This is a genomic window from Bacillus sp. Marseille-Q3570 (genome assembly GCF_946151055.1).
GTDB lineage: Bacteria > Bacillota > Bacilli > Bacillales > Fictibacillaceae > Pseudalkalibacillus.
The window spans coordinates 1-57,479 of record NZ_CAMGYZ010000020.1; the positions used below are offsets into that span (position 1 = coordinate 1).

Consider the following 57,479-nt stretch of genomic DNA (forward strand, 5'->3'; position numbering starts at 1 on the left):
GTTACTCACCCGTCCGCCGCTGACCTCTGAGGAGCAAGCTCCTCGTTGGTCCGCTCGACTTGCATGTATTAGGCACGCCGCCAGCGTTCGTCCTGAGCCAGGATCAAACTCTCCAATAAAGTGTTTGTGATGCACAGGATGTGCAAACTTCGATGTTGTCACAGGACGTGACGAACTTAATCGAAGATCCTTAACTCGTAAAACTTAAAAATTGATTCAGGGTTCTTTTTAAAAAGACCCGTTTCACGCTTGGCTTTTGTTCAGTTTTCAAAGAGCTGTTCACTTCAATGATCAGTGGAAAAACACTGTCTTTTATTGAAGTTTTTTGTTGTCGATGTCTTTAACAGCGACTTTTATAGAATATCATCTGTAAGCCCCGATGTCAACGACTTTTTTTGAAGAAAAATCCCGCCGCTTTCGCAGCGACGAGATATAATATACCATGCACTAATTTTAGTGTCAATAACTTATTTGCATTTAGTTTTTAAATTGATACGTCCTATGAAAGATCCCTATTCCCTTCGTATCCTGTCGAATGACCTGGATGTATTCCTTCTCGATCAGATGCTCGATCACCGCGCCCAAGTCTATTTTATAATCCTGCATTTCAGGATGAACCATCAATTGATAAAACGACCATGCTCCTTCCCTCGTATTCATGATGTCTTTGAGGTGTCGTGATCCAAGTTCTGTTTTAGCCGACATGGAGAATTCGTTTGCTAAGATCAACAATTCAATCCGTTTGTTGATTGGTTCATCACTGGAAGTAAGTTCTTCATATAACTTATAAATTTCAGGTTCAATTTGTTTCACCTGGTTCCACACAGTGACTTCTGGATAGAAACCATGTTCAATGACAGAAAGACGTGCAAGATGATGAAGCGCATGGATGATATTGTTGTATGCATCCAAATAGTGACCAGCATGATACAGCTCTTTCCCATCAGAAAATCTGCGAACCAGTTTGGCGAATTCCATTCCTATTTTCTTCTTACGTTCAGCGATTGGGAAATCGTTTATCCGGGACTTAAGTGACTCCACAAATTCATTCCGATCGAATAAGACCTTCCCGTTTACGACCCAATCAACAACACGGCGATGAGAACCAAGCATCAACCATTTATTCAGCTGGTGCAGCGTCACAACGTGCAGAGCCGCTTTTTTTTCTTCAAATTCATAATGCTTTACTTGCCAGGGTGAATCAGCTTGTTCAACAATAATGAATAAAATCACATCAAAGTGATCGGTAGATGGGCTGAACTTTTTATTTTTTTCTATTAATAGTACACCTAATGTTTCTTCACGACTTGCTCTTTCCTGATAGAGTGGCCGTAAGATATCTTCCATTGTTCAATCATCTCCTGTGCGAATGTCCGTTGTACGTTCCAATTTACACTATTCAATATCATATTGATTTTTCCTCTAAGATTATGAAATGTTAAAAGATTGTTCATGATTTTGATTTTTATATTTGCTATACTGTCTGAAGGAGGAATGTATATTATGGAATTGAAATATACAAGTAAGATCAATAAAATCAGAACGTTTGCCCTGAGCCTGGTGTTCATCGGCATTATCATAATGTACCTTGGACTTTATTTTAAAGCAAGTTTTACAGTGATGACGATTTTCATGTTGATCGGTTTTTTAGCGACATTATCAAGTGCTGCGGTATATATATGGATAGGGATGCTGTCGACGAAGGCGGTCCAGGTAGAATGCCCGAACTGTCATAAGGTGACGAAGGTGCTTGGAAGGGTCGATGCATGCATGTTCTGCAAGCAGCCGTTAACAATGGATCCATCACTCGATGGTATTGAATTCAGTGAGGAATATAACAGGAAAAAGAAAGAGGATTGATGAAAAGTGACCTTCAAATGGGGGTCACTTTTTTTAGCTCTACGCCTATGGCTTGGCTTTGCCAAGTTTTCTTTATCTGAAAGGTACCCGTTACATTTAATTGCAACTAAATTTTTTTAAGCAAGAAAAAATGACCTCCGCTCCATCAACTCATTGGGCGAAGGTCATCTTTTTAATGGACCTTTTGGCATTCTGGACATGTTCCGTAAACTTCCATACGGTGATTCGCAACTTTGAAGCCTGTTACGTGCTTTGCGACATCCTCCACTTCATCAAGTCCAGGATAGGAGAAGTCGACAATTTTGCCACAGCTTTCACAGATGATGTGATAGTGGTCTGTCGTTACACAATCGAACCGGCTGGAAGAATCTCCGTAGGTCAGTTCTTTTACAAGTCCTGCACCTTTAAATACACGCAGGTTGTTGTATACAGTCGCTACACTCATATTAGGAAATTTGTCCTCTAATGCTTTATAAATCTCATCGGCAGTCGGATGAGACATCGTTTGGATTAAATACTCTAGAATCGCATGACGTTGTGGCGTAATGCGAACCCCCGCATCCTTCAACGTATCAACCGCTGTTTGCAATCGGTTTTCCTCTTGTGTCATCGTCATGCACCTCTCTTCCGAAAGACATTATTACTTTATAATATTTATAATTAGTGTACACGGAATTTGTGACAATTGTCAATTATAACCCTTATCTTATGCGGATTTACTCCTCTTCATGTAAGATTGGTTCCACTACATTCATTTTCTGATTCGTATACCGGGCTGCTACGAATAAGAAATCAGAGAGCCGGTTCAGATAGGAAAGTACCAACGGATTGACTTTTTCTATTCCGACCGCTTGTCGTTCTGCTCTTCTCACGACAGTTCGGGCTACATGAAAAGCTGAGGCGGCTTTTGAGCCACCTGGGAGCACGAATTGTTTCAACGGTGTCAATTCCTCCTCCCATTGGTCGATCGCCTGTTCAAGGTAGGTGATATCACTCTCTTCCAACGTCCATCCTACTTTTTTATCTATCGGCGTCGCTAACTCTGCTCCCACATGAAAAAGCACGGTCTGAACCCTACGGACCACTTTTTCAAATTCCGCTTTCCATTCCCTGTTCTGGTCCTGTAAATGACTTAAGCCTAACCCTATCATTGAATTCGCTTCGTCACAGGTCCCGTATGCTTCAACACGAGGATCGTTTTTCCCGACACGATCACCGTAAACAAGTGAGGTCGTGCCTTTATCTCCAGATTTCGTATAAATCTTCATCAATCAATACCCCCTGATGAGATCGATTTTATTTAGATACTCCCCTTCACCTTGTCGAAAAACCTTAAGATTTTCTTCGAATTGATCAAAGGCGCGTCGCTGATAAAGAGGTGTGATGCCTGAAAGGTGTGGCGTAATCGTTACATTCTCCATTTCCCAAAGTACATTATCCTCCGGAAGAGGTTCTTTTTCCATCACATCAAGGACTGCATGTGCAATCTGATTTTCTTGAAGAGCTTGGATTAAACCTTGCTGATCAACCGTTGTCCCTCTCCCTATGTTTATGAAAACGGCATGCTCTTGCATTCTTTCAAAATGTACCTTCTTTAAAAAGGCGTATGTTTCATCGGTTTTCGGTAAGACAGATACAACGAAATCTGCTTTACGTAAAAGATCTTCCAGCTGATCGAAGGTGACCATTTCATCGAAGTGATCCACATGACGGCCGCTGCGGTTCAGTCCGATCGTATGCATGTTGAAGGCTTTAGACAATCGTGCAATTTCAGAACCGATTGCACCTGCACCCAATACGCCAAGCGTATTACCATATAATTCCCCAACTTGGAATTTACGTTCCCACACTTTATTCTTTTGATTTTCCTTGATCAAGTGGAATTTACGATTCACTTGAAGCATCATACCGATTGTATATTCAGCCATGGGTATTTTATGAATGCCTCTTGCGTTTGTAACAAGTATGCCCTGTTCCTTAATCGCTTCGAACGGCATTTTATCAAGACCAGCTGACATGACATTGATCCATTTCAACTGTTTGGCTTTTGAGATGATTTCAGGTGTTAAATCTTCTCCATATGTAAGCAGAATATCTGCATCAGACAAATACTCTTCCGCTTCCTTTATGTTTTGACAGAACTGGAATTGGATATCTGGATATTTGTCCTTCATTTCGTCCTGGATCGAATAACGTACTTTTGCTGAAGATACGATGAACATCACGATTACCTCCCTAGGTTTCCTACTTTTATTAAACAACAATTCAATCGGCATCGTCCAATATTAAACAAAATTTTCTGACATTTCTCCTTGTAGGCTTTTGGCTTTTTCTAATTCGCTGCCTTTCCGCTGGTGATCTGCAGGTTATTAACCAATGCCATTATAAAAAGAAACAGGGCTGTCCAAAAAGAAAAGTGTCAGACACCTCCGACACAACATTTTGTCTCAAAAACACGCTTTTTCTCAAAATGTCGTTAAGTTCGGAGAGACTCAAACACTTTTAAGGACAGCCCCTGTTTGCTAAAGATTTTCTTTTATATATCCAAGTGCTTCTGTTACATGATCCTTAACTTTCACTTTACGCCACTCTTTCACAAGCTCACCGTCCTTATTGATGATGAACGTAGAACGGACAATGCCCATGTATTCTTTGCCGAAGTTCTTTTTCAATTGCCATACGTCATAGAGTTCAGCCACTTCATTGTCTTCATCAGCAAGCAATAAGAATGGAAGATCATGCTTTTCAATGAATTTCTTGTGGCGGTCGATTGGATCCGGGCTTACCCCGAGGATCACAGTGTTTTGATCACTGAACTCACTGTGATGGTCTCTGAAATCGCAAGCTTCCGTTGTACATCCTGGTGTCATGTCTTTCGGATAGAAATATAATACGACATTTTTCCCTTTGAAATCTGAGAGGCTGACCTTCTCACCATTATTCGCTTCTAAAGTAAAATCCGGTGCTTTTTCTCCTGTTTTGACAGACATGATTTGTACCCTCCTATTTTAAAATCATCTATAATAAGGGTACCCAATAACTTGGAAGGAAACAACTAATCCGATTTCCATTCTGTATCAACGACAGTGGAAAGAACGAAGGCTGCTGGTAAAAGGTATCCGACCAATGCTTCGATGATTGAAATCCATCTGCCGATTCCGACTGGTGTAATATCTCCATACCCTACGGATAAAAGGGTAACCGCACTGAAATAAGATACCACTTCAGTCAGTTCGACATACGTTCCGTTCACGGGTGCCCCGTTTTCCATTAGCACTGGGACCCCAATCATCAAAAGGCTGAAATAGATTGCACCGAATCCAAGGATGATGATGGAATAGACGATGAATAAAGCCATAAGATCATCAAAAGAAATGAATTTACGCGATTTTTTATGTAAATGGCGAGGATGTCGAAAAAAAGACACAAGGCTTTTTTGTACGATGATGAAGACCGAAACGAATACAAAAACCACAATAAGAAGATCCATCTTATCCACCTCTTCACATTCCTATGCTGAAAAATGAAAAGATAGGACAAGATGGACAGGAAATGCTAGTGTCCGATTGCATCAATACGTTTGATCTGTTGGTCATCAGCTTCTATGATTCTAAAAGTCACATGTTCGAAACTATATTCTTCGTCTTCAGAAATGTCTGAGCTTTGTGTCAACAACCAGCCTCCAATCGTATCCAGCTCTGAGTCGTCGATCTCGATTTTGAAAAACTCATTGACGTCAGAAATCAGTGCTTTACCGTCAAGGATCGCATGGTTACGGTCGAGTTTTTCAATCTGGGGCTTTTCCTCTGTATCGAATTCATCACGGATTTCACCGACAATTTCTTCGATGATATCTTCAACCGTGACGAGACCTGCAGTACCTCCGTATTCATCGACTAGTATCATCATATGCACCCGTTCCTTCTGCATGTGCACAAGCAATGTTTTAATCGGAGTCGTTTCAATCACTTTATGGACCGGTCGGATGAACTCGTTTAGCGGACGTTCTTCCTTCATTAGCAAAGAATTGAAGACTTCTTTTATATTAACAAGTCCGATGATGTGGTCTTTATCACCATCTGCAACAGGATACCGGGTGAACTTTTCATTACTCATGATTGAAATATTCTCTTCCATCGGCTCATCCGTGAACATACAGACCATCTCTGTCCGCGGTACCATGATCTCTTTAGCAGTACGGTCATCGAATTCGAAAATTTTATTGACGTAGTGAAGCTCTGACTTATTGATTTCTCCGCTTTTATAGCTTTCAGACAGGATGATTCGTAGTTCCTCTTCAGAGTGGGCTACTTCATGCTCGTTTGCTTGTTTGAATCCAAGCAACCTTGTTAAGACGCGAGCCGATCCGTTCAATGCCCAGATGAAGGGATACATGATTTTATAGAACCATATCAATGGTTTTGCGAGTAACAGGCTGATTCCTTCGGCTTTCTGGATGGCGACCGTCTTCGGGGCAAGTTCACCTAAAACGACATGCAAAAACGTGATTGTTGAAAAAGCGATAACGAAAGATAGCGTGCTTGCAAGTGCTTCTGAAATCGCGAACTTCTCGAATAATGGATGTAGGATCTCTTCGACCGTAGGTTCACCTATCCACCCTAGACCGAGAGCGGTGATGGTGATTCCGAGCTGGCACGCTGACAAGTATCCATCCAGATTGTCTAGCACTTTTCTGGCTGCTTCAGCTCTCTTGTTTCCATCCTCAACAAGTTTATCGATTTTAGTTGAACGTACTTTCACGATTGCAAATTCTGCTGCTACGAAAAAAGCCGTGAGCGCAATCAGAATGGCAACGTATAGAAGATCGATGATAACCACGGGTCGCCTTCAGTAAATGAAGGCTTCACCTCCGTCCCTCGTTAATATTCTTTATCATTCCTCTGAACGGGTAAAACATAACATACCTTTAACTTCCCGCTCCCCGGTATTTCGTAACCCCGATGTTCCATAAGAATATCGCCAATGCGAAAAAGAAAATACCCATGACAGGCGTCAAATACGCGTATCCGTACCATTCTGTTTTATTGAGAAAAAATGCTGCAGGATAAACCCCGACGAATGCGAAAGGTAAAATCCATGTAAGTACATAGCGGATGATCTGATTATAAATATCAACCGGATACCGTCCGAAGTTTCCAATGTTGTACATCATCGGCATGATATCCGTACGGCTGTCCGACCAGAAGCTGATCGTTGCCAGACTGATGAAGATACCCGCATAAACCAGCGCGCCTCCAATAACGAATAACAGGAATAAAAACGGATCGTACCATGCGATCGTCATCCCAAGATTGCTCCCCGCATAAAACATGACAGCAAGACCCGTGATGACACCGAACATCGATTCCAATTCCATACGTTCAAGAATTATCTGGAACAGACTATGGATCGGCCGCGTCAGGATACGATCGAGTTCACCTTTTACGATATAACGCTCATTAAAGTCCCAAATGTTGAAAAAGGTAGAAAAAAGCGCGAAAGGTACTAAGAAGAAACCATAAATAAAAATGATTTCGTCCTTACTCCAGCCACTCAATAACTTGGTATGACCGAATACGACTAGTATGAAAATCAGGTTGACCGCCTGGAAAAGCAAGTCGGACAAAATTTCCACTACCATATCTGAACGGTATGTGAGCCTCGTTTTCATGTATTGGCCGACGTATTGGACAAAAATTGAAAGATAAGACATGACGGCTACCCTCCTTGTATGACCATTTGTTTTTTTGCTAGAATCCATAAGATCTGTATCGGTACAAGGAGCAATAAGCACCATAAAACCTGCATCATCAGGGCGTTCAAGACCTGCTGTCCGACGAATCCTTCAGAAAAGATCATGCTTGGGACATAGGAAATGTACATGAACGGGAACCATTCCATAGCGGATTGAGCCCACCCAGGATAGAAACTGATCGGCAGGATCAACCCCGAAAACAGATCAATGACCACTCTTTTGGCCCTCATCAAACCGTCATTGTTAAATATGAAGAAAGTGAAAATGCCCGTCATCAAATTGATTTGTGTATTGATGATGAAACTGAATAAGATCGAAATCCCGAAATATCCCCAGGTAGCGAGATTTGCAGAAAATTGGAGCGGAAAAACGAGACTGACCAGGAACATGCCCGGTACGGAAAAAAAGAGCAATCGGAATATCCCTTCGCCAAGCGCCGCCATCGTCTTCATATTGAGATAATGATACGGACGGATCAATTCGACGGCAACTTTCCCCTCTTTAATTTCCAGCGCGATTTCACGGTCGATATTGTTAAAATAAAACGCTCGTGCCATCCAGGCTACGGCTATGTATGTGGTCATCTGTATGACTGACAACCCCTGGATGTCCTCTTTACCACCATAAATGGCACTCCATAAAAAGTAATAAGCAGCTATGTTGATACTGTAAATGATGATACCGCTGTAATAGTTCGTTCTATACGCGAGCATCATCAAAAACCGAATGCGGATCATTTCAATATACTTACCCATGGATGATGCCCTCTTCGTAAATATTACGAATGATCTCTTCAGTTGAAGTCTCGAGGATTTTCAGGTCAAGAATCTGATGATTAGCAACAACGTCACCGATGACTTGCGAGATGATATCTTCATCATTCGTCACATTGGCTGTCCAGCTGTTTTCATTTTCTCCAGGCTCCCAGACGACAAGCTGCTGACCAGTGGACTCGATCAGTTCATCTCGCGTTTTTGGAGTTTTAAAGTGGAACTGGATTTGTTTCCCTTCCCCCCAACTTGTTTTCAGCTGATTGAGCGCACCATCATAAATGATTTTCCCCTCATCCAACATGACGACCCGTTCACAGAGAGCTTCGATATCGGACAAATCGTGCGTGGTCAGCATCACTGTCGTGTTGTATTGTTTGTTCATCTCTTTAAGGAACTCACGGATCTTCAGCTTTACGAGCACATCGAGGCCGATTGTCGGTTCATCTAAGAAAAGCAGTGGTGGATTGTGGATGAGCGCTGCTGCCAATTCACACCGCATCCGCTGACCAAGTGAAAGTTTACGAACAGGCTTGTCGAGCAGTGGCCCGATATCAAGCGCATCAATTACCATCCCCATATGATTACGGTAATCCTCATCTGAGACATTGTATACCTTTTTCAGCAGCCGGAATGACTCTTGCACAGCAATATCCCACCAGAGTTGAGAACGTTGTCCGAATACGACTCCGATTGTTTTTACGAACTTCTCCCGCTCCTTATGTGGATTCATTCCATTGATCAATACTTCCCCAGACGTCGGCGTGAGGATCCCAGTAAGCATCTTGATCGTCGTAGACTTGCCCGCTCCATTCTCCCCGATATAACCGATCATTTCACCAGGCTTTACATCAAGAGAAATCGAATCGACCGCCCGATGAATTTTATAATTTCTCGTCAAAAGATCACGGAAGGCACCTTTCAGACCAGATCTACTAGAATATGATTTGAATTCCTTCGTCAAGTTTTCAACATGTATCATTGAATTCATTACCTCTCCCCCTCTTCTTGCACCACTAACAGTTTATACAACCTCAACAACAAAACACAAATCCACCGATTCATGATATAGTAGGCAGTGCCAGGCACGACAATTTACCCCTTGCGCCCCAAGGGTTTTCAAATGGTGCCTGGCACCGAATGAGAACCGTTGGGGTTGTTGAAGTCTGGAATGGTGCCTGGCACGGAAGTAATTATTAATTCAAATGTCAGCCAAATTATATTTCATTCTTAGAGGAGGTTTAGTGATGAATAGAGAGAATTCAGAGAGATTGTACGAGGATGCACTTGAGCATATTGTTGGTGGGGTGAACAGTCCTTCACGTTCATACAAGGCCGTTGGCGGCGGAGCTCCGGTGTTTATGGAGAAAGCGAAAGGGGCTCATTTTTGGGATGTGGACGGCAACCGATACATCGACTATCTTGCAGCTTACGGTCCGATCATCACCGGCCACGCCCACCCGCACATCACCAAAGCAATCACGCATGCAGCGGAAAACGGGGTCTTATATGGGACACCGACAAGCCTTGAAAATCAATTCGCAAAAATGCTGAAAGAAGCGATTCCTTCCTTAGAAAAAGTCCGGTTTGTCAACTCAGGGACTGAAGCAGTAATGACGACAATCCGTGTCGCAAGAGCATATACCGGCCGAGACAAGATCATCAAATTTGCTGGGTGTTACCACGGACATTCAGATCTTGTCCTTGTTGCAGCTGGGTCCGGTCCATCTACTCTCGGCACACCAGATTCGGCAGGTGTTCCAAAGAGTATCGCGCAAGAAGTCATCACAGTTCCATTCAACGACATTGACTCCTTTAAAGAAGCGATCGATAAATGGGGTCATGAAGTTGCGGGTATTCTCGTTGAACCGATCGTAGGAAACTTCGGGATTGTCGAACCGAAACCAGGTTTTTTAGAAGAAGTGAACGAAATCGCCCATGAAGCCGGGTCTCTCGTCATCTATGATGAAGTGATCACGGCATTCCGTTTCATGTACGGCGGGGCGCAAAACCTATTGAATGTCGAACCGGATATGACTGCCCTTGGTAAAATCATTGGCGGAGGCCTTCCGATTGGAGCTTATGGTGGTAAGAAAGAGATCATGGAAAAGGTAGCACCACTTGGCCCTGCCTATCAAGCTGGTACAATGGCTGGAAATCCCGCATCGATTTCAGCCGGAATTGCTTGTCTTGAAGTCTTACAACAAGAAGGCGTATATGAACATCTCGAAACGCTTGGAGAAAAGCTTGAAGCTGGCGTCCGAACACTTGCAAAACAGTATTCCATACCTTTGTCACTCAATCGGTTGAAAGGCGCGCTTACCCTTTACTTCGGTTCAGAAAATGAAGTAACCAACTATGAACAAGCTGAAAAAAGTGATGGAGAACTATTTGCGAAGTTCTTTAAACTGATGCTTGAACAAGGTATCAACCTTGCTCCTTCGAAATATGAAGCCTGGTTCCTCACCACAGAACATACAGATGAAGATATTGAAGAAACATTAGAAGCAGTCGAAAAAGCCTTCCAAAAGCTATAATATAAGGAAAACTGAAATTGGGCTGGTCCACAATGGATCAGCCTCAATTATATAAAGGTGCAGAGACCAGGGATAGCGAGTATATTTTCAAATTGTAATAACCACAACAATTTATGCTTATAACAAGCATAACCTCAAAAAAACAAGCATGAATACGAAAAAACTACATAATCATAGGGATGGATGCTTTCTTTTTTATTTATCAAAATTAAGCTTTCATCTCCCTATTGCTTTCTTTAAGGTTTGGGTGTATAGTACGTTCATTATTAACAATGCTTTTAGAAAGGGTTTTGCTAAAACTATGAAATTCGGTGCTCGTATTTTAAAAACAGGAGTCGCGATTTCACTAGCATTATATATTACACATTGGTTGAACCTAGAATCAGCGGCCTTTGCAGCCATTGCAGCAATGTTCGCTATCCAGCCGACCATTTATCGATCTTATCAGACAATCGTTGAACAAGTACAGGCGAATCTGATAGGTGCAACACTCGCGATCATAGCGGTGCAGACATTGGGGAATGAACCGATCGTAATCGGTCTGATCGGGGTCCTTGTCATCGCAATCAATATTAAATTGAAAATAGAAAGTACAATTCCCCTGGCGATCGTTACCGTCATCATCTTGATGGTCAATCCTGGGGACAATTACCTTACTTTTGCCATCACACGTTTTTCTGTAATCATGATCGGCGTGTTCTGTGCATTCCTGGTGAACTTGATTTTTCTTCCGCCAAAATACGAAACACGTCTTTACCATAAAAACGTCAAAAATATGGAACAGGTTGGTCAGTGGATCCGTCTTGCTACCCGTAACGATGCAGACCGTAAAATATTGAAAGAAGATCTCACAAAAATCAATGAAAGTATGATAAAAGCAGATAACTATTACCTTATGTTCAAAGAAGAACGCAGTTATTTCAAAGGTTCTGACTATACGAAGAATCGCAGGCTCGTATTGTTCCGGAATATGATTTCGACAACGTACAAAGCGTTAGCGATTTTAAAAAGTTTGGATCAGCATGACCATAAAATCTATCAGATGCCTGATACTATCCAAAAATTGATACAGGATCAGCTCGATCATTTGACGAACTATCACCAAAAGATCTTGATGAAATACATCGGGAAAGTTCGTTACCACTCCCCTGATGATGCCATCAATCAGTTGGAAAAAGACGAAAAAGAATTGACAGAGTATTTCATGGATCTTTATGACCATAAACAGGTGGAACGGGAACAATGGATGAACATCTTCCCCCTCATCGGCTTGATCATCGATTACAACCATCACTTGATTCATCTGGATCGATTGGTCGAGAGTTTCCACACCTACCATGCTTCAGAAAACGAAGTGAAAATATCAGACAGCTATCCACAAGACGAATAATCGATAAAAAGCAAAGGGCTGATCCAAAAGTGTCCGACAGTTTGGGGTCAGTCCTTTTTGTATAGAAAAATTTAGAGGACACGAGAGACCTTATTCCCGTAAAGCTGCTATGATTCACAAAATTAGAGGACACCAGAGACCTTATTTCAATAAATCACCTATGAAAATGCTCTAAATAACACCGATAACGGAACAGATGTCCTCTATTTTTTGAGAACACTGCATTTTTGTCACACATAAAGGAACAGATGTCCTCTAAATGTAAAAACGCAAGTGACTCCCCACTAATGGAATCACTTGCGATTAAATACATATCTTAGCTTTTCATTTTCGGATCTAACGCATCACGCAGGCCATCACCCATAAGGTTGAAGCCAAGAACAGTCAACATGATTGCGAGACCTGGGAAAATCATCGTCCACGGTGCATTTGTAATATAAGACCGTGAATCTGCAAGCATTGTACCCCATTCTGGTGTAGGTGCTTGAGCTCCTAATCCAAGGAAACCAAGTGCAGCTGTTTCGATGATTGCAGTGGCAATCAATAATGTACCCTGTACGATGATCGGTGCTGTACTGTTCGGCAAAATGTGTTGGAATAATATTCTTGAATCTTTCATGCCGACAGCTTTGGCAGCCGCGATATACTCTTCTTCCTTGATACTCAAAACTTTTGAACGCACCAATCTTCCGAAGTTCGGTACGTTGATGATGGCAATCGCGATCAGAGCATTCCTCAAGGAAGGACCTAAAACAGCAACAATTGCGATCGCCAGTAAGATACTTGGAAAAGCAAGCATGATGTCAAAGAGTCGGGATATGATGGTGTCAACCCATCTACCATAGTAACCGGCTATGATCCCTAAAATGGATCCGACTATGATGGAACCCATAACAGCGAAAAAGCCTACTGTGAGTGAGATTCGGGCGCCATAAATCGTCCTGCTTAAAATATCCCGACCAAAATCATCTGTCCCAAACCAATAATCCGAAGAAGGTGCTTCGAGCTTTGCATAATTATCTGAAGAAAGCTTTTGTTCATTTATTCCCTCAGGGGCGATAAGGGGCGCAAAAACTGCCAGAATAACAAAGAAACTGACAAGGCCCAATCCCAAAAGCGCCATTTTGTTTTTACGAAAGCTCTTCCAGGCATCTCTCCATGGCGAAGCAGGCTTTTCTTCTTGCTGCTTTGGCTCGATTGGATTTTCGTTACGTGCTAGTTCCGCCATAATGTTCTCTCCTTTGAAAATAATAAGCATTCAAAAAGTCATTACCGACTGAAGTTAACCGCGTCTCTCCGCCGTTTATCATGCGGTGACTTTTTGACATCAATTATTATTGATATTTGATTCTAGGATCGATTGCCGCATATAAGAGATCCACTAGAAGATTAATCGTTACAAAAACTAAGGCGATGATAAGTATTCCAGATTGGATGACTGGATAATCACGGAATCCGATTGCGTCATAGATGTATCTTCCGATTCCAGGCCAACTGAAGATGGTTTCTGTAAGAATTGCTCCACCTAATAACAGTCCCATCTGTAGACCAATTACTGTTAAGACGGGTATGAAAGCATTTTTCAGTGAATGCTTGTAAACAACCCAGAACATGCGAAGACCTTTTGCCCGGGCTGTACGGATATAGTCGGAACGCATCACTTCCAACATGCTTGAACGAGTCATCCTTGCAATGATCGCCATTGGAATCGTTGCTAATGCAATTCCTGGTAGTACTAAGTGTTTCAAGACCGTCTGTAATTGATCGAAACGCCCTTGTATGATCGTATCGATGATGTACAGATTTGTAATCGAATCAACAGGATTCAATATACTTTCCCTGCCTGATGTAGGGAATATTTCCCACTCGACGGCAAAAGCCCATTGTTCCATCAACCCAAGCCAGAAGATCGGCATTGAAACTCCGATAAGTGCAAGAAGCATCGCAACATAGTCAAACCATGAGTTTTGGAACCAGGCACTGATGATCCCTGCGTTTACTCCAATTACAACTGCAATGATCATTGCAAATAATGATAGTTCTAATGTCGCTGCAAAATAAGGCCATATCTCTTCACTGATAGGTGCGTGGGTGCGAATTGAATTCCCAAGATCACCAGTGAGTAAATCTTTCATGTAAATGAAATATTGTGTATACCAAGGTTCATCCAAGCCTAAGGAATCTCGTAATTGAGCTACAGCTTCCTTCGAAGCTTGCTGACCTAGGATAATTTGTGCTGGGTCCCCTGGAATCGCCCGAATCAGGAAGAACACGATAAGTGACATTCCGATAAGAACAGGGATCAGCATCAAGATTCGTCGTATTGTGTACGCAAACACTTTTCTATCACCTCTTCAGCATACTGGCTTAATTTCGTAGGGTCATAGCTGCTTATTCTCTAGATAAGCCAATGCTATGCAAACCGGTTTTATATACTACCTGTTTGCGGACAAGATAAATAATCCGGTTCACAGTTTGAAACCCAAAAGAAAAGGGGAGCACTACACTCCCCCATCTCTTATTCGCTTAAAGAAACATTTGTTAACTTGTCAGAACCTGTCGGATGTGGTTTGAATCCTTCAATATTCTTAAGTCCTGCAAGTGCTGGCTCAGAGTGTACAAGTGGTACCCAAGGTGATTCTTCATGAAGGATCACTTGCGCTTCTTTATAAAGCTCTGCACGTTTATCTTCATCAGGTGTTGATTGTGCTTCAATTAAGAGATCGTGTAACTCGTCGTTTGAGAAACGAGAGTAGTTGTTAGAACCGATCGTATCTTTATCTAGTAATGTGTAAAGGAAGTTATCTGCGTCACCGTTGTCCCCAGTCCAACCTAATAGGAACATAGGTGCTTCACCTTTTTGAGTCTTCTCAAGGTAAGTACCCCACTCGAAAGATACGATTTCAGCTTCTACCCCGATTTTAGCAAAGTTTGCCGCGATTGCTTCTGCAGCTTTCTTACCATCTGGCATATAAGGGCGAGGTACTGGCATAGCCCATAATTCAGTCTTGAATCCATCTTCATATCCTGCTTCAGCTAACAATTCTTTTGCCTTATCAAGATCAAATGGATAAGGATCGATTTCATCATTATATCCATTGATGACCGGTGGCAGTGGGTTCTTAGCTGGCTCAGCTTGTCCTTCATAGAACGCTTTGATCAATGCCTCCTTATCGACAGCATGGTTCAATGCTTGACGTACTTTCTTATCGTTGAATGGTTCCATCTCAGTGTTGAATCCTAGGTAACCAACGTTCATTGATGGGCGGAAGAATGGCTTCAATTCTTCTGCTTGTTCAATTTCAGCAACATCACTTGGATTGACACCATCGATCAAGTGGACTTCACCAGTTTTCAATGCATTCAGACGGTTTGAGTTATCCGGAATTGCACGGAAAATGACTTTATCAAGCTTTGGAAGTCCCTCTTTCCAATAATCCTCGTTCTTTTCGATTGTAATACGGTCATTACGCTTCCAATCGACAAATTTGAAAGGTCCAGTACCGACTGGTTGAGTTTCAAGGTTGTCAAATTCACTAGGTGCACCGATTGAAAACGGTGTCATCGCTAAGTTCTTCAAGAATGGAGCTTGCGGACGGTTCAACGTGAATACGACTGTATGCTCGTCTTCAGCCTCTACACTCTTGATGACATGTCCTTCGTCACCTTTAAATCCGCCAAACATAGATGCATAATAAGCAAATTTCCCAGCATCTCCACTAGTCATCCAACGTTCGAAGTTTTTCACTACTGCTTCTGCGTTGAAATCATCACCATTATGAAACTTTACTCCTTCACGGAGTTTGAACGTATAAGTCAGACCATCTTCAGATACATCCCACTCTTCAGCAAGTGAAGGGTGTACTTCTGTGTCTTGCTCTCCATATTCAACTAAAGTGTCATACACGTTTTTAATTACTTTGAATGATTCTCCATCTGTTACAATAGCAGGGTCTAAAGCTACAGAGTCACCACCACGTCCGAATACCAACGTTTGGTCTTTCTTTTCATCTCCACCGTCTCCTCCACTGCCAGAGTCTGAGTTACATCCTGCCAATGCTACTGACATGACCATGATAACGGCTAGTGCCCATAAAAATCCTTTTTTCATCAGGTACTCCCCCTCTTGAATGTTTTTATATAGACTTGTCATCTTCATATAGGTGACAAGCTACATAATGATTTTCTTCTACTTCTTGGAACTTTGGAACAACCTTTTTACAGACATCCATTGCTTCGGGACATCTTGTGTGGAACGGACATCCTGCTGGCGGGTTGGATGGACTCGGTACATCTCCCTGCAGCATGACGCGATCTTTTTTATAATCAACATCAGCTATCGGAACAGCTGACAATAACGCCTGTGTATACGGATGCAACGGTTTTTCATACAGCTTTTCACTGTCTGCCAATTCAGCTATTTTTCCTAAGTACATCACCCCTACTCTGTCGCTGATATGACGAACGACACCAAGATCGTGGGCGATGAATACATATGTCAGATCAAATTCTCCTTGTAAATCTTGTAGGAGATTCAGTACCTGTGCTTGAACAGATACATCCAATGCTGATACAGGTTCATCCGCAATGATCAACTTCGGTTTTACTGCAAGTGCTCTCGCAATTCCGATCCGTTGACGCTGCCCTCCACTGAATTGGTGGGGGTACCGTTTGGCGTGGTAACCGCTCAACCCTACCGTTTCAAGAAGTTCCCGTACACGTGCTTTACGTTTTTTGCTGTCCTTTTCAATACCATGGACAATCATCGGTTCCTCGATGATCTTTTCTACTGTATGCCTTGGATTGAGTGATGCGTAGGGGTCCTGGAAGACCATTTGCATATCTCTGCGGATCTTACGCATTTCTCCATTTGAAAGTTTCGTCAGCTCTTTTCCATTGAAACGAACCTCACCTTCTGTCGGTTCCAACAGCCTTAGGAGCATACGTCCTGTTGTGGATTTACCACATCCGCTTTCTCCGACCAATCCAAGCGTTTCACCTTCATTGACTGAAAATGATACGCCATCTACCGCCTTTACAGATCCGATTTGTTTCCCGAACACGCCTCCGGTAATCGGAAAATGTTTCTTCAAGTCTTTTACTTCTAACAATGGCTGTGACATTTTTCGACCCCTTCCTAGCTGTCATGGAGCCAGCAACGAACCTGGCTTCCATCCTCTTGTTCTTCTAATTGTGGTGTTTCGGCAAAACAGCGGTCGAAAGCGTGTTCACAACGTGGTGCAAAACTGCAGCCTTTTTTAATCGATCCTGGCTTCGGTACCGTTCCTGGTATGGAATACAGACGATCTTTCTTCTGGCGCATATCTGGAACAGATTGAATCAATCCAACTGTATATGGATGCTTCGGCTTCTTGAAGATCGTTTCGACATTCGCTTCTTCAATGACTTTGCCGGCATACATGACGACGATTCGCTGACACATTTCAGCTACGACACCAAGATCATGCGTAATCATGATGATCGATGTATCCGTTTCATCATTCAGACGTTTCATCAAATCAAGGATCTGCGCTTGGATTGTCACATCCAGTGCCGTGGTAGGCTCGTCCGCTATAAGTACCTCCGGGTTACATACCATGGCCATTGCGATCATGACTCTTTGTCTCATACCTCCGGATAGCTGATGCGGGTAGCTGTCCATCAATTCTTCAGCTCTTGGAAGCCCTACCAATTTCATGATTTCGACTGCACGATTCCATGCCTTCTTCTTATCCCAAGAATTGTGCAAGCGAATCGCTTCAATCAGCTGATTCCCTATTTTATATACTGGATTCAATGATGTCATCGGTTCTTGGAAGATCATCGCGATATCGTTCCCGCGAATTTGTCTCATCCGTTTATCCGTAGCTTTTGTTAAGTCTTCACCTTTGTAAAGGATCTCCCCACCTACTACTTTACCTGGAGGAGAAGGAACAAGCCCCATGACCGAGAGGGATGTTACGCTTTTTCCGCAACCTGACTCTCCGACAATTCCGAGGACCTCGCCGCGCTTTACATGAAAGTCGACATTATCGACAGCGGGCACTTCACCATCATCAGTGAAAAAATAGGTCTTTAACCCCTTAACGTCCAGTACTGGAGCATCCATCCGCCCCACCTCTCTTTCTGTCTCTGAATCTTGATGTTTAAAAGTTTACAAAATTGTTACGTCTCTGAACGTCTGTTCATAATTATGCCATCACTACACTTGTTTGACAACACGAAAAATTTAGAAAAATTAAAATATACGTCTTATGTACTATTAGACAAAAGTCCATTAAATCCTTCTTTTTTACCGTTTTTTCTCTTTTATCGGCTATATAATACCTATTTACGCACCTGTTTTATCCTTTATTTACCTACAAAAAAATGAGGTTGATATATAGATACCAACCTCAAAAAATATTACAATCTATTTTTCATCTAACGCTTGTACAGTAAACAAATTGTAATAACTACTTTTATTCGCCATTAATTTTTCATGTGAACCGATTTCTGAAATAGCCCCATCTTCAATCACAACAATCCGGTCTGCATGTGTGATCGTAGCCAATCTGTGCGCTACGATGAAGGTAGTCCTGTCAGCAGCGAGGGTTTTCAGGGACTCCTGGATAAGCTGTTCACTCTCCAGGTCTAGCGCTGAAGTTGCTTCATCCAAGACGAGTAATGGTGGATTTTTCAAAAATACTCTTGCAATCGCAAGTCGTTGTTTTTGACCACCTGAAAGTTTGACCCCGCGTTCACCGATTTTCGTGTCATACCCTTGCGGGAGCTTCATGATGAAGTCATGGGCATTCGCAGCTTTAGCAGCACTGATCACCTTTTCATCTGAGGCATGAGGATCTCCCATTTTAATATTCATCCGGACGGATTCACTGAACAGGATATTATCCTGAAGGACCATACCGATCTGGTTTCTCAGCGTACGGACTTGATAGTTGCGGATGTCTTCCCCATCCAGCAGTACTCTTCCGCTTGTCACATCATAAAATCTCGGTATCAAGCTGACTAAGGATGATTTACCACCACCACTCATTCCGACAAGGGCAATCGTTTCACCAGCTTTCACATCAAGTCGGATATCCTTCAATACCGGCTCCTCATCTTCATTATATTGGAAAGTAACCCGGTCGAATGATACATTCCCGTCAACATGCTTCAACTTTTTTGCCCCAGCTTTGTCTTCGATGTCATAGGCTTCATCCATGAAATCAAAGACACGATCCATAGAGGCGATTGCTTGAGTTAAAGTAGTCGATGAGTTCACCAAACGTCGTAATGGGTTGTAAAGGCGATCCATGTAGGCAACGAACGCAACCATCGAACCTACAGTAATTTTTCCTGTGATCGCAAAATAACCAGCAACCCCGATGACAAGCATTGGAGCTATATCAGTAATCGTATTGACAACGGCAAAAGTCCGTGCGTTCCAGGATGTGTGATCAAGTGCTCGGTTCAAAAAGTTCGAGTTACGGACATCGAACTGCTCATGCTCGTAGTCCTCAATAGCAAAACTTCTGATCACCGTCACCCCCTGGACACGTTCGTGAAGGTGTCCCTGAACCTCTGCCAGCGCCTGAGAACGATCTTTCGTGAGCCTCCTCAACCGACTGTAGAAATATTTGACAGATAAACCGTAAAGCGGCAGCAAGGAGATGGCAACGAGCGTCAGCCAGACATCCATGGTACTCATGATTACAATAGCAATGACGATTGTGAACATATCAAGCCAAACATTCATCAACCCCGTAATGACGAAGGCTTTCGTCTGCTCGACATCATGGATGACCCGCGAAATGATCTCGCCCACTTTCGTATTGGAATAGAATTTGAGGCTCAGGCGCTGAATGTGGCTGAACAAGCTATCGCGGATGTCATAAAGGATTTTGCTCGCAGTCCATTGCGCATAGTATTGACGGTAATACTCAATCGGCGGCCTTAATACGATAAAAACAAAAAAAGCGCCGCCCAACACCCAGGACAAGCGGGATAACTTCTCTTCAAAACTAATATCTGCATTGATCACGTCATCGACGACATATTTTAAAATCAACGGGATCAATAACGGGATTCCAAATTTGAATATCCCGATGAACACCGTCACAATGATCTGTTTCGTGTAAGGTCGTACAAACTTCATATATCGCTTTGTACTACTCGTCGGAATCACCTCCAGCTGTTTTTTTCAGCAGCACTTGCTTCGTACATGTGGAGAAAGGAGCTGACCTGAATGGATGCGTCAGTCCCCTTCCTTTAACGGTATTCTAAGAATCGTTCATACCAACCTTCAACAAAATCAGGCTCAAAAGGGCCTTTCCGCTGGTTGATCATCGAACATAATTCATCCATGTTCCGTTTCAAAATTTCATTGATTTCTTTTGGATAGTCCATTTCCTTACGATGAAGAGCAAATTCATCCTCATCAAGAATGGTATAGGTCATATCTGGAAATACTTTAACATCCAAATCATAATCAATATACTTCAAGGCTTCTTCATCATACGTAAAAGGAGTTCCGAGATTACAGTAGTAATGGATTCCGTGTTCACGCAGCATTCCGATGACATTGAACCATTGGTCCGCGTTGAAATAGCAAATCGCAGGTTCCCTCGTCCGCCATTGTCTTCCATCAGACTCAGTGACTATGATACGGTCATTTCCGCCGATTACTACTGAGGAAGTTCCTTTAAGTACAATCGTTTCTTCCCACACACGGTGCAGCTGCCCATTATGTTTATAACTTTGAATTTGAATCGAACTTCCAGTGGTCGGAAAAGACATACAAAACTCCTTCCTTGCATTTTATAACTCTTTTTAATAAGGCTTTGTTAAATGACGATGTTGATTTTTCGATGAGTTGGATAGAAGCGAAATCCGTGATACTCATGTGGAAAGGCGTATCAAGCGGGTCCCCGCAGCGATCAAGGTTCTAGACTAACAACCATCAAAATCCTGCACATGCTGTTCCTAAGCGCAGAAAGACAATGATGGGATCTAAGTCGTGGTGAACGTCGTAGCCTGTACATCCGGTAAAGTGAGTGAGGAAGCTTGCAGATATAGAGCTGGAGCATGGTATGATGTCTAGCTCAGCGACCAGTCACTTGGATCACTTCAGCATGAATTTCGCAAAAAGTATAACAAAGTCTTTTAATAAGGCACGTTTAATTTTTCTCTTCCTATTATATCCTTTAATCCTATAAATGAAAATGAATGTGCATTCTCAGGGTGATACCTTTTCAATACACTCGGGAACGTCATTACGTGGTGAATTTACGATGGTCGGTACATCATAAGCCGTCATTTTTGAAGCATCGAACGGTTTCATCATATCAACTAACGCATCAGTCTCTCCGTCCCATTGAAGCCATCTCGAATAGTCCTCTTTCGGTAAGATGACAGGCATCCGATTATGAATATCCGCCATCAGTTCATTGGGTTCTGTCGTCATGATCGTACATGTATGAACAAGTGTCCCCTTATCATCCTTCCACTTTTCCCATAATCCTGCAAAGGCAAAGGGAGTTTCATCCTTCATTTTTATGTATTTCGGTTGTTTCTGTTTTCCTTCTTTTTTCCATTCGAAAAATCCATCCGCCGGGATCAAGCATCTCCTTTTTTTGAAGGCATGCTTGAAACTTGGTTTTTCAGGTACTGTCTCAGCCCTGGCATTGATTAATTTGTGCCCGATTGAAGGATCTTTCGCCCAGAAAGGAACCAATCCCCATTTTAAAAAACCTGCCCTCCGCTTATCACCATTTGATACAATGGCCAGGATCTCTTGCGATGGTGCGATATTGAATCTTGAAGGCAAATCAAACTCAGAGGCGAATTCGTCAATTTCAAACCAATCCATCAGTAGATCGATTTCAGCTGTCAACGTAAAGCGTCCACACATTTATAGTTCCACCTTTCCTCATCAACAGTTTAGCCTGACTTGGTCGTTATTTAACCATGTTATAGAAATCTCATATTTTGACAAGTCTTTTGCTTTGTGAAAAAACTTGGAAAAGCCAAGCCTTTGGGGCGGGCTGAGCCAGAAGGCGCGCTTATATTGAATACATTCTTTACATGTTGAAAACGCAATTGATCAAATGTGTCTGAGCCTCTGCGAATTCTACTTTTTGAGAGAAAATCGTGATTTTCAAGCAAAATGTTGTGTTGGAGTCACGTTTCTCGTTAAGAAAGTGAATTCTGCAGAGTAAATTTTTGCTGAATTGAGCAATTGAGCACAGTTTGAGGAATTTCACCTCTATCTTGCGTAATCCCACGCCTATCTTGCGTAATTCTACCCCTACCTTGCGTAATTCCACCCCTTTCTTGCGCAATTCGGTACTTTAGATCTATTAGGCGAAGTCTTTGCCATTCGTTCCTCGAAAAAGCAATTGCTTTTCCTAAGTGCGGTATATTGCTTTCGAAGCCCCAGCTTGTGCCCAAGAAAGTATTGATACTTTCTTCAAATGTAAAAGGAAAAGCACCCCCGGCTATTGCCGAGGATGCTTTGTGGAAGGTAACTATTTGTTACGCTGTTGTTGCTGCTGTTGAGCTTTTTGTTGAGCTTGCTGGTTTTGACGACGCACTTCTTGAGCGTTAGTCATTTCACTGCCGAATTCAGCATTGTATTGACCAGCTTGTTGTTGACCAGCTTGCTGTTGCCCAGCTTTTTGTTGAGCTTTTTGTTGAGCTTGCTGGTTTTGACGACGTACTTCTTGAGCGTTAGTCATTTCGCTGCCGAATTCAGCAGAGTATTGACCAGCTTGTTGTTGACCAGCTTGCTGTTGAGCGTTTTGTTGTTTCACATGCTGAATGTTTGTTCCAGCTTGTGTTTGTTGTCCTGGCTTTTGTTGTTTTGCCATGAGTCTCACCTCCACATGAGTTAATTTAACCATCAGGAAGGTGTGTTATCCGACAAATTGAGATGTACCATTTACCATACATAATCCTTGATTTGAAGGATAGATTAAATTCAATATGTACAGGGTAAAAGTAAACTAAAGCCAAGAACAAGGAGGTAACACCATGTATGTAGGTAGAGACATGACGGAATTATCAACGCTCTCGACGGAAGATTGGACTGACAAAGAATTGGCGTTCTTCCATCATTCATTGCAGCAAATGACTCCTTATTTGAATAGTGAAGGAACATCTATTCATCAAGATATCATTGAAGAAATCGAAAAACGGGGCGGCTTGCACCGGGATGAAGCGGATTGGAGTCACGGCACACGTCCGAATTATGAATAAACGATTGGTAAAGAAAACTTGGCTCAGCCAAGCCTTGGCGTTGGCTGAGCCTTAGTTGCGCTTATACTGAAGAAAGTATTTGATACTTTCTTTAAGTGTTAAAACAGCTGGAAGCCACTTGGGGCTCCAGCTGTTTGCATGTATACGACCGAAATAGGGCTTGTTACGGTCGAACCCAAGCATCTAACCCTCAGCTGTTGGAGTACGATTGCCCTCCATCCACGTTAAGAGTCGCCCCTACGACCCAGCTTGCACGATCTGATGCTAAAAATGTGACGACATCTGCGATTTCCTCTGCTTTTCCAAAGCGTCCGCCTGGAATTTCATCTTCTACAAATTGCTTGATTTTCTCAGGATTTTCATCCAGTCTTTTTTGCCAATTTCCAGTTGGATGCAGGATTGCTCCAGGCGCAACGCCATTTACCCTGATTCCATAGCTGATCGCTTCATCAGCTAATGCTTTCGTGAAGCTGATCATTGCCGCTTTCGAACTGTTATAGGTCGTTTTGCCGCCGGATTCACGTCCGTAGATGCTTGAAATATTAATGATCGAGCCTTGCTTATGTTCCTTCATCTTCTGCACAGCAAGTTTACTGAAATGGACTGCTGAATGGAAGTTCAACTCCATCGCATCACGAAACTGTTCCACGCTTGTTTCTTCAATGCTGCCGCCGTTACTGCCACCTGCATTGTTCACTAAAATATCGATGCTTCCATGCTCAGCAATGAATTGATCAAAGATTTCTTCTCGGAGCTTCTCTTCGGTCAAATCTCCCTGGTAAATCGAAATCCCATCGTGTTGCTGCTTCATTTTTTCAAGATCTTCTTCACCTCTTGCACAAATTCCAACATGTACGCCTTCTGCCAGCAATCCTTCAGCAATCGCTTTTCCAATGCCTTTCGAGCCTCCTGTTACGAGCGCTGTTTTGTTCTTAAGATGCAAATCCAAACTTCATTCTCCTTTCCATAAGGCTGCGATTTTTTGATGTGGTACAGGTAAAGGATATGACTCCAACTGTTTTTTTGAAACGAGCTTAGCTTTCTCTATAGGTTCGTTTGCCGTAAACGATCCAGAATAAACCGTGATATTCCAGGTCAGATGCGAAAAGATATGCCGAAAGCTGAGCAATTGGTCGTTTAAATTGGCTTGAATAGGGTATTTTTCTTCTAAGTGACCTTTGATTTGATCTTTTTGTGGAAGATCATTTCCGCTCACTGTCTCATGATTAGGAAACTGCCATAAATTTGCAAGCAAACCGGTAGCTGGCCTTTTTTCAATGATCGTTTCACCTTGCTCATTTTCAAGCAATGCGACAGCGATCGATAAGGTTTTGTTTTTGAGTTTTTTCTTTTTGACAGGCAGTTCGTCCTGAAGTCCTTCATCAAACGCTTTACAATGCGATTGGACCGGACAGAGCAGGCATGTCGGATTTTTAGGGGTACAAATGGTTGCACCCAATTCCATCAGACCTTGATTGAAATGAGATGGTTTTTCTTCAGAAATGAGGATCCGCACAGCTTCTTCAAAGATTTTCCGAGTCTGAGGCTTTGCGATGTCCTCATCAATCAATAAAATTCTTGAAAGGACTCGCATGACATTGCCGTCGACCGCCGGTTCCGGCAGACCGAACGCAATGCTCGCGATTGCTCCTGCTGTATAAGGACCGACACCTTTTAATGACAGGATGTCTTTCGGGCGATCTGGTACGATTCCTTGATATTTTTCTTCGACTTCACGGACGGCAGCTTGAAGATTTCTGGCACGGGAGTAGTAACCTAGACCTTCCCATGCCTTCAGCACCTTTTCTTCATCTGCATTCGCAAGTGCCGTGACAGTCGGAAACAATTCCATGAAACGTTCAAAATAAGGGATCACCGTATCGACTCGGGTTTGCTGAAGCATGATTTCAGACACCCAGATTTTATAAGGATCCCGTTCCCTCCTCCATGGTAAGTCTCTGCAATCAGATTCATACCAGGAGAGCAAATCGGATTGGAAGGCTTCTATCTCTATTTTAAAATCAATTTCGTCTTTCAAATTTATAGGCAACTTTAATCCTCCATCGCGATAGTATATTGAGAATATGAGGCAATAATGCTGTCTCGTCCTAAACTATACTATAAAGTACTGAGAATGATAAAATGATTAACAAAAACCTGAACCAATCGAACTTGATTTTTTGGATACACTATGAATAGACCGAATCTGAATGTGAAATCGTTTTTTTCTGAGGAGGCTTCATCAATAGAATGGATACAGGTACACATATCGTAATGGGTATCGCAATAGGTGGACTCGCTACCCTGGATCCGGTCATTGCACAGGATCCTCTAACGACACAGACCGTTTTAATCGGGACGATCATAGGTTCCAATGCTCCCGATTTCGATACCGTATTAAAACTAAAAAATAATGCCGTCTATTTGCGTAACCACCGTGGTATTACACATTCGATCCCGGCGGTAGTTCTCTGGCCTCTCTTGATTGTAGGATGTTTGGAATTGTTTTTCCCTGGAGCGAATATGCTGCACGTCTGGTTATGGACCTTCTTATCCGTATTTCTGCATGTGTTCGTCGACATTTTCAATGCATATGGCACCCAGGCAATGCATCCCTTTTCAAAAAAGTGGATTGCACATGGGATGATCAATATATTTGACCCGTTCATATTCGCTGCTCATATTCTTGGTTTCATCCTTTGGTACCAGGGATTCCACCCGGGCTATACATTTTTGACGATTTATATCGTGCTGTTCGGTTATTATATTTGGCGTTACCTTTCAAAAAGGCAGACGATAAAGATGGTCAAAGAGGAAGTGCCGGATGCTACAAAAGTAATCGTGTGTCCGACTATGCGCTGGGGGCAAAAGCATGTCGCAGTCATGAGCCCCGGTCAATTCCATGTCATTGAAGTGAAAAATGACAAGCTGACGATCCACGACGTCTATGACCGAAAACCAGTTCCGAAAAATCCGATTTTGGACGAAGCCGTCAAAGACTCAAACCTTGCTGCCTTTTTATCCTTTTCTCCTGTTTATCGTTGGGAAGTTGAAGAAGAGGATGATGGATATGAAGTACGGTTCATCGATTTAAGATATCGTTCCAAAGGGCACTATCCATTCGTCGCTGTCGTGAAATTGGATGAAGAACTTAACATCACCAGTTCTTTCACAGGCTGGGTTTACAGCGAAAAAACATTACGGCGCAAATTGGATGTCGCAACAACAAATTAAAAAGAAAACCTTAAAGGCTGGTCCGGACGTTTCTCTTGTCTGGATCAGCCTTTTGTAAGTCTCTGTTGATTTTCGTAAATCACCGATAAATTCTGATTTTGCACCGATAACTCTCATATTTGCACCGATAAAATCAAAACTTGCACCGATATCTCTCATATTTGCACCGATAAAATCAAAACTTGCACCGATAAAATCAAAACTTGCACCGATATCACCGTGTTCAATGCTTCGGACCTTTCAACAAGTGCTGGAATTTAGGATTCGCGCTGAAGTACTCGTGGAGTTTATCGCCGAAACGCATGATCCACTCGCGAACGATCCGTTCCGTCACAGCTTGACCTTTGTAGCTGCGCCCCGCACGCGCGCGTGTCGCTTCGAAATCTTCCCATAACGCTTCCACCCAGCTTCGTGCTTCTTCATACGTCAAATTTGAATTCTTTTTCCTTAATTCTTCAGCTAAGTCATGAAAGGTATCTTCCATTGTCATCTCCTCGCTCCCATGTAAATAATTCCCCGACATATTGGCAGACCGTTCATCCAATACTAAATATATCGTTTAGAAAGGAGTGTTACCAATGCGCAATAAAGCAAAAAACTTTCCTCATACCATGTCTCCTGACGGCGAAGCCCGTGCTAAGGATGAATATGCGTCTAAACGAACTGACGGTAAGACCCAGACTCAACCGCAAGAACGGATGAGTCAATCTAACCGTTCCTAAAGCTAGAGCTACCTTATGAGGAGGTGTCAACTCATGGCAAAAGACAACCGCGACAGGCTGCACCCTGCCTATGAAGATCCTTTTCAATCACCTCGAGCCAACCCTAAGCATTCGTTCCACCAGGTTAATGGTGAAACGGAACGAAGCTTGCATAACCATGTTTTGAAAGTTGAAACACGTAAGCGTTCCTAGATAGGTGCTTATTTAAAGGCTCTGACTCAGCGGACAATGTCGGTTACCTGAAAACCAACACCATGAGTCATCCTTTTTTATTTTGGCTCTTTTCCAAAAGATTGTTGCATTTGAGTCATTTTAAAAAAGCCACCTTATGCAAGTTGATTGGAGAGCAAGGTGCGAGACTCCTCGAAAATGAAAATCGCATTTTCTTCGTGCGATGGCACGCTGCCGAAGCTTTCCTTGTCCTGCGGGATCAGGGTGCCTACTACCTGATCTCCTCGCAAGGCATGCGACGAGGAAGCTCGCTTCGACAGGACTTTCTTGTAGACGCAGGAGCACAAATGCTTCCTTGAAAAGGAGACTCCTGAGGTGGCAAGGCGACGAGCAGGCTCACCTCACGCCCCGCGGAAAGCGAGCATCCTGGAGCGGAAATCAGCGACTTATAAAGAAAACTTGCCGAGACCAAGCCTTTTGTAGGTCGAGCCTTAGTTGCCCTTATACTGAAGAAAGTATTTTATACTTTCTTTAAGTGCAAGAGCAACAATGTTTGCGAAAAAACCTTTGTTTTAAGCCTTATTTTTTACGGAGCATGGAGATTGGAAATGCTTCGAGATCCTTATTATCATTACGGTGTCCCCATGCAAATACGCCATTCATATAGGAAATTTCAAACGTACTGCCAGGATCATTTTCCAGCTCGTACACCTCACCTTTTTTATAATCAGATGGATCAAGCAGGTAGCTCTTCGCCATCGCAATCTTCCTTTCATACACTGCGACCTCATTCACAATTCCATGCTGCTCTGCTTTTCTGGCTTTCTCCGTCAAGCTTCTGATTTCTTCATGTATTTCAAATTCACTCATATCACTGAATAATCTACTCATACGAACTTCCCTCCTGAATTCATCCTAATAAAATTTTGCCATAAAGAAAAGTTATGCTAGCATAATGGAGAATCCGATTTCAAGGAGTGTTCCATCATGAAAAACATATTAATCACCGGAGCCGGAACAGGACTTGGTGAAAGCCTTGCCCTTCAATATAGTGCTGAAGGCAACCATGTCTATTTAGTCGGCCGCCGATTAGAGACCCTTGAACATGTTGAAAAAAAAATAAAAGATGCTGGTGGTAATGCAACTAGCATTGTTTGTGACATCACTGATCACCCAGAAGTCCAGAGCACCATCCAGTCACTTTTAAAAACAACGACAATCGATATCCTCATCAACAACGCTGGGACAGGCTGCTTCGGTCCTCTCGAGTCCTACACCAATGAAGAGATTGATCTAGTGCTGACAACGAATATCAAAGGCACGATCAACATGACGAGATCCGTATTGTCCAGGTTCGTCGAGCAAGGTGAAGGACAAATCATGAATATCATTTCGACAGCGGGATTACGCGGTAAGAAAAATGAATCCGTGTATGTGGCAAGTAAATTCGCTGTCAGAGGTTTCACCGAAAGTCTGATCAAAGAGCTTGAAGGGACGAACATCAAAGCGACTGCAGTCTATATGGGCGGAATGGACACGCCATTTTGGGATGAAACTGACCATATCACGGACAGATCCCGCCTAAAAAGCCCGGATGAAGTCGCTAAGCTCATTATGGACCAGAACACTGGACAGGCAGAGATTTTCATCGATCGTTAAAATCCTGGTTTTCGATTAGCCATTCCTCAATCAATTCGATCGGAAAACCTTTCCGATAAAGGAACTGTTTCATTTTTTGTTTGTATTCCCAGCCAGTGAATTTTTCATATTTCCGGTGGGCCTTTTGTGCCTGCATATCCAATGCCTCCCTTTCTTCATCTTCCTCTTTTTCAAGGGAGGCTTTTTCAATCGCCTGCTCAGTCACATTCCAAGGATAACCCTTCTGCTGTAAAACTTGCGCGAGTTTCTGTTTAAGTGCATTTTCACTGAGCTTTTTGTATTGCTTCGCTTTCTTCTGAACAAAGTTCGTTGCTTCCTTGATCTGTTCATCTTGTGGGAATACCTTCAATGCTTCTTCAATATTTTTTTCCGACACACCCTTTTGCTGAAGCTCCTGTTTCAATGCTTTTGGACCTTTTTTCGTGGTCGTTATTTTACTGCGGATGAACATCTTCGCAAAATCCAGGTCATTCAGATACCCCATTTCTTGCAATCTTTCGATGACAGCCTTTCTCGTCGATGGTTCGAACTCTTTTTTCAATAAAAATCGATCGACTTCCTGAATCGATCGCATTCTGAAAGAGAGGAAATGCATCGCTCTGTTCAATCCTTTGCTGAATTGATCCTGTACGAGTAGCTCTTCTACTTGTTCATCAGTCAGTTCCATTCCTTTTCTGATACCTGACTTTATGTACACTTCCTCATCGATCCCGAAACCGAATTCTTCCCCGTTCCCACGATCTATATATACATTGAATCGACTTTTGTTTTTCTTCTGGACTGTGATCTTCGCTATTTTCATATGGATCACCTCATTCACATTTTAGCATATCCGTTGATTATCTTGGCTTAAAAAGGGAAAACACAAGATATAGAGAATAGATAAATATTCAGGGTGAGGAGGAATGGAGATGAAAATCGCCATCTCAGGTGGTTCTGGCTTTGTTGGACAAGCTTTGACAGATCATTTTACGGAAAAAGGAAATGACGTCTATATCCTGACGAGGAATCCTGACGGAAAACCGGAAAAAGAAAAAGTAATTTATATAAAATGGCTGAGTGATGATCATCAATTGGACGAACTGCCTGAACTCGATGCTATCGTAAATCTTGCTGGTGAATCGATCAACGGCAGATGGACCGAGGAAAAGAAGGAAAAAATCCTAGCGAGCCGGATTGACTCGACCCGTGCAATAATGGACCTGATCGAACGGCAGAAAACGAAACCTGAAGCATTGATCAACGCCTCAGCAGTCGGATATTACGGAACCGCTGAAACGGAAAAGTTCGATGAGTGGAAAGAAGAATCTGGAGATGATTTCCTTGCTGAAGTGACGAAACAATGGGAAAACGAAGCTTTAAAAGCCGAAGATTACGGTGTACGTGTCGTTTGTACACGGTTCGGTCTTATTCTAGATAAAGACGAAGGTGCATTGCCACGCATGGCTCTTCCATATAAATTATATGGCGGAGGTCCGATCGGTTCCGGCGACCAATGGTATTCCTGGATTCATATCCGGGATGTCGCAGGTTTGATTGATTTCGCCATCCAAAACCGTTCGATTGAAGGCCCATTGAATGCAACATCTCCCCACCCGGTACAAATGAATGACTTCGGCAGACTTTTAGGACGTAGTTTGAATCGTCCACATTGGTTTCCGCTGCCTGGTTTTGTTTTAAGAATCGCATTAGGAGAGATGAGTACCCTGATTCTTGATGGGCAAAAGGTTTATCCACAAAAAGCGCTCGATCATAATTATAAATTCACTTACCCTACTCTTTCGTCTGCTTTGAGCGCGATTTACAATCGATAACATCTTCTATTTTCACACATGATACGCAAATATCGGATTTTAAAAAGAGGGTGAAACCTGAGCCCTGCTATGGCGCGGGTTAAGCCTTATGTGAATATACTGCATTAACAGGCTATTTTCGGTATCATTCAACGCCTGGCATCCCTACATGTTTTACGAATAGGAAGAGGTATTTATGAAAACGTTATTCAAGCATGCAATCTTATATCCCATTACATCAGCCCCGTTTCAGGGTGACCTTTTGATTGAAGGCGGAAAAATCAAAAATATAGCAGCAAATATCAACAGCGATCGGCACACGAAAGTGATTGATGCTTCTGGGATGCATTTGCTGCCTGGTTTCATTGATGTACATACCCATTTAGGTCTTTATGATGAAGGGACAGGTTGGGCAGGAAATGACGCCAATGAAACACACGAGCCGCTTACACCTCATATCAGGGCGATCGATGGTGTACATCCACTTGACATCGCCTTTAACGACGCCATCAAATTCGGGATCACCACAGCCCATGTCATGCCGGGAAGCCAGAACATCATTGGCGGTCAAACTGCCGTCATCAAAACGTACGGCCAAAACATCCAGAAAATGATCGTGAAAGAAAAAGCCGGTCTGAAAATCGCACTCGGAGAAAACCCTAAACGGATCCACAGCGGCCGGCACAATGATTCAATCACACGTATGGGGATCATGGGGATGCTTCGGGAGGAATTTTACAAAGCACTGAATACGGATAAACCTGAATGCCTTAGGACAGCTCCGATCATTTCAGTTTTGAATCGTGAAATGCCGGTCCGCATCCACGCTCACCGTGCAGACGACATCCTGTCTGCCATCCGGTTTGCAGAGGAATTCAATCTGGATCTCCGTATTGAACATTGTACAGAAGGCCACCTCATCGCCTCGGAATTAGCCGGCCGTGATTTGCAGGTATGTGTTGGGCCGACGTTGACGAGGAAATCAAAAATCGAATTAAAAAACAAAACATGGCAGACTTATCGGATTTTGAACGATCACGGTGTTTCTGTATCGATTACGACAGATCACCCGTACACCCCGATCCAATATTTGAATGTCTGTGCTGCGATTGCGGTCCGTGAAGGGCTTACCGTTGAAAATGCTCTTGCAGGAATCACAATCAATCCAGCAAAAAATCTCGGAATTGATGATAAAGTCGGAAGTTTGGAAATCGGAAAAGACGCTGACATCACTTTATGGAACGACCATCCTTTCCATTTCTCCGCCTTACCGAATCTGACAATGATCGCAGGCGAAATCGTCTATAAGAAATTCAATTGAAAAATTGATGGGTAAACCCCATTTAGAGCATGTTCTGAGCATCTGTCCAAAGTTGGTTTTCCAACGAACTTTTTTCAGCTTGAAGGCATAAAATGAAAGGACAAGTACCCTCGAAAAAAAAGACTGATTTTGACAAAAAATTTTGGTTCCATTTTTGAGATAAATCGATTATGATATGTTTATAAAGATGTGGTGAAGCCATGACGCGCGTGGGCTGAGCCGTTATCGAACTTATAAGAATTTGGAACCAAAAACAAAATAGTCAAAGGTAAGGGAAGGCAATTGGTGCGCCACCAGTACATCTGGTCTTAGTGGGTTCGATTCCCACCCCGAATTAGAAATTTTAATTCGAGGGTAGAAATCGACTGCCCTCTTTGGGAGGATGTATAAAATGTTAAAGAAACGTGATCTAAATGAATGTCATGTTCTTTATGAGCTGATGGCAGACCCCGCTGTCTTCCCTTTTGTGCGCCACAAAGCCGGTTCTGTTGAAGAGTTCATCTTTTTGACAAAACAGACCTTGGAAGCAGAAGAGAATGGGGAACTGATCTCAAGAACGATATTGGATGAATGGGGCAACCCGATCGGTACGATCAATCTATTCGACATTCAAGAAAACTGTGGGTTTTTAGGAACGTGGATCGGCAAACCATACCACGGAAAAGGCTATAATCAACTGGCGAAGGAATTGTTTTTCAATGAGCTTTTTTTTGAAAAAGATATCCAAACGATTTTCATGCGGATTCGGAAAACAAATCCTCGATCAGAACGCGCTGCATTGAAAATTCCGTATGTATCACTTGCAAACGATACCCGTCCAGATATTTATCAACAACTGAATGCTATAGAAGATGTGTATAACCTTTATCAAATTGAACGTGATACTTATTATATGTACACAGCACGCCATTCTTCTCTTGTTGAAGAAGCGATGGAGGCTTAGGAAGCGATACATTGGCTGGCTCACTTGGTTGAGCTCAGCCTTTTTATATTATGTGGAGAAATGTGCATGAAAGTGATCGGTGAGGGTGAGGTTTATACACATGTGGACGACTGCAATTTTTCACACCATTACCCTATCTTTCCTCTTATAGTTCAGCAACGATTGTACATCATAATAAACGAGAGGTCATCCTCTCACCATTTGTCTAAGGAGGGTTCACTCATGGGAAAAGATAAACGTTCTCGCAAAAATGCACAGAACAAAGAAAACATCGCACCAGACGGTCGTGATGTCGAGTTTTCCCAAGAGCTTGCCGACTCTGAGGATCTGCAAGCGCAGGAAAGAGCACGAGCGGCTGATCGTCGCGCAAGACGTAAATAACCTCTGCAAGACTGAACAGGAGACTTGTCCCTTCCCCGGCAAGTCTCCCTTTGTTTGTCTTTTTTTAGTTGTGGATAACTGTGGATATGTGCACAAGTTGGATATCATCGTGTGGATAATGTGTATAAGTCGGTGAATAACTTGTAAACCCAGAACTTCAGTTATCCCATATGTGTGGATAAACTGTTAGCAAAAACTACTGGTGCCAGGCACCGAATCAGAAGCCTTGTGTATCAAGGGTTCCCGATCGGTGCCTGGCACCTTTTCAAAACCGTTGGTGCACAAGGGTTAAATTGTCGTGCCTGGCACATGTGTTACTTTTTTACTAACGTGGCGACGACTTCGATGTGGGATGTGTGGGGGAACATATCCACAGGCTGGAGCCGTTCGATTTTGAATCCTTTCTTTAATAAGTAATCCACATCTTTGGCTAATGTTGATGGATTACAGGATACATACACCATGCGTTTTGGTTGGATTTTCGATACTGTCTTCAGGAAAGTCATATCGCATCCGGTTCTTGGCGGATCGACGACGATGACATCTGGTTTCCATCCTTCTTTCAGCCATTTCGGCATCAGCACTTCTGCTTTTCCTGTCACATAGCGGGCATTTTTAATGCCGTGACGTGCGGCATTTTCATTCGCATCGTCAATTGATTCTTCAATGACATCCATACCGCGGACTTCTCCTGCCCGTTCAGCAAGCCATAAACCGATTGTTCCAACGCCGCAATAGGCATCGACGACTTTCTCTTCCCCTGTCAGTTTGGCTGCTCTGCGTGCTTCATTATACAATTTCACAGTCTGGACAGGATTCAGCTGGAAAAACGCCCTTGCCGATAATTCAAATGAAAGATCTCCTAACGTTTCCTGAATCGTATGCTCTCCCTCTAAATGGATCGTTTCATCGCCGAAAATCACTGAGGTTTTCTGACCATTGATGTTTTGTAAAATTGACGTGACTTCCGGAATCCGCTTCTTCATTTCTTTAATAAGCAAATCCTTTTTTGGGACCTCACGCTGAGTCGTAATCAAAACGACTTGAACCTTTTCCGTTTCAAAGCTGACACGAGTTACAATCGTACGTACAATCCCGGACCGTTTCCGCTCATTGTAGATTGAAATGTTCAAGTCCTCCAAAATTTTTTTCACTGTATTCGTAACGTTCGTCGTCTGTGGATGCTGGACCATGCAATTCGTCAGGTCGATCAGCTTATGTGATCCAAGGCCATACAATCCTGCTAGCACGCTCGCACCCTTTCTAGCCACTTGAAATTGGCTTTTGTTCCGGTAATACCACGGGTCCTCCATGCCGATGGTATCTTTCAAAGGCAGGTGATGGGCGTCCAATTTTGTATACCGATCGAAAGCCTGCCGTACGATATCTTTCTTTTCTCGCAGCTGTGCTTCATAACTTAAATGCTGGAGCTGGCATCCTCCACATTCCTCATAGATCGGACATGGCGGCTTCACTCGGTCCTCCGATCTCTTTTTTATCGTGACCATCTCTGCTTCGATCCTGTTCGGAAGAGGTTTCGTCACTTTCGCGATCACTTCTTCACCAGGCAATGCCCCAGGTACGAAGGTGACCTTTTTATTATAAAAACCGATGCCTTCCCCATTGATCCCCAGACGCTTGATTGCCAATCGGATCGTGTCTCCGGTCTTCAGGTTCGTTTCGTTTGCTTTCATACTTACACTCCGTCCTTTTTTAATCGGAATTATTATATCACGTGAACAACATAAAAAGACAACCTCCGCTCAAACTTTAGAGGCTGCTTTCGATGTTCAGTCAGCAATCGGATCAGGAATGCGATCGTTCGCGACGAGATGGTCTAAACTTTTAAAAGAATAACCCTGTTTCCTCAAATCATCGATGACCCTGCCGAGTGCTTCTGCATTATCTTTTGATACTGAATGAAGCAATAGAATCGAGCCTGGATGCACTTGTTTCATGATACTCCTATACGCATGATCAGCGCCTTTTTGCTTGTTCGTAATCCAGTCCACATAGGCGAGGGACCAGAAAACATTTGTATAGCCTTCTTGTTCAGAAAGGGCAAGGGTTCTTTCGCTGAAAACGCCACGTGGCGGCCGTAAATACATCATGTCTTTCCGTCCGGTGAGTTCTTCATATTTATCTTTCACCTTTTTAAGCTCTTCTTTCAGACGCTCATCGCTGACAGCCGTCAGATCCGGATGATGCCAGGAATGGTTCCCGACGATATGCCCTTCATTCACCATCCGTTTCACAAGGTCTGATTGGTCATTGAGAAAATGTCCTGTTACGAAAAAAGCTGCCGGAACCTTCTTTGTTTTTAAAACATCCAATACTTTTTCCGTGTAACCATTCTCATAGCCATTATCAAAAGTGAGATAAAGGTTCTTTTCACCTGTATCACCGATAAAATAACCATTGTACTTATCAAGAAGATCAATGAATTTCTGATCCGTGGTAGCAGGTCGCTGATCCTTACTCCGCTTGAAAAACCAATCCTGCTTCTGATTCGAATAAGCGTAAGTATTCAGTGGGACAGCTAAAACAAAGCTAAATATCAACATATAAACTGAGATTTTCTTCAACACAGCAATCGACTCCTTTACACAACCTTAGTATTAGTTTGAATGCCAAGAAACGATCCATACAAGGAATCGATTACCATTTTGTGTTGCTTCGGTAATTCTGTTTCGGTGCCAGGTACCATTTCAAACCTCAACAGCCTCAAGGGTTTTGCTTCGGTGCCTGGCACCATTTCAAACCTCAACAGCACCAAGGGTTTCACTTCGGTGCCTGGCACCATTTCAAACCTCAACAGCACCAAGGGTTTCACTTCGGTGCCTGGCACCATTTCAAACCTCAACAGCCTCAAGGGTTTCACTTCGGTGCCTGGCACTATTTCAAACCTCAACAGCCTCAAGGGTTTCACTTCGGTGCCTGGCACCACTTCAGACCACAACAGCCTCAAGGGCTTCACTTCGGTGCCTGGCACGCTTTAATTAAGAAAACTTTAATAGGAAAAAGCCGGGTTGCCCCGGCTTTTCTCATTTGAAATCGATTTGATTTTTATTTGAAGACTGGGTCTTTGAATTGGGCGAGTTTCTCGAGTGATGATTTCTCCACGTCATGGTGGAGGCTCTTACCATGTGAATCCATGGTTACGACTGCTGTAAAGCCTTCTACTTGCAGATGCCACATCGCTTCTGGAATTCCAAACTCGAGAAGGTCGACTCCGTCAACTTTCTTGATGCACTCCGCATAATATTGCGCTGCACCGCCGATCGCATTCAAATAAACCCCACCGTGCTCTTCCAATGCCTTCAACGTTTTCGGCCCCATACCGCCTTTTCCGATCACTGCCCGGATACCGAACTTTTTCATGATATCACCCTGATAAGGCTCTTCACGGATACTTGTCGTCGGTCCGGCAGCTTTTACATGATATTCACCGTTTGCGTCCTTCATCATGACCGGCCCGCAATGATAGATGATCTGGCCATCAAGGTCAATCGGGGCATCATTGCTCATCAAGTGCTTATGGATTGCGTCACGCCCTGTGTGCATCACACCATTGATACGTACCACATCACCAACACGCAGTTCACGGATCTTTTCTTCTGTGATCGGCGCTTCAAGTACGACCTCGCGTACTTCCTTCACATCATCCAGAGCTGCTGCCGCTTTTTCCATCTCTTTTTTAAAATCAACTTTCTCCCCGTCCTGGTAGAGCCACTCTAAAATCTCACCAGTGTTCGGATCGAGCTTGAATCCAAGACGACGATACGCCCAGCAGTTATAAGCGACAGATACGAAAAAGCTTGCAGGGATACGGTTCATGACACCAACCTTACAACCTAAAAGCGTCGTTTCCCCGCCGAAGCCCATCGTGCCGATACCAAGTTCATTCGCATTATCCATCACATATTCTTCGAGTTTCCGAAGATCTTCATTCGGATTGACGTCTTCTACAGAACGGAACAGCTGCTCCTTCGCTAATTCATACCCTGACGTACGATCCCCGCCGATTCCGACACCGATGAACCCAGCGCTGCATCCTTGACCCTGTGCTTGATAAACTGAGTGCATGATACACTTACGGATACCGTCGAGGTCACGTCCTGCGCGTCCTAAGCCTTCCAATTCGGTTGGTAGACTATACTGGATATTCTTATTCTCACAACCACCGCCCTTTAAAATCAAGCGAGCATCGATATAATCCTTCTCCCACTGTTCAAACTTGATGACAGGCGTCCCCGGTCCGAGGTTGTCACCGCTGTTCGCACCAGTCAATGAATCAACTGAGTTCGGACGAAGCTTGGTGTCATCTGTCGCTTGTTTGATCGCCTCGATGATTGCATCCTTGATTTTCAACTGATTAACACCGACAGGAACCTTTATTTTGAACGTCGGTAGCCCGGTATCCTGGCAGATCGGCGATACGTTCTCATCTGCTTTTAAAATATTTTCACTGATCGTATCAAGCGACATCGCTGCACGAGTTCCAGCGTTCTCCTGTGCTTTCGCTTTTGCAATCGCGCGACGTACGTCTTTCGGTAAATTCGTAGACGTCTCAACAATCAATTCGTACATACTTTCTCTCAGCTTTTCCATTTCCCCGATGACCCCTTTGAAGAAGATTTTCACACAGGTGCAGGGCTCCTCCTCCCATCCAGCCTGTGGAATCATGAATTTATCAAAAATCCGCACTGAAAGCGGAAACAAAACGCATCAAAACCTATGTCCAGTATAACAAATACGTCACTTAAAATCCTTTATACACGCTCTGCTACACTTAATTGTGGTTACGGAATCCACATATAATCCAAACCAATCTTTTTATATAAATCATTCCCCCCAGTTATGGCGGAACTGTTTGCATTTCTCTTCAAGTTCATCCAGCATGGCGATGATCCGATCGATTTCTTCCACTCCTGCTGTTTCGGGATCGATCGTATCCAATACTTTCAAAAGCATATCCATCTTGTTTTGGATATACTCCATTTGGGATGACTTATCATTTATTGCATTGCCCATCTAGTAGGTCTCCTTTCTTTTTCCTCTAATATGATAACAGATTTTTGAACATTATTGGGAATAACCCGTATTTACAATTGCTTTACAAAAGTAAGTTGAAACCTTACACTTAAGATAAACTGGATTCAATCTCAATTCGAGGTGATGATTGATGAATTATGAAAGCATGTGCCCCAAGTACGAAGCGGCAATCGAAATTATAGGGAAAAAGTGGACAGGTCTGATCATTCGTGTCCTGTTAGCTGGACCTAAACGATTTAAAGATATAAAAAGACAAATTCCTGATATGAGTGACAGAATGCTGACAGAAAGAATGAAAGAACTTGAAGCTGTCGGCATTGTAAAACGGGAAGTCTATCCAGAAACACCTGTACGAATTGAATATACGTTGACGGATAAAGGCACTTCCCTTAAAAATGTCATCAGTGAAATCCAGCGATGGAGTGATGACTGGGTGGAAATGGAACAACCGCAGGAATAAAGAAAACTTGGTTCAACCAAGCCTTAGCGCATGCTGAACCTTAGTTACCCTTATACCGAAGAAAGTATTTAAACTTTCTTTAAATGAAAAAATGGGGTGACGCCAAGGTGTCAGCCCCTTTTTTACGTGCTACTTTTGTTCAGTTGGTCATATTGAACCTTAACGAAATGTAATCTTGGACCGGGATCCAAGCCCCAATGCCTTGATGGGTCACATTTTTCACTTCGATACTTTTCTTGCTTCCTTTAAGATTGATGAACACTTCACCGTAAGTGACTCGTCCTTTTTCATTCACTGCAGGAACGTATCCATATAGATGCCCGACCTTTTTCGGTGGTATGTTATAGACATTTTCCTTCTTCGTCCCTCTTCCAATGATCGTCGTGAAAGAGAGCGGCAAACCGGTTTTTTTCGAAGCGTCGATCATCATCATTTTCTGTACATCATCACTGCTCTCTATCTTAGCAGTCAATCCTCCGGAAACCTTTTGTTCATGTTCCTGGTTGAATCGCAACTGAGCAACAGCTTTCCCGCCATGATTGTTCAACTGATTGACATTCACCTTCTGATATTCCCAATTGACGTTCGTTTCAGCGGATTCATAATTCAATGGCCACTGACCTAAATAAATCTTGGCTCGGTAACCGATCGCAGCTTTTGACGGTGAAATGCTGGATTCATTAAAGAGACGGATAAGTTCCGGATTCTCGATTTTGACATCGGTTGTCGAGAACATTTCCTCAGTCAGCTGACTCGGTTGTAAATCAGGTAAATCCTGCGTTGCATTCGGATATGTGTTTTCTTTTGAAATCGAGACAGTCGAATTCGGAATCGAAACTCTCTCAGAATCATTCGCTTTTTCTGCGGACAATGCCTGATCCGGCCATAGTAAAAGCCCTAAGCAGGCAATCAGAATACCCAACTTTCTCATCGGACATGCTCCTTTCTTCTTACCTTTATTTTTTTCCACTCGTGATAAAATCTACATGCCAAATTTTTCATGTCTATGCACTCGACAAATTTCCCAAAGTTTCAAACAAACGTTTGATTGATAATGAAAACCCTCTTCTCCTAAACAATGAATGCTCTTAATCAAACAATTGATTGACGATTTGTAAGAATTGTCGAAAGAAAAATACTGCTGCAAAGCATCTTACGCTTCCTCAATCAACCGCCAGGATAAGACCGAAATGTCATCAGGAAATTTTTGCTTTTCTAAAAAAACGCGAACCATTTTCAACGAATCATCCGGAACAACGATCGCAGCAATTTTATCTTTTTCAAATGCAAAGTCTCCAATATTACGCCATTCTCTTTCCCGGTAAAACGTGTGCCCTTCTTTCGGGTGGAAGTCGGTGATCTTGATGAAATCCATCAAAGGGTGATCATTCTCCAGCAAGTTGTTGTGTGCTTCATGCTTTGATGACACATAACAAACCGGCAAGAAAACATCATGGATCGCTTCTGCCTTAAAGCCGATTGCAGCTCTGCCATAGTACACTGCATGCTCCACCAAATCTTTGAAAGGAATATCCGTCGTACAGCAAAAGGCATTGGTTTTATAAGGACCTACCTGTTCTTGACTAGTTGCTTTCAAGCGTTGTGACTGTAAAATTTTCAACAGAATCTCTACAGATTCCTTTTCCGGCTTCGGCTCGCTCTTTTTCAACAGCTCATCTGGACTCAACACTTTCACATCGCTTTTCGGTGAACCGGTGAAATGCCAATAGATCCTCGAATAATATCGTTGCATAAAAAACACCCTTCTATCAGGACTTCCTAACAAAAAGGGTGTACATCTACACTGTATTTATGTGTTTCTTACTTTTCATTTTCGAAAAGCTCAATTTCACGCCACTTTCCAAACTTATAATACCCGTAAGCAACGACACTGCTTATGACAAAACTCATACCGATTCCAAAAGCGATCCCATTCTCACCTAACCAGCGGGAAAACAGATAGGTCAACGGTACACGCAACAACCAGAACGAAATCAGATTAAGAATCAGGATCTGGACCATGGCTCCCGCTGCCCGGACAATCCCGTTCAAGACAAAATTGATCCCCAGAAACGGATAAAAGAAAGCGACACTTTTCAGATAAGTCGTTCCAAATGCAATCGTTGCTTGATCATTTACAAATAACCGGATCAGTCCTTCTGCAAAAAGGAAGGCAATCACACTAATCGAGAACGAAACGCCAAGAATGAGGTAGATCCCGTTTCTGGATATCGCTTCAACTCGGTCCCACGCACGAATTCCGATATTCTGCCCTGCCATACTGTTCACTGCTGATCCTAACGTAAAAGCAGGAAGCATGATGATGCTGTCGATCCGCTGGGCAGCTCCAAATCCGGCAACTACATCTGCACCGAAATGAGCGACGATCCCCATGATTGCTGCTACTCCCCCAGAGATCGCCATCATCTGGAGTCCAGCTGGTACACCGAGCTTGAACAGCGTGAAGAAATAAAACTTTGAAGGTAAATACGGCAATACGAACGGTACATCAGCTCTCCACACCGAGTAGTAAATCCCATAAATGAAGGCAAATCCTTGAGAGACGATCGTTGCATACGCTGCACCGACGATTCCCATATCCAACACCCAGATGAAAACGGGGTCAAGGATCGTATTCAAGACGACCGCCATGAACACGAATCGAATCGGTGTTCTACTGTCCCCAAGCGCGCGAAGCACAGTCCCGATAAAATTGTAACCGAACAGGAAAAGGATCCCGAGGAAGTTCACCTGCAAATAGCTTTTTGCTAAAGGAAAAATCTCCTCAGGAGTACCAAGCAATTCTAACAGCAAACCGGATAGGAAAAAGCCGACAACCCCTAAGGTCAATGCCATGATCCCAAGTACAAAGACGAAAGCATTCAATGATTCTTTGAGACCTTGTTCATCGTCAGCCCCTTTCTTTTGCGAAAGGACTGTCAGGGAAGCGCTGTTCACCCCGATGATGAATGAGAGGATCGTAAAAATCAATGTCGCTGAAATCGAGATCGCACCCAGGGCATCCGAACCTAGAAGGTTACCGACCCAGACACTGTCAATGAACTGGAACGATGTCTGCAGGATGTTCGTTAGAAATATTGGAACCGAAAAGACAATCATCTGCTTCGGAATCGATCCTTTTGTAAAATCCATTTGTACAGACATCGCGCCACCTACTTTCTCTGTAATTCTTCCGTAAATTCTTCCTAAAAAGTGTAAAAAGTAACTTTTGGCCGGATTATGCATCAATTCCGCCGGATCCACCCCGGAATCGGCCGGAATAAGCCTCATTCCCGCCGGATTATGCTCCAAATCGGCCGATTACACCTGAATTTCCGGATAAAGTATTCGCTAGAAAAGCACTCCTCTAGATGTGGAGTGCCTTTCGAAGTTTTACAAATGTAAGTTTCCCATTATAGACACGGTCTAAAACCTGTGTACCGATCCATTGTGTACATATTGCGAACAAGAAAATCCACCAGCCGATGACAAATGCAGTAATGAAAAAGATCACACCATTAATCCAGAACATCATCTGTCCAGGCGCACGCTTGAATGCATTCGCGAAAATTTGGGCTAAAATCGCCATGCCTCCAGAGGATGCCCCATTTTTAAAAAGAATCCCGACTCCAATTCCGAACAGACACGCTCCAAAGACGAGATCGACCCATGGTATTGATATCGCACGTGGTAAAAGAATGCCGATCAGATCCACTGTAATCGAAGTAATGGTAACCGCGAAAATCGTCTTTCCAGCAGAAGCAGCACCGAGAAATTTTACAGCAGCAAACAACAATGGAACGTTGACTAGCCATAAAGACCACCCGTGCGGGATATTCCAGAAGTACTCATTCAAAATCGCAATCCCGGCTGCACCACCGGATGGAATATGATGCGGAAAAAGAAACAGCCCCATGCCAAGACCCTGGATGATCGCCCCGACAGCTAGAAGGGAAAGGGTTTTTACTGTTGGACCCATTTCGCTCTTTCAACAACCTCAATGCTTTCTTGAACCGATTGGACCATGGAACAGTTCTTTCGGGTCAAATGCATCGCCTTTTCGATTTTCTGTTCATTCCACTCCGCCGTTTTGATATGAAACGTAAGTGCGATTTTCTCGACCCGGTTCGCCTCCGCCTCATTCCGTTCGACCTCAGCATTCACTGTAATGTCTTCAAATGGATAGCGCATTTTCTCTAATACCTTCCGTAAAACACCGCCACTGCATACAGCAACGGAGGATACCAGCAATTGATACGGTCGGAATCCATACTCCTCATTTCCGGAAATATCAAGCTTTCCATACTCGAATTCAGTTGTAAATCCGCCTTCAGTCATTTTAAATTCCAATTTCATCACACCCGACCTCTCATCGTAGATTATTCTCTGATATAATTTTAACTATTGAATTTCTGAACATCATAAACGATTTATTTAAAGAAATCATAAAGAATAAGCCAATATATAAAAATGTACCAACTAATGAAAGGAAGTACAAGTTATGCGTTCCGCAGGTTATCGTTTCAACGTCCTGATCGCCGTCGTGTTCGTTTCCGGTTTTGCACAGGGAATGCTCCTGCCGCTTCTTGCGATATTACTTGAAAATGCTGGTGTTTCTTCAAGTGTAAACGGCCTCAGTGCGTCTGCGTTTTATATCGGCATTTTGCTCATCTCACCTTTTATCGAAAAACCATTACATACATTCGGATACAAGAAGCTGATCGTAACCGGTATCGCGTTGACTTGCGTATCGGTGCTTATCCTTCCTTTGTGGCAGGCAATCTGGTTTTGGTTTATCCTCCGTGTCATCATTGGAATCGGGGACCATATCTTCCATTTCGCAACTCAAGTGTGGCTCACATCTATGAGCACTGAAAAGAGACGGGGAAGGAACATTGCCATTTATGGGGTTTCGTTCGGACTCGGGTTCGGCATCGGCCCAGTGATGACAAGACTGGTCGATATCCATCATGCGCTGCCATTCATGATTGCTGCAGCCTTGTGTATCCTTTCCCTGGTCTTCCTCATTAAAATCGACAACGAATATCCTGAAAACATTACGACACCGGACGTCCAAAGCACCTGGAAACGGTATGGAAAAGTTTTCAGGATGTCCTGGGCAGGACTGCTGGGGACCTTCGGATATGGTTTTATCGAAACAGCTGTACACAGTAACTTTCCTGTATATGCCATCCGTCAAGGACTTGGTGTGGAAGCTGTATCGATCCTTTTACCGGCTTTTGCAGTCGGAGCACTCGTTTTCCAAGTGCCTCTCGGATTATTGAGCGATCGTTTTGGCAGAAAACCGATTCTCACCATATCCCTTTTCATCGGAGGTTTAAGTTTTCTTGTGATGAATTTGAACAATTCACTTGTCTATTTGACCGTCATGTTCGTCATCGCCGGCTTGTTTCTTGGTTCCTTATTTTCGATGGGGATCACTTATATGGCAGATCTTCTTCCAAGGGAACTGCTTCCGGCAGGTAACATATTGGCAGGGATTTGTTTCAGTCTCGGAAGTATTTTCGGGCCATTGATTGGAGGATTCGCTATTCAATTCTTTGAAAAAGGAAGCATCTTCTACACAATCGGCGGAATGATGCTCCTCCTGTTTACCGCTTTGATCTTTTTCAAACCAATTCGCTCAACGCAAAGTGTTGCCGGGGACGTATAGGAAGGTGGGTCTATCATGATTACAATTGATTCTTATAAAAATGAAAAGATTCCTTTTAAGCATTATCGACTGACAAATGAAGATACTCTTAAATCGACTATGATCATTCTTTATCATGGTTGAGGCTCTAGCATTAGGAACATAGCGTTTTTCGCTTCTACCCTAGCTAGGTGGGGCTACCATGTCATTACACCTGAAATTTTACATCATGATTCGCGGGGAAAAGTAGAAGACCCCTTTAATAAAGAAGTGCAGGAGAGATATTTTTGGAAAACTGTCATCGAGAGTGTCTCTGACGTTATTCAGCTTTCTGATTGTTTGAAGGATGTTTTTCATGATGACTCCTATGATCAAGTATTACTGGGCAGCTCGATGGGAGGCTTGATTGCTTCTGGCGCTTTTGTTCAAAGTAACAGGTTCAAAGGACTTATTATGATAAATGGCTCTGGATATTGGACTGGATGCGAAGATTACTTTCAACAGATCGGTTTTAAGAAAAGTGGTTGGGTTGAGGAAATCCAAAATCTCAATCCTATTAAACATATAGCTTCTATTCATGAGCGCCCAATTCTTCTGCTCCATGGTTCAAATGATCACCTCATACCACCAGACACTCAGCGATTGTTCTTTGAAAAAGCAGTTGATCAATATGAAGATAAAGAAAAAATCAAATTTGAGCTATTTCCAAATGTCAATCATACCACTACCCTTGCAATGGTGGAGCAATCGGTAATATGGCTTGAGACAGCTTTTCCACAAGTACGACAAAAGGTTTAACCCTTTACCTCCGAAGGTATACTATAGTGTGAAACAGATAAATTGACGTATCGGACTTTTACTTTTAAAATTGTAATCAGATAATAATCATTTTAATGTAAATACTATTGTTAAAGGAGTCGATCAAACAATGAGATTACGTACTGAGATGCCTGAATTCGAAGGTGCTACAGAATGGTTGAACGGAGAAGTTTCGAAAGATCAACTAGTAGGAGATAAACCTACACTGGTACATTTCTGGTCTGTAAGCTGCCAGCTATGTAAAGATGCTATGCCGAACATCAACCAATTCCGTGATGATTATAAAGATGATTTGAACGTAGTGGCTGTTCATATGCCTCGTTCTGAAAAAGACCTCGATATCGATCAGGTCAAAGAAATCGCTGCTGAACATGACATTACACAACCGATTTTCGTTGATAATCAACACAAGCTCACTGACGCTTACGAAAATCAATACGTTCCAGCATATTATGTATTCGACGCCCAAGGTCAGCTTCGCCACTTCCAAGCTGGCGGAGATGGAATGAAAATGCTCACTAAGCGTGTCAATCGCGTTCTTGGAAAATAAAGTGGAAAGACTGTCAACCGACAGTCCTTTTTTTCGTAAAAAAAAGGGCTGTCCAAAAGAAAAGTGTCAGCCACAACATTTTGAATCAAAACCACGATTTTTCGCAAAATGTTGTTCTATTCGGAGAGAGTCAGACACTTTTTGGACACCCCCATTAGGTAAAGAGTAGAAAGTAGGTTGAAAAAGCTGTTTGGACCTGCCAAAAGTGATTTATCTCTACAACTCGGACCAAAACGCTGCAACTTTACAATTATCTCTACAACTCTGAATTTATTTCTACAACTTCGGAATTATCCCTACAACTCCGAATTTATCTCTAATCGCCAAATTGATCTGAAAAGGAGCTGACCCGGTCAGCTCCTTTTTTTCTTGAAGTTCCTCTCATAAATCCTGTAGAAGAACGCAAGTATTTTATATAAGATCAACCCTGACAATCCACCTATCCCATTCAACAAGATATCATCAATATCGAAAATCCGGCTTGCGTAATAGAATTGAAGCAGTTCAATCAATCCGCTCACCCCGAACGAGATGAAGAACATCTTTATGAATGAATCCAGCCATTTGAACATCAACGGCAATAGGAATCCTAATGGCATGAACAACAAAAGGTTGCCGATTACGTTTTTGAAAATCAGCCAATAATTTCCGCTCCTCCACATCAATCGTATGCTATCAAGCAAAACGAGGTTAAAGGACTTTCCATATACGTAGTAGTTGAATGTGAATAGAGTAGAGTAGATCAGGACTGCTGTATAACAAACGAATAGGATCGCTCCTATCCACCGCCACTTTAGGCGGGCGTATTCTCTTGTATCTTTTTGTATCTCCATAAGTTCTACTCCTTTATTCCCATTCTTTACAAAACAAAGAATAGTGTACCAGGACTTGCAGTACTAGTCTATGATGGTAACGCTCCACTTAGTTCAATTTAGATGTTTTTTATTCGAAAGTCGGCAATTAAGCGTCGTCGTCTTCATTGCAACATCGATTTCCAGTTCACTTTAAGCGCGAAAAAAGACTACCCCGCTTCAGGGTGCTTTTTCCTCACAACATTCGAACACTCTCAAAAAGTGCGACCGTAGGTGTGAATAAAAAGACCTATATAAAGCAAGATAACCTTTTAAACCTTTCCCTGATTTCAATAGCTTCAGTTATTACAGATAATATTCCCCAAACGTTCCGTTAAACGCACATTCTCTTTATAATCGACAGGGCAGTCAATGACGACAGGTTGATCCAGTTCAAAAGCTCTCTCTAAAATCGGCTGGAACTCTTCGGCTCGGAGAACCTTAAGGCCTTCAGCACCGAATGATTTCGCAAGTTGTACGATGTCTGGATTTTCAAACGTGATGCTCGAGCTTCGATCATATTCATTCATCTGTTTCCATTCAATCAGACCATATCGATTATCTGTCCAGACGATGACTACAATCGGCAATTTCAAGCGGACCATCGTTTCCAGTTCCTGGACAGTCATCAGAAATCCTCCGTCACCAGCTACTGCCACGACTTTTTTATCAGGAAAAGCAAGCTTCGCACCGATTGCTCCAGGCATCGCGATCCCCATTGAGGCAAACCCATTTGAGATCAGGCAGGTATTCGGTTGGATGCAATGGAAGTAACGTGCAAGCCACATTTTATGCGCACCGACATCTGAAAGCAGAATCGCATCATCATCTAAAGCAGCCCGTAAATCCGCTGCAATTTTCTGGGGTTTCATCGGGTATGATTCATCTTCATCATGTTCACTGAGGTCATCCATGATTTCAGTTCGCAACTTTTCGAAAAAGGGATCCATTTGCTCGCGCGCATTCACTTTTTCAGTCAGGTGATTCAAATTTTCCACAAGGTCACCAATCACACTTGTTTTAATCGGATAACACGCATCAACCTCAGCAGGCTGTGTATCGATATGAATGATCGGCTTATCCCCGTCCGGATTCCAGGCTGAAGGTGAATACTCCGCAAAATCGAAACCGATTGTGATGATCAAATCAGCATTAGCAATCCCACAGACGATATGATCCTTGTCCTGCAAACCTACTGTTTGCAAGTTTTGTGGATGTTCATAAGTAATCGCTCCTTTACCCATGAACGTGCTCGTAAATGGGGCACTGATTTTCTCTATAAAATGTTGAAGGGGCTCTGTTGCGCCCATGCGAGTCACACCATTTCCAACGAGTACGATTGGATTCTTCGCTTTATTGATCGCTTGCGCTGCTTCCTCAACCTTTTTATCAACCGCTCTCGTAAATAATTCATTGTTCTGTGCTTCCAATGGATTTCCTTCCACTTCAAGCTGTGCAATATCTTCTGGAAGCTCGATATGGACGGCTCCTGGTTTTTCGCTGACAGCTTGTTGGAAAGCCTTGGAGACAACTTCCGGCACGATATCTTTATCCCGTATGGAGGTATTCCACTTGGTGATCGGTTTAAACATGGAGACAAGATCATAAAATTGGTGGGACTGCTTATGCTGTCGCTCAAGATCTGCCTGCCCGGTTATGGCAATCAGTGGTGTCAAGTCCATGTTCGCCTCTGCTACACCTGTCACAAGGTTCGTTGCACCTGGCCCCAAAGTTGCAAGACATACGCCTGGTTTACCAGTCAACTTCCCATATACCCCTGCCATAAATGCAGCACCGGTCTCATGCCTTGTCGTGATGAACTCGATGTTCGATTCTTTCAATGCATCGAGAAAATCGATGTTTTCCTCCCCTGGCACACCAAAAATATATTCGACCCCTTCTTTTTCTAGACATTTCACAAACAATTCGGATACTCGCATAGTCGAATCCCTCCATTTTTCAATTCTCAGCAAAAAATAGGTTTATCGTATTCATTCCTTTTTAACAATTGGTTTCAAACCTGAATATGTAGGCTCTTATGTTGAATACTTCCAGAAGGCTAGTAAAGGCAAACGTGATTTTTTGAATACACCTACGTGATGCCTAGCTCGGAGACCAGTCACTTGGATCACTTCAAACTTCCTGCGGCGGTCGACACATTGATTGGCATCACTTATGAGTGAGCCCACTCAGAACCAAGTCTTTGTTTGGTTTGAGCCTCAGTGGACTTCGTGACTATTCGGGTTGCTTTCACTTTTCGTTTGCCCGCAGTAAGGAATTGAATTCAGTTTATGAAAACTTGGCAAGCAATAGGCGTAGGCTGATCCATTAGTTACACTCATACCGAGAAGGTATTTCATGCTTTCTTCAAGTGTAAAAAAGCCACCCGAAAGGATGGCTATATACCGGTTGTTCAATGGTATTGATTTTTCTTGTTGGCCGAGCTGCTTGTTTTATGCTTGCTATCGCTCGTATGCTTTTTATGGTTTTTCACGTTATGGTTCTGCTTATTGTTACTCATAGGTAGTCTCCTTTTTCAAAAGAGTACCTTTAGTTTCTCCGCTTTCGTTTTGAATATGCGAATGATGCATCCTTACCCACTTTTCCGGAGCTTATTGAAGGTTGCATTCACCTCTCCGCCGATAATGAGCATCATTCCAGAGACATAGAACCAAAGCATCAGGACGATGACCCCGCCAAGGCTTCCATAAGTCGCACTGTAATTACCGAAATTATTTACATAATAAGAAAATGCCCAAGATATAAGCTGCCAGCCAATCGTGGCAATCACAGCACCGACCCAGACGTCTTTTATCCGCAATGGTTTGTTAGGTGCCACAAAATAAATGATGGTGATCACGCATGCAATGATTACAGTACTAAGCACCCAGCGAAGTCCATTCCATATCGTTTCCCAATTTGGCAAGCCGAGGTAACCAAAAACATTCCCGATCATCTGACCGAAAACAGGTAATGCCATCGCAACGAATATGATGAGGAGCATGCCAAGCGTCAGCGTAATCGCTACCGCCCTCGCCACGAGGAAATTTCTTCTCTCCTCCACATCATAAGCATGGTTCAACGCTCTGATCACTGCATTCATACCGTTAGAAGCAGTCCACAGAGTCGCAATGATTCCTACGGAGAGGATCGCACCACCCTGGTTATTGATGATTTCCGTATTATCTTTTACGATGTTCATCAATTCAGGTGGACCATACAGCTGAATGAGCGTGAACAATTGATTTTTATCTACAATCGTTGTAATGACGGTAATCGTAACAATCAGAAATGGAAAAAGTGACAGCAGAAAATAAAAAGCAAGCTGTGCCGCCAAGTCGGTCACTCCGTCTTCTTGGATCCTTCTGAATAGATCCTGCCAGAAAATTTTCTTGGACGGCTGCTTCAACCTCTCCACCATCACTCAACTCCTCTATACATCTGTAAAATTCTAATGTTGAAAGGTAAAATACTTAAGCGAAATTCGCGACACTCCTGCCAAAAGGGAGTGAATTTCTCCAACATCATCCTATTTTAATATTTATTGTCTTCTTCATCAGGTATGTCCGTAATTTCTCTACCAGCTTCTCTCACCTTGCCGGAAACATCCTTCAGTTCACCGCCGACCTCTTTCATGCTTGAATACGTCTCCACAGAATGCTGACGCACCTCATCAACTTTCTGGATGACTTCCCTTACCTCACGTGATAAATCGTTCAACGCTTTTGAGGTAGTATCCATCGTATGCTTGACTGTATTCATGATGATTGTAGGATCTTCCCGTACAGTTTTGTATAAAGAGGATGTCTGATCTTTTAGCTTGATGGAACGTTCTTGAACATTTTTACGTGTGTTCCTGTTAATTAACGTTGCAACGCCACCAACCACTGCACCGATCAAGATCCCCTTCCAAAGCAAAGAACCTTCTTTTTCTTTATTTACTTTTATAGGTGTCGGCTGATTCGTTTTTTGTTGATCTGGTGTGTATACAGATTGAGTCATAAATGATCTCTCCTTTATTTTTATTCTTCAATAATATTTAATTTCCCCTGTTCTTTTAAAACCAAAACATTTTACGCAAATTGTTTAAGGATTTTTACACAAGGGTATGAAAAAGAAACAAATCAACAAAAATAACCAAAAGGAGGAATAGGATATGGCATTTATTTGGACTTTGATCGTAGGTGGTATCATTGGTTGGTTAGCTGGTCTTATCGTAGGTAGAGATGTACCTGGAGGAATCATCGGTAATATCATTGCAGGAATCATTGGTGCTTGGCTAGGAACACTTCTACTTGGTTCATGGGGACCATCGCTTGGAGGTATGGCCTTGATCCCGGCATTGATCGGTGCAATCATCGTCGTTCTCCTATTAAGCTTCATCATGAAACGTACGAGAAGACCAAGCGGTCATCACTAAGAATGTGTGAAAGAGAACTGGTTCATCTTAAGAGCCGGTTCTTTTTCATTTTCCGGATAAAATGTTCACACCCAACTGTAATCAAGTCGAACGCCTTATCAAACTCCCCTGTGATATATGGATCCGGAATATCGTCTTCCTTTAAATCCTCGGCAAAATCAAGGAGTCTGGCCATCATCCCTGCTTCCCGCATACCCGCAAGACGGTGCAATTCACCCAGGGTTTCAGCATCCATCGCAAGGATGTAGTCGAAATCTTCCAGATCTTCTGCCTCGACCTTTCTGCTTTCCTTTTCCTTAAGAGCAATCTTCTTTTTGGCAAGCAATTCGACAGTATCCTCATGTGGAAAATCCCCGATATGCCAGTCGCTAGTCGCCGCTGAATCGACGTCAACGTTGATTCCCTCATTTTTACAAATTTCATTTAAAACCGCTTCTGCGATCGGTGCACGGCAAATACCACCAGAAGATACAAATAAGACTTTTTTCACAGATTCTCTTCCCTCCTCTTCTTCCATATTTCGTTTTTTTGTGAGCTTGTCCCTATTTTTTCTCGGATAAAAGGCATGTTTCCTCCTTTTGCAGAATATTAAAATAGAGACAACATATAGATAGGAGGAATTCAGATGACTCAATTTGAAGCGTTTTTAGGGGATGTAAGCGGTTGGGTATGGGGGCCCTGGCTGCTCATATTGCTTGTCGGAACGGGTATTTTCCTGACGCTGCGGCTTAGCTTCCTACAGTTTTCATTACTACCTTATTCTTTGAAATTGGCTTTCACAAAAAAGCAGGACAAAAAATCTGAAGGGGATATTTCCCACTTCCAGGCACTGATGACTGCGCTTGCAGCAACAATCGGTACAGGTAACATCGCCGGGGTTGCTACGGCTGTGTTCATCGGAGGTCCTGGAGCTGTCCTCTGGATGTGGCTCAGTGCGCTTTTCGGTATGGCAACCAAGTATGCCGAAGCTATTTTAGCTGTAAAATATCGTGTCAAAAACAAAGATGGTGAGATGTCCGGAGGTCCGATGTACTACCTCGACAAAGGACTGAACGCCAAATGGCTTGGTGTCCTTTTTGCATTCTTCGGGGCATTCGCCGCATTCGGGATCGGAAATATGGTCCAATCGAACTCTGTTGCAGATGCTGTACAAACGACATTCAATGTCCCTGGCTGGGCAACTGGGTTGATCTTGATGGTATTGACAGGGCTCGTCATCCTCGGCGGAATCAAGAGTATCGGCCGCGTGGTAGCTTACCTCGTTCCTTTCATGGCTCTTTTTTATGTCGTGGGCGGATTAGTGATCTTGTTCATGAACCTCGATCTTGTTCCGAGTGCTGTCGGCCTGATTTTCAGTGATGCCTTTACAGGTGAAGCTGTTGCAGGTGGTGCTTTAGGTGCCGTCATCCGCTGGGGTGTCGCACGCGGAGTCTTCTCAAACGAAGCTGGTCTGGGTTCAGCACCGATTGCGGCCGCTGCAGCAAGAACTGACTACCCTGCGCGCCAGGCGCTCGTTTCCATGACACAGGTGTTCATCGATACGATCGTCGTCTGTTCGATTACAGGAATCACGCTTGTCATGGGTGATATGTATAAAGGGGATTTGAATGGTGCCGCCCTTACGACGGAAACGTTCCGAAGCTTCTTAGGCGCGCCAGGTGCCTTGATCGTCACGATCGGCATTATTTTGTTCGCATACTCGACTGTATTAGGATGGTCCTATTACGGGGAAAAATGTTTCTCTTACCTGTTCGGAGACAATTCAGTGAAATTCTACAGGCTGCTGTTTGTGCTTGCCGTATTCGTCGGCACAACTGTCTCGCTTAACGTCGTCTGGACGCTTGCTGATATCTTCAACGGCTTGATGGCAATTCCGAACTTGATTGGACTCCTCGGTCTATCCGGTGTAGTCGTTGCTGAAACGAAACGATTCCTTGCAGCGAAAAAGGAAGAAGAACAAAAGCAAACATCGGAATCAGCATAGTATCTTTAAAAAAGAAGCAAATGGCGAACATGCCGTTTGCTTCTCTTTGATTGCGTCACTTTCCAAATCACCGATATTTTTCGAGTTTGCACCGATAAAATTCAAAATTGCTACGATAAAATCTCGAATTGTATCTAAACAATACAGAGAGGACTCACCAGCCCGGTGAGTCCTCTCTTTTACATTTAAAGAAAGTATAAATACTTTCTTCAATATAAGGGCAACTAAGGCTCAGCCAGCGCTATGGCTTGGCTTTGCCAAGTTTTCTTTAACCTTCCATGATTTTTACATAGTAGTTACGTGTCCGCGGGCCATCGAATTCGCAGAAATAAATGCCTTGCCATGTACCCAGGATCAGTTCTCCATCCTCGATGATCACCATTTGCGAGCTTCCTACCGTACTCGCCTTCATATGGGATGCTGAATTTCCTTCTGCATGCTTGTATTTTGCATGTTCCCATGGATAGACTTCATCCAATCTCATCAGCATATCGTGTTTCACATCAGGATCTGCATTTTCATTGATCGTGATACCTGCGGTCGTATGAGCACAATAAATATAAGCCACACCATTCGCAATCCTGCTTTTTTTGATCAGTTCTTTTACAGTGGATGACACATCAAGCATTTCATCCCGGCTATGTGTTTCTATGGACTGTTTGTAGAGCATCGCTACCTCCTCATGCTTTTCGTTATCTTTTTCCATTTCGCCTTCTCTTCAAGCTTTGCTTTCTGATCATTTTTCCGTTCAAGATAAGCAAGCTCTCGTTGCAATTTTTTATAGGATGCATATCTTTCTTCCGGCAGTTCACCGGAATCGATGGCTGCTTTCACCGCGCATCCTGGCTCATTTCCATGCTGGCAATCCCTGAACTTACAAGTCTCAGCAAGTGCCTCGACATCCCGGAAGCTTTCGGATAACCCATCATTCGTATTCCACAATTGAAGCTCTCTCATACCCGGCGTATCGATCAATAATCCTCCCTGCGGCATGAGGAACAGTTCCCGGTGCGTCGTCGTATGCATCCCTTTATCGTCGCCTTCCCGGATTTCCTTCACCTTCTGGATTTCTTCTCCATACAGTCGGTTCACCAGTGTCGATTTCCCTGCACCTGATGAGCCGAGCAGCGCCACAGTTTTTCCTTCTGTCAGATAAGGCGTGATTTCATCAATCCCATCACCCGTTTCTGAACTGATGATATGGACCGGCAATCCGAAAGCGACGGTTTCTACTTCATTTACCCGTTCCTGCACATTTTCACACAGGTCAGCCTTACTGAGCACAATCACCGGATTTGCCCCGCTTTCCCACGCCATCAACAGGTATCGCTCAATCCGCCGTACATTGAAATCCTTATTCAGCGCATTCACTAAAAACACCGTATCGATGTTCGTGGCGATGATCTGTTCTTCTGTAGTGAGCCCGGCTATTTTCCGTGAAAATTTACTCGTCCTCGGCAGGATCGAGTGGATGGTAGCTGCCCGATCATTTTGGCGTATCTGACACATGACCCAATCTCCTACCGCTGGATAATCTTCACGTTGGGTCGCTTCAAAATTCATCTTTCCGGAAATGGAGCCGCGGATTTCGCCGTGCTCTGTCAGCAACGTGTACATCCCCTTATGCTCCAATGCGACTCTTCCGGGTTCGTATCCTTTTTCAGTCCATTCCGTTGCTTGTTCCATACGTTCTTCATTAAAACCTAGTTGTTGTAAATTCAATTCAATTTCCTCCTATTATTTGAACAATATAAGAAAACTTGGTAAAGCCAAGCCTTATTGCTGGCTGAGCATTAATTGTCCTTATATTGAAGAAAGTATTTATACTTTCTTTAAATGAAATTTAAAAACCACCGGAAATCACCCGATGGTCTCATTAATAAATTTGATAAATAAAAAACCACAGGCCGCGCACAGCCCATGGATCTGTTCATTAATAATAGAAAGAAATTTGGATAAAAGTTCATTAAGTTGACTAATCAGAAACAAGAAGTTCGAGGCACGACAGTTTCGAGGACCAAAGCGTATTTAATAATACGTGAGGACCGGAGAAACCGAGTAACGAAGAAATTCGATGTTTATCATTAGGTGACTTTAATGAACATCCATAACCAGGGGCTGTGCATCATATACAATTGGTGAGTAAGTCATTTCAATGAATTTGTACATAATACATAACCTCCTTCAAGTTCTTTAATCTGTTTCCATTATATGCTACCCATTTAAGAATGTAAATATTATTTACTGAATGCTTCAACAAATTGGATGATTGCCGGTCCTAATAGGACGATGAACAAACTTGGAAAAATGAACAATACAAGCGGGAAAAGCATTTTGACCGGTGCTTTCATCGCTTCCTGCTCAGCACGCTGTTTCCGTTGATCGCGCACTTCTTCAGATTGGACACGCAGGACATTCACCATCCCGATTCCGAGCTTTTCAGCCTGTAGAATACTGCTGATCAAGATGTTGATTTCATCTACGGTTAGACGCTCCCTCACTCCACGCAACGCTTCCCGCCGTGTTTTTCCTAAGCGGATTTCTTCAAGACAGCGGTGGAATTCCGTCGATAAGACTCCTTCCTTTTTTGAAACGACCTTACTTAGAGCACCGTCAAATCCGAGTCCCGCTTCAAGGCTGACCGTCAGCAGATCCAGTACATCCGGAAGCTCTCGTAATGCGGATTGCGAACGAGCTTTCATTTTACTCTTCAAATAATATGGAGGAAGGATGATCGCAACAAGCATCGCAAATGCCACGGATAAAATGATTCCCCCCAAATCGAAACCTGATAATGCTCCCCACCCTCCCGCTAAAAATGGGATGATCAAGATCAGACCGAGCTGGATAAGGCGATACTCAAACGTCGTCATGCCAAATGGATTTCCTGCTTGAAGCAATTTCACTTCAAGCTTGTCTTGTTTCTCCCCTTGCATCTTTTTCTTGAATCCTCTGCGGAAGTCTTTCCAAAGCGGGCTCAGCAAGCGGACATGTAATGGTTTTGCTGTGGCATCATTCTCATCTACCTCAGCTTCGACTTTTTTACCGACAAAAGCATCCAATCTCCGTTTTACAGGTTCTCTTCTTTCGCTTCGATAAACGTAAATGGAATAAAGAAATAACGTAACCGCAGCGAAGAAACTGATATACATCATCTCTTTACACCTCAATCGTCGTTACTTTTCTAATTAATATAAATCCGATGATTCCAGAAATAAGACCGGCCCCCAACAGGCCCATACCAATGATATGCGTGAACAATGTAGCGATGTACTCCGGTTCGATCAGATAAAGAACCAACCCTAAAATAAGAGGAAGCAACCCGATGACGATACCGGAAAGCTTTCCCTGTGCGGTAAGGGTGCTGATCTGTCTCTGGATTTTCGTACGATCCCGAATGGTCTGTACGATTTTATCAAGGACAGTCGCTAAATTGCCTCCAACCTGCCTTTGGATCAAGATCGCTTGGATCATCAGTTCCAAGTCTTCACTCGGCATCCGCTCATATAATTCATTCAATGAATCCTCAAGCGAACTGCCGTATTGCATTTCCTTCAACACAAAACCGATTTCACTGCTGATCGGGTCATCGGCTTCTTCGACTACCGTTTGAAGCGCTTGCGGAAAACTGAATCCTGCACGTAACGAGCCAACCACCGTCGAGATCATATCCGCTAGTCCATCATTGAACTTTTGAATCCGTTTCTTTTCCTTTTTCTTTATCCACATGATCGGCAGCATATAGCCTCCTGCAACACCGATGATCAGCATCAGGATACTGCCCGATATAAGGAAAAGAAGTCCCGCAGCTAACGCGGTTGCAATCCAACGGAACAGGATGAACTCTTCCGGCTTCAATGGAACACCGGCTCTACGCAGCATGCTTTCAAGCTTTTTGCTTTTCTTTTTC

Annotated in this window: 61 protein-coding genes and 1 rRNA gene (1 of these 62 running past the window's edge); 19 read left to right on the top strand and 43 right to left on the bottom strand. The window is 43.1% G+C overall.

Annotated elements, in window-relative coordinates; all coding sequences use genetic code 11:
* Positions 1-119 (bottom strand): 16S ribosomal RNA (locus tag N8M93_RS20420); the annotation flags it as partial.
* A gap of 358 nt (positions 120-477) precedes the next feature.
* Positions 478-1,347, bottom strand: coding sequence for a nucleotidyltransferase-like protein (locus tag N8M93_RS20425; protein ID WP_261134498.1), 870 nt, complete (start codon positions 1,345-1,347; stop codon positions 478-480).
* Positions 1,348-1,503: 156 nt separating this feature from the next.
* Here N8M93_RS20425 and N8M93_RS20430 point away from each other — a divergent pair, with 156 nt between their 5' ends.
* Positions 1,504-1,860 carry a YgzB family protein gene (locus N8M93_RS20430; RefSeq protein WP_261134499.1) on the top strand — a complete coding sequence of 119 codons (357 nt, stop codon included), beginning with the start codon at positions 1,504-1,506 and terminating at the stop codon, positions 1,858-1,860.
* 172 nt (positions 1,861-2,032) lie between these two features.
* Here N8M93_RS20430 and perR read toward each other — a convergent pair whose 3' ends face one another.
* The 9 genes from perR to N8M93_RS20475 form a co-directional block, all read right to left on the bottom strand.
* A complete protein-coding gene (gene perR, locus N8M93_RS20435; RefSeq protein WP_314728316.1) occupies positions 2,033-2,470 on the bottom strand; it encodes a peroxide-responsive transcriptional repressor PerR in 438 nt (145 codons plus the stop codon).
* Positions 2,471-2,576: 106 nt separating this feature from the next.
* Complete coding sequence (locus tag N8M93_RS20440) at positions 2,577-3,128, bottom strand: cob(I)yrinic acid a,c-diamide adenosyltransferase (RefSeq protein WP_261134502.1); 552 nt, start codon at positions 3,126-3,128, stop codon at positions 2,577-2,579.
* 3 nt (positions 3,129-3,131) lie between these two features.
* A complete protein-coding gene (locus N8M93_RS20445) occupies positions 3,132-4,082 on the bottom strand; it encodes a D-2-hydroxyacid dehydrogenase (protein ID WP_261134576.1) in 951 nt (316 codons plus the stop codon).
* A gap of 300 nt (positions 4,083-4,382) precedes the next feature.
* Complete coding sequence (gene bcp, locus N8M93_RS20450) at positions 4,383-4,850, bottom strand: thioredoxin-dependent thiol peroxidase (RefSeq protein ID WP_261134504.1); 468 nt, start codon at positions 4,848-4,850, stop codon at positions 4,383-4,385.
* Positions 4,851-4,915: 65 nt separating this feature from the next.
* On the bottom strand, positions 4,916-5,350 hold the full coding sequence (locus N8M93_RS20455; protein ID WP_261134506.1) for a potassium channel family protein: 435 nt from the start codon (positions 5,348-5,350) through the stop codon (positions 4,916-4,918).
* 65 nt (positions 5,351-5,415) lie between these two features.
* A complete protein-coding gene (locus tag N8M93_RS20460; protein WP_261134507.1) occupies positions 5,416-6,699 on the bottom strand; it encodes a hemolysin family protein in 1,284 nt (427 codons plus the stop codon).
* Between the two features lie 88 nt (positions 6,700-6,787).
* Entirely contained in the window at positions 6,788-7,573 is a 786-nt protein-coding gene (locus N8M93_RS20465) for an ABC transporter permease (protein ID WP_261134508.1), read from the bottom strand.
* Positions 7,574-7,578: 5 nt separating this feature from the next.
* Positions 7,579-8,370 carry a daunorubicin ABC transporter permease gene (locus N8M93_RS20470; protein ID WP_261134509.1) on the bottom strand — a complete coding sequence of 264 codons (792 nt, stop codon included), beginning with the start codon at positions 8,368-8,370 and terminating at the stop codon, positions 7,579-7,581.
* Positions 8,363-9,376 carry an ATP-binding cassette domain-containing protein gene (locus N8M93_RS20475; RefSeq protein ID WP_261134510.1) on the bottom strand — a complete coding sequence of 338 codons (1,014 nt, stop codon included), beginning with the start codon at positions 9,374-9,376 and terminating at the stop codon, positions 8,363-8,365. Before N8M93_RS20475 ends, N8M93_RS20470 begins: the two co-directional genes overlap by 8 nt.
* A gap of 256 nt (positions 9,377-9,632) precedes the next feature.
* Here N8M93_RS20475 and N8M93_RS20480 point away from each other — a divergent pair, with 256 nt between their 5' ends.
* Positions 9,633-10,922 (top strand): glutamate-1-semialdehyde 2,1-aminomutase, encoded by a 1,290-nt coding sequence (locus N8M93_RS20480; protein ID WP_261134511.1) that lies wholly within the window; start codon positions 9,633-9,635, stop codon positions 10,920-10,922.
* A gap of 301 nt (positions 10,923-11,223) precedes the next feature.
* On the top strand, positions 11,224-12,312 hold the full coding sequence (locus tag N8M93_RS20485) for an aromatic acid exporter family protein (protein ID WP_261134512.1): 1,089 nt from the start codon (positions 11,224-11,226) through the stop codon (positions 12,310-12,312).
* A gap of 316 nt (positions 12,313-12,628) precedes the next feature.
* On the opposite strand, the gene N8M93_RS20490 is transcribed toward N8M93_RS20485, so the two are convergent.
* The 9 genes from N8M93_RS20490 to N8M93_RS20530 all read right to left on the bottom strand — a co-directional run bounded on the left by N8M93_RS20490 (position 12,629) and on the right by N8M93_RS20530 (position 23,165).
* Positions 12,629-13,540, bottom strand: coding sequence for an ABC transporter permease (locus tag N8M93_RS20490; RefSeq protein WP_261134513.1), 912 nt, complete (start codon positions 13,538-13,540; stop codon positions 12,629-12,631).
* Positions 13,541-13,646: 106 nt separating this feature from the next.
* The gene (locus N8M93_RS20495) at positions 13,647-14,651 is read right to left on the bottom strand and encodes an ABC transporter permease (protein WP_261134514.1); all 1,005 of its coding nucleotides are present in this window, start codon (positions 14,649-14,651) and stop codon (positions 13,647-13,649) included.
* A gap of 179 nt (positions 14,652-14,830) precedes the next feature.
* Positions 14,831-16,426, bottom strand: coding sequence for an ABC transporter substrate-binding protein (locus tag N8M93_RS20500; RefSeq protein ID WP_396125751.1), 1,596 nt, complete (start codon positions 16,424-16,426; stop codon positions 14,831-14,833).
* 22 nt (positions 16,427-16,448) lie between these two features.
* A complete protein-coding gene (locus N8M93_RS20505) occupies positions 16,449-17,435 on the bottom strand; it encodes an ABC transporter ATP-binding protein (protein ID WP_261134516.1) in 987 nt (328 codons plus the stop codon).
* Between the two features lie 14 nt (positions 17,436-17,449).
* Positions 17,450-18,421: an ABC transporter ATP-binding protein gene (locus N8M93_RS20510; RefSeq protein ID WP_261134517.1), complete on the bottom strand. Its 972-nt coding sequence runs from the start codon at positions 18,419-18,421 to the stop codon at positions 17,450-17,452.
* A gap of 303 nt (positions 18,422-18,724) precedes the next feature.
* Positions 18,725-20,452, bottom strand: a complete 1,728-nt coding sequence (locus N8M93_RS20515) for an ABC transporter ATP-binding protein (protein WP_261134518.1) — start codon at positions 20,450-20,452, stop codon at positions 18,725-18,727.
* Positions 20,453-20,565: 113 nt separating this feature from the next.
* Positions 20,566-21,093 (bottom strand): DUF402 domain-containing protein, encoded by a 528-nt coding sequence (locus N8M93_RS20520; protein ID WP_261134519.1) that lies wholly within the window; start codon positions 21,091-21,093, stop codon positions 20,566-20,568.
* A 439-nt stretch (positions 21,094-21,532) separates the two neighbouring features.
* The gene (locus N8M93_RS20525) at positions 21,533-22,207 is read right to left on the bottom strand and encodes an SOS response-associated peptidase (RefSeq protein WP_261134520.1); all 675 of its coding nucleotides are present in this window, start codon (positions 22,205-22,207) and stop codon (positions 21,533-21,535) included.
* Positions 22,208-22,823: 616 nt separating this feature from the next.
* Positions 22,824-23,165, bottom strand: a complete 342-nt coding sequence (locus tag N8M93_RS20530) for a gamma-type small acid-soluble spore protein (protein WP_261134521.1) — start codon at positions 23,163-23,165, stop codon at positions 22,824-22,826.
* Between the two features lie 163 nt (positions 23,166-23,328).
* On the opposite strand from N8M93_RS20530, the gene N8M93_RS20535 reads away from it, so the two are divergent.
* The gene (locus N8M93_RS20535) at positions 23,329-23,553 is read left to right on the top strand and encodes a hypothetical protein (protein ID WP_261134522.1); all 225 of its coding nucleotides are present in this window, start codon (positions 23,329-23,331) and stop codon (positions 23,551-23,553) included.
* Positions 23,554-23,743: 190 nt separating this feature from the next.
* Here the strand turns inward: N8M93_RS20535 and N8M93_RS20540 are convergent, their stop codons facing one another.
* Positions 23,744-24,502, bottom strand: a complete 759-nt coding sequence (locus N8M93_RS20540) for an SDR family NAD(P)-dependent oxidoreductase (RefSeq protein ID WP_261134523.1) — start codon at positions 24,500-24,502, stop codon at positions 23,744-23,746.
* A 3-nt stretch (positions 24,503-24,505) separates the two neighbouring features.
* The gene (mutY, locus tag N8M93_RS20545) at positions 24,506-25,603 is read right to left on the bottom strand and encodes an A/G-specific adenine glycosylase (protein ID WP_396125747.1); all 1,098 of its coding nucleotides are present in this window, start codon (positions 25,601-25,603) and stop codon (positions 24,506-24,508) included.
* A 200-nt stretch (positions 25,604-25,803) separates the two neighbouring features.
* Between mutY and N8M93_RS20550 the strand changes: the two genes are divergently transcribed.
* Positions 25,804-26,787, top strand: coding sequence for a metal-dependent hydrolase (locus tag N8M93_RS20550; protein WP_261134525.1), 984 nt, complete (start codon positions 25,804-25,806; stop codon positions 26,785-26,787).
* 223 nt (positions 26,788-27,010) lie between these two features.
* Here N8M93_RS20550 and N8M93_RS20555 read toward each other — a convergent pair whose 3' ends face one another.
* Positions 27,011-27,271, bottom strand: a complete 261-nt coding sequence (locus N8M93_RS20555; RefSeq protein WP_261134526.1) for a YfhJ family protein — start codon at positions 27,269-27,271, stop codon at positions 27,011-27,013.
* 94 nt (positions 27,272-27,365) lie between these two features.
* Here N8M93_RS20555 and sspK point away from each other — a divergent pair, with 94 nt between their 5' ends.
* Together sspK and N8M93_RS20565 are read left to right on the top strand one after the other, a co-directional pair.
* Complete coding sequence (sspK, locus tag N8M93_RS20560; RefSeq protein WP_261134527.1) at positions 27,366-27,509, top strand: small, acid-soluble spore protein K; 144 nt, start codon at positions 27,366-27,368, stop codon at positions 27,507-27,509.
* Positions 27,510-27,542: 33 nt separating this feature from the next.
* Positions 27,543-27,701, top strand: coding sequence for a YpzG family protein (locus N8M93_RS20565; protein WP_221568558.1), 159 nt, complete (start codon positions 27,543-27,545; stop codon positions 27,699-27,701).
* Between the two features lie 558 nt (positions 27,702-28,259).
* Here the strand turns inward: N8M93_RS20565 and N8M93_RS20570 are convergent.
* Positions 28,260-28,571 (bottom strand): YfhH family protein, encoded by a 312-nt coding sequence (locus N8M93_RS20570; RefSeq protein WP_261134528.1) that lies wholly within the window; start codon positions 28,569-28,571, stop codon positions 28,260-28,262.
* A gap of 96 nt (positions 28,572-28,667) precedes the next feature.
* Here N8M93_RS20570 and N8M93_RS20575 point away from each other — a divergent pair, with 96 nt between their 5' ends.
* The gene (locus N8M93_RS20575) at positions 28,668-29,339 is read left to right on the top strand and encodes an SDR family oxidoreductase (RefSeq protein ID WP_261134529.1); all 672 of its coding nucleotides are present in this window, start codon (positions 28,668-28,670) and stop codon (positions 29,337-29,339) included.
* Here N8M93_RS20575 and recX read toward each other — a convergent pair.
* Positions 29,326-30,141 carry a recombination regulator RecX gene (gene recX, locus N8M93_RS20580; protein ID WP_261134530.1) on the bottom strand — a complete coding sequence of 272 codons (816 nt, stop codon included), beginning with the start codon at positions 30,139-30,141 and terminating at the stop codon, positions 29,326-29,328. The genes N8M93_RS20575 and recX overlap by 14 nt on opposite strands.
* A gap of 109 nt (positions 30,142-30,250) precedes the next feature.
* Here recX and N8M93_RS20585 point away from each other — a divergent pair, with 109 nt between their 5' ends.
* The 4 genes from N8M93_RS20585 to N8M93_RS20600 all read left to right on the top strand — a co-directional run bounded on the left by N8M93_RS20585 (position 30,251) and on the right by N8M93_RS20600 (position 33,777).
* Complete coding sequence (locus tag N8M93_RS20585) at positions 30,251-31,153, top strand: TIGR01777 family oxidoreductase (RefSeq protein ID WP_261134531.1); 903 nt, start codon at positions 30,251-30,253, stop codon at positions 31,151-31,153.
* A 175-nt stretch (positions 31,154-31,328) separates the two neighbouring features.
* Complete coding sequence (locus tag N8M93_RS20590) at positions 31,329-32,453, top strand: amidohydrolase (protein WP_261134532.1); 1,125 nt, start codon at positions 31,329-31,331, stop codon at positions 32,451-32,453.
* Positions 32,454-32,844: 391 nt separating this feature from the next.
* Complete coding sequence (locus tag N8M93_RS20595; protein WP_261134533.1) at positions 32,845-33,396, top strand: GNAT family N-acetyltransferase; 552 nt, start codon at positions 32,845-32,847, stop codon at positions 33,394-33,396.
* A 222-nt stretch (positions 33,397-33,618) separates the two neighbouring features.
* Entirely contained in the window at positions 33,619-33,777 is a 159-nt protein-coding gene (locus N8M93_RS20600; protein WP_261134534.1) for a YfhD family protein, read from the top strand.
* Positions 33,778-34,091: 314 nt separating this feature from the next.
* Here N8M93_RS20600 and rlmD read toward each other — a convergent pair whose 3' ends face one another.
* Together rlmD and pdaA are read right to left on the bottom strand one after the other, a co-directional pair.
* Complete coding sequence (gene rlmD, locus N8M93_RS20605) at positions 34,092-35,471, bottom strand: 23S rRNA (uracil(1939)-C(5))-methyltransferase RlmD (protein WP_261134535.1); 1,380 nt, start codon at positions 35,469-35,471, stop codon at positions 34,092-34,094.
* 96 nt (positions 35,472-35,567) lie between these two features.
* The gene (gene pdaA, locus N8M93_RS20610; protein WP_261134578.1) at positions 35,568-36,362 is read right to left on the bottom strand and encodes a delta-lactam-biosynthetic de-N-acetylase; all 795 of its coding nucleotides are present in this window, start codon (positions 36,360-36,362) and stop codon (positions 35,568-35,570) included.
* A gap of 42 nt (positions 36,363-36,404) precedes the next feature.
* On the opposite strand from pdaA, the gene N8M93_RS20615 reads away from it, so the two are divergent.
* Positions 36,405-36,776: a hypothetical protein gene (locus N8M93_RS20615; protein ID WP_261134536.1), complete on the top strand. Its 372-nt coding sequence runs from the start codon at positions 36,405-36,407 to the stop codon at positions 36,774-36,776.
* A gap of 67 nt (positions 36,777-36,843) precedes the next feature.
* Here the strand turns inward: N8M93_RS20615 and N8M93_RS20620 are convergent, their stop codons facing one another.
* The gene (locus N8M93_RS20620) at positions 36,844-38,388 is read right to left on the bottom strand and encodes a fumarate hydratase (RefSeq protein WP_261134579.1); all 1,545 of its coding nucleotides are present in this window, start codon (positions 38,386-38,388) and stop codon (positions 36,844-36,846) included.
* A 234-nt stretch (positions 38,389-38,622) separates the two neighbouring features.
* Positions 38,623-38,811, bottom strand: a complete 189-nt coding sequence (locus tag N8M93_RS20625; protein WP_261134537.1) for an SE1561 family protein — start codon at positions 38,809-38,811, stop codon at positions 38,623-38,625.
* 151 nt (positions 38,812-38,962) lie between these two features.
* Here N8M93_RS20625 and N8M93_RS20630 point away from each other — a divergent pair, with 151 nt between their 5' ends.
* Positions 38,963-39,292, top strand: coding sequence for a helix-turn-helix domain-containing protein (locus N8M93_RS20630; protein WP_261134539.1), 330 nt, complete (start codon positions 38,963-38,965; stop codon positions 39,290-39,292).
* A gap of 139 nt (positions 39,293-39,431) precedes the next feature.
* On the opposite strand, the gene N8M93_RS20635 is transcribed toward N8M93_RS20630, so the two are convergent.
* The 5 genes from N8M93_RS20635 to N8M93_RS20655 all read right to left on the bottom strand — a co-directional run bounded on the left by N8M93_RS20635 (position 39,432) and on the right by N8M93_RS20655 (position 43,642).
* Positions 39,432-40,223, bottom strand: coding sequence for a YfkD famly protein (locus N8M93_RS20635; protein ID WP_261134540.1), 792 nt, complete (start codon positions 40,221-40,223; stop codon positions 39,432-39,434).
* Positions 40,224-40,445: 222 nt separating this feature from the next.
* Positions 40,446-41,045: an abortive infection system antitoxin AbiGi family protein gene (locus tag N8M93_RS20640; protein ID WP_261134541.1), complete on the bottom strand. Its 600-nt coding sequence runs from the start codon at positions 41,043-41,045 to the stop codon at positions 40,446-40,448.
* Positions 41,046-41,113: 68 nt separating this feature from the next.
* The gene (locus N8M93_RS20645; RefSeq protein WP_261134580.1) at positions 41,114-42,457 is read right to left on the bottom strand and encodes an MATE family efflux transporter; all 1,344 of its coding nucleotides are present in this window, start codon (positions 42,455-42,457) and stop codon (positions 41,114-41,116) included.
* 202 nt (positions 42,458-42,659) lie between these two features.
* Entirely contained in the window at positions 42,660-43,271 is a 612-nt protein-coding gene (locus N8M93_RS20650; protein WP_261134542.1) for a YitT family protein, read from the bottom strand.
* Complete coding sequence (locus N8M93_RS20655; protein ID WP_261134581.1) at positions 43,256-43,642, bottom strand: OsmC family protein; 387 nt, start codon at positions 43,640-43,642, stop codon at positions 43,256-43,258. Before N8M93_RS20655 ends, N8M93_RS20650 begins: the two co-directional genes overlap by 16 nt.
* A gap of 151 nt (positions 43,643-43,793) precedes the next feature.
* Between N8M93_RS20655 and N8M93_RS20660 the strand changes: the two genes are divergently transcribed.
* The 3 genes from N8M93_RS20660 (at position 43,794) to N8M93_RS20670 (ending at position 46,314) form a co-directional block, all read left to right on the top strand.
* The gene (locus N8M93_RS20660; protein ID WP_261134543.1) at positions 43,794-44,966 is read left to right on the top strand and encodes an MFS transporter; all 1,173 of its coding nucleotides are present in this window, start codon (positions 43,794-43,796) and stop codon (positions 44,964-44,966) included.
* A gap of 141 nt (positions 44,967-45,107) precedes the next feature.
* Positions 45,108-45,743 (top strand): S9 family peptidase, encoded by a 636-nt coding sequence (locus N8M93_RS20665; RefSeq protein ID WP_261134582.1) that lies wholly within the window; start codon positions 45,108-45,110, stop codon positions 45,741-45,743.
* Between the two features lie 130 nt (positions 45,744-45,873).
* Positions 45,874-46,314, top strand: coding sequence for a redoxin domain-containing protein (locus N8M93_RS20670; protein WP_261134544.1), 441 nt, complete (start codon positions 45,874-45,876; stop codon positions 46,312-46,314).
* 353 nt (positions 46,315-46,667) lie between these two features.
* Here N8M93_RS20670 and N8M93_RS20675 read toward each other — a convergent pair whose 3' ends face one another.
* The 4 genes from N8M93_RS20675 to N8M93_RS20690 form a co-directional block, all read right to left on the bottom strand.
* A complete protein-coding gene (locus N8M93_RS20675; RefSeq protein ID WP_261134545.1) occupies positions 46,668-47,147 on the bottom strand; it encodes a VanZ family protein in 480 nt (159 codons plus the stop codon).
* Positions 47,148-47,464: 317 nt separating this feature from the next.
* Entirely contained in the window at positions 47,465-49,105 is a 1,641-nt protein-coding gene (locus N8M93_RS20680; protein ID WP_261134546.1) for an acetolactate synthase large subunit, read from the bottom strand.
* 653 nt (positions 49,106-49,758) lie between these two features.
* A complete protein-coding gene (locus N8M93_RS20685; RefSeq protein WP_261134547.1) occupies positions 49,759-50,586 on the bottom strand; it encodes a YihY/virulence factor BrkB family protein in 828 nt (275 codons plus the stop codon).
* A 113-nt stretch (positions 50,587-50,699) separates the two neighbouring features.
* On the bottom strand, positions 50,700-51,167 hold the full coding sequence (locus N8M93_RS20690) for a YtxH domain-containing protein (protein WP_261134548.1): 468 nt from the start codon (positions 51,165-51,167) through the stop codon (positions 50,700-50,702).
* 154 nt (positions 51,168-51,321) lie between these two features.
* Between N8M93_RS20690 and N8M93_RS20695 the strand changes: the two genes are divergently transcribed.
* Positions 51,322-51,585: a GlsB/YeaQ/YmgE family stress response membrane protein gene (locus tag N8M93_RS20695; RefSeq protein ID WP_261134549.1), complete on the top strand. Its 264-nt coding sequence runs from the start codon at positions 51,322-51,324 to the stop codon at positions 51,583-51,585.
* 22 nt (positions 51,586-51,607) lie between these two features.
* Here N8M93_RS20695 and N8M93_RS20700 read toward each other — a convergent pair whose 3' ends face one another.
* A complete protein-coding gene (locus N8M93_RS20700; RefSeq protein ID WP_261134550.1) occupies positions 51,608-52,075 on the bottom strand; it encodes a low molecular weight protein-tyrosine-phosphatase in 468 nt (155 codons plus the stop codon).
* 135 nt (positions 52,076-52,210) lie between these two features.
* On the opposite strand from N8M93_RS20700, the gene N8M93_RS20705 reads away from it, so the two are divergent.
* Complete coding sequence (locus tag N8M93_RS20705) at positions 52,211-53,569, top strand: sodium:alanine symporter family protein (protein WP_261134551.1); 1,359 nt, start codon at positions 52,211-52,213, stop codon at positions 53,567-53,569.
* A 268-nt stretch (positions 53,570-53,837) separates the two neighbouring features.
* Here N8M93_RS20705 and N8M93_RS20710 read toward each other — a convergent pair whose 3' ends face one another.
* The 4 genes from N8M93_RS20710 to N8M93_RS20725 form a co-directional block, all read right to left on the bottom strand.
* Complete coding sequence (locus N8M93_RS20710) at positions 53,838-54,275, bottom strand: secondary thiamine-phosphate synthase enzyme YjbQ (RefSeq protein WP_261134552.1); 438 nt, start codon at positions 54,273-54,275, stop codon at positions 53,838-53,840.
* Positions 54,242-55,291 carry a ribosome small subunit-dependent GTPase A gene (gene rsgA / locus N8M93_RS20715; protein ID WP_396125748.1) on the bottom strand — a complete coding sequence of 350 codons (1,050 nt, stop codon included), beginning with the start codon at positions 55,289-55,291 and terminating at the stop codon, positions 54,242-54,244. The genes N8M93_RS20710 and rsgA overlap by 34 nt, the downstream gene beginning before the upstream one ends.
* Before the next feature lie 515 nt (positions 55,292-55,806).
* Positions 55,807-56,724 (bottom strand): type II secretion system F family protein, encoded by a 918-nt coding sequence (locus N8M93_RS20720; protein WP_261134553.1) that lies wholly within the window; start codon positions 56,722-56,724, stop codon positions 55,807-55,809.
* 4 nt (positions 56,725-56,728) lie between these two features.
* On the bottom strand, positions 56,729-57,479 hold the 3' portion of the coding sequence (locus tag N8M93_RS20725) for a type II secretion system F family protein (RefSeq protein WP_261134554.1). Its footprint extends 209 nt past the window's final position; the window shows 751 of its 960 coding nt (coding positions 210-960); its start codon lies off the right edge, out of view; it ends in the stop codon at positions 56,729-56,731.

Coding starts and splice junctions, on each gene's coding strand:
- N8M93_RS20425 (WP_261134498.1), bottom strand. CDS start 1,347: ATGGAAGATATCTTACGGCCACTCTATCAGGAAAGAGCAAGTCGTGAA.
- N8M93_RS20430 (WP_261134499.1), top strand. CDS start 1,504: ATGGAATTGAAATATACAAGTAAGATCAATAAAATCAGAACGTTTGCC.
- perR (WP_314728316.1), bottom strand. CDS start 2,470: ATGACACAAGAGGAAAACCGATTGCAAACAGCGGTTGATACGTTGAAG.
- N8M93_RS20440 (WP_261134502.1), bottom strand. CDS start 3,128: ATGAAGATTTATACGAAATCTGGAGATAAAGGCACGACCTCACTTGTT.
- N8M93_RS20445 (WP_261134576.1), bottom strand. CDS start 4,082: ATGTTCATCGTATCTTCAGCAAAAGTACGTTATTCGATCCAGGACGAA.
- bcp (WP_261134504.1), bottom strand. CDS start 4,850: ATGTCTGTCAAAACAGGAGAAAAAGCACCGGATTTTACTTTAGAAGCG.
- N8M93_RS20455 (WP_261134506.1), bottom strand. CDS start 5,350: ATGGATCTTCTTATTGTGGTTTTTGTATTCGTTTCGGTCTTCATCATC.
- N8M93_RS20465 (WP_261134508.1), bottom strand. CDS start 7,573: ATGTCTTATCTTTCAATTTTTGTCCAATACGTCGGCCAATACATGAAA.
- N8M93_RS20470 (WP_261134509.1), bottom strand. CDS start 8,370: ATGGGTAAGTATATTGAAATGATCCGCATTCGGTTTTTGATGATGCTC.
- N8M93_RS20475 (WP_261134510.1), bottom strand. CDS start 9,376: ATGAATTCAATGATACATGTTGAAAACTTGACGAAGGAATTCAAATCA.
- N8M93_RS20480 (WP_261134511.1), top strand. CDS start 9,633: ATGAATAGAGAGAATTCAGAGAGATTGTACGAGGATGCACTTGAGCAT.
- N8M93_RS20485 (WP_261134512.1), top strand. CDS start 11,224: ATGAAATTCGGTGCTCGTATTTTAAAAACAGGAGTCGCGATTTCACTA.
- N8M93_RS20490 (WP_261134513.1), bottom strand. CDS start 13,540: ATGGCGGAACTAGCACGTAACGAAAATCCAATCGAGCCAAAGCAGCAA.
- N8M93_RS20505 (WP_261134516.1), bottom strand. CDS start 17,435: ATGTCACAGCCATTGTTAGAAGTAAAAGACTTGAAGAAACATTTTCCG.
- N8M93_RS20510 (WP_261134517.1), bottom strand. CDS start 18,421: ATGGATGCTCCAGTACTGGACGTTAAGGGGTTAAAGACCTATTTTTTC.
- N8M93_RS20515 (WP_261134518.1), bottom strand. CDS start 20,452: ATGAAGTTTGTACGACCTTACACGAAACAGATCATTGTGACGGTGTTC.
- N8M93_RS20520 (WP_261134519.1), bottom strand. CDS start 21,093: ATGTCTTTTCCGACCACTGGAAGTTCGATTCAAATTCAAAGTTATAAA.
- N8M93_RS20525 (WP_261134520.1), bottom strand. CDS start 22,207: ATGTGTGGACGCTTTACGTTGACAGCTGAAATCGATCTACTGATGGAT.
- N8M93_RS20530 (WP_261134521.1), bottom strand. CDS start 23,165: ATGGCAAAACAACAAAAGCCAGGACAACAAACACAAGCTGGAACAAAC.
- N8M93_RS20535 (WP_261134522.1), top strand. CDS start 23,329: ATGTATGTAGGTAGAGACATGACGGAATTATCAACGCTCTCGACGGAA.
- N8M93_RS20550 (WP_261134525.1), top strand. CDS start 25,804: ATGGATACAGGTACACATATCGTAATGGGTATCGCAATAGGTGGACTC.
- N8M93_RS20555 (WP_261134526.1), bottom strand. CDS start 27,271: ATGGAAGATACCTTTCATGACTTAGCTGAAGAATTAAGGAAAAAGAAT.
- sspK (WP_261134527.1), top strand. CDS start 27,366: ATGCGCAATAAAGCAAAAAACTTTCCTCATACCATGTCTCCTGACGGC.
- N8M93_RS20565 (WP_221568558.1), top strand. CDS start 27,543: ATGGCAAAAGACAACCGCGACAGGCTGCACCCTGCCTATGAAGATCCT.
- N8M93_RS20570 (WP_261134528.1), bottom strand. CDS start 28,571: ATGAGTAGATTATTCAGTGATATGAGTGAATTTGAAATACATGAAGAA.
- N8M93_RS20575 (WP_261134529.1), top strand. CDS start 28,668: ATGAAAAACATATTAATCACCGGAGCCGGAACAGGACTTGGTGAAAGC.
- recX (WP_261134530.1), bottom strand. CDS start 30,141: ATGAAAATAGCGAAGATCACAGTCCAGAAGAAAAACAAAAGTCGATTC.
- N8M93_RS20585 (WP_261134531.1), top strand. CDS start 30,251: ATGAAAATCGCCATCTCAGGTGGTTCTGGCTTTGTTGGACAAGCTTTG.
- N8M93_RS20590 (WP_261134532.1), top strand. CDS start 31,329: ATGAAAACGTTATTCAAGCATGCAATCTTATATCCCATTACATCAGCC.
- N8M93_RS20595 (WP_261134533.1), top strand. CDS start 32,845: ATGTTAAAGAAACGTGATCTAAATGAATGTCATGTTCTTTATGAGCTG.
- N8M93_RS20600 (WP_261134534.1), top strand. CDS start 33,619: ATGGGAAAAGATAAACGTTCTCGCAAAAATGCACAGAACAAAGAAAAC.
- rlmD (WP_261134535.1), bottom strand. CDS start 35,471: ATGAAAGCAAACGAAACGAACCTGAAGACCGGAGACACGATCCGATTG.
- N8M93_RS20615 (WP_261134536.1), top strand. CDS start 36,405: ATGCCAAGAAACGATCCATACAAGGAATCGATTACCATTTTGTGTTGC.
- N8M93_RS20620 (WP_261134579.1), bottom strand. CDS start 38,388: ATGGAAAAGCTGAGAGAAAGTATGTACGAATTGATTGTTGAGACGTCT.
- N8M93_RS20625 (WP_261134537.1), bottom strand. CDS start 38,811: ATGGGCAATGCAATAAATGATAAGTCATCCCAAATGGAGTATATCCAA.
- N8M93_RS20630 (WP_261134539.1), top strand. CDS start 38,963: ATGAATTATGAAAGCATGTGCCCCAAGTACGAAGCGGCAATCGAAATT.
- N8M93_RS20635 (WP_261134540.1), bottom strand. CDS start 40,223: ATGAGAAAGTTGGGTATTCTGATTGCCTGCTTAGGGCTTTTACTATGG.
- N8M93_RS20640 (WP_261134541.1), bottom strand. CDS start 41,045: ATGCAACGATATTATTCGAGGATCTATTGGCATTTCACCGGTTCACCG.
- N8M93_RS20645 (WP_261134580.1), bottom strand. CDS start 42,457: ATGTCTGTACAAATGGATTTTACAAAAGGATCGATTCCGAAGCAGATG.
- N8M93_RS20650 (WP_261134542.1), bottom strand. CDS start 43,271: ATGGGTCCAACAGTAAAAACCCTTTCCCTTCTAGCTGTCGGGGCGATC.
- N8M93_RS20660 (WP_261134543.1), top strand. CDS start 43,794: ATGCGTTCCGCAGGTTATCGTTTCAACGTCCTGATCGCCGTCGTGTTC.
- N8M93_RS20670 (WP_261134544.1), top strand. CDS start 45,874: ATGAGATTACGTACTGAGATGCCTGAATTCGAAGGTGCTACAGAATGG.
- N8M93_RS20675 (WP_261134545.1), bottom strand. CDS start 47,147: ATGGAGATACAAAAAGATACAAGAGAATACGCCCGCCTAAAGTGGCGG.
- N8M93_RS20680 (WP_261134546.1), bottom strand. CDS start 49,105: ATGCGAGTATCCGAATTGTTTGTGAAATGTCTAGAAAAAGAAGGGGTC.
- N8M93_RS20685 (WP_261134547.1), bottom strand. CDS start 50,586: ATGGTGGAGAGGTTGAAGCAGCCGTCCAAGAAAATTTTCTGGCAGGAT.
- N8M93_RS20690 (WP_261134548.1), bottom strand. CDS start 51,167: ATGACTCAATCTGTATACACACCAGATCAACAAAAAACGAATCAGCCG.
- N8M93_RS20695 (WP_261134549.1), top strand. CDS start 51,322: ATGGCATTTATTTGGACTTTGATCGTAGGTGGTATCATTGGTTGGTTA.
- N8M93_RS20705 (WP_261134551.1), top strand. CDS start 52,211: ATGACTCAATTTGAAGCGTTTTTAGGGGATGTAAGCGGTTGGGTATGG.
- N8M93_RS20710 (WP_261134552.1), bottom strand. CDS start 54,275: ATGGAAAAAGATAACGAAAAGCATGAGGAGGTAGCGATGCTCTACAAA.
- N8M93_RS20720 (WP_261134553.1), bottom strand. CDS start 56,724: ATGATGTATATCAGTTTCTTCGCTGCGGTTACGTTATTTCTTTATTCC.